This is a genomic window from Streptococcus pseudopneumoniae (genome assembly GCF_001074975.1).
Classification (GTDB): domain Bacteria; phylum Bacillota; class Bacilli; order Lactobacillales; family Streptococcaceae; genus Streptococcus; species Streptococcus pseudopneumoniae_D.
In genome coordinates this window covers 1-46,518 of record NZ_JUUO01000120.1, presented here as the reverse complement: position 1 = coordinate 46,518, position 46,518 = coordinate 1, and the positions used below count along the sequence as shown (strand labels likewise).

Below are 46,518 nucleotides of genomic sequence, written 5' to 3'. Positions count from 1 at the left end.
AATTTCATAATAAAACACCCCAAAAGTTAGTTTTTTAGTGTCTAACTTTTGGGGTGCAGTTCACAATATAGGGGATTTTTAAAAACTTCATATAAGCCCCATATCCGCATTGTTTCCAACTCTGGCAATTTACTGTCCGACTGCTTAAAATCGAAAATAGAGGGGTTCTCGTAGCTCCTCGCATGGTATAAACTCAAAACCTTTTCTAATTGCTTGCCTGCTGATGGAAAAGGAGTTAAAACCATGAAAATTACACAACACACGAAAAAAGACGGATTAGCAGTCTACCGCTCTAGTATCTATCTTGGCATTGATTCTGTAACTGGTAAGAAGGTCAAGACTACCATATCGGCACGAACAAAGAAAGAACTCAAAAACAAGGCCACCCAGGCTAAGGTAGAATTTGAGAAAAACGGCTCTACACGAAAACAACGCTCACATATAACAACCTATAACGAACTTGTGGACTTATTTTGGCAAACCTACCAGCATACCATAAAGACTAATACTCAGATAAAGATAAAAGGTTGCTTAAATAACTACCTCTTGCCCTCATTTGGTACTTACAAACTAGATAAACTTACACCTGTTATTATCCAAACTCAGGTAAATAAGTGGGCGGATCAGTACAATCAGGACGGAACAGGGTATAAAGAATACAATCACCTTCATGCCTTAAATAAACGTATACTACAGTACGGAGTTTCTATCCAGGCATTAGACAATAACCCTGCTCGTGATATTGTCATTCCTAGAAAGATAACCAGAGATAAACAAGAAATTAAATACTTTCAAGATCAGGAACTTAAAAACTTCCTCTCCTATCTCGATAACCTAGAAAATACCTTTATCAATTTTTATGATACTGTGCTTTATAAAACGCTCCTAGCTACTGGACTGCGTATCCGTGAATGTCTTGCCTTGGAATGGTCTGATATTGACCTGCAGAACGGAACAATCGATATTAACAAAACACTCAACATTTTAAACCAGGTAAACAGTCCTAAGACAAAATCAAGCTATAGAGTTCTAGATATCGACCATAAAACAGTGCTCATGCTTCGTCTCTACCGAGCAAGACAAGCAGAAAACGGTAGAAACATTGGCTTAACCTATGAGAAAGTATTCTCTGATAGCTTTGACAACTATGTCAATACTCGAAAGGTTGATTATCGCCTACATAAGCACTTGAAAAACGCTAACTGTACTGATTTAGGCTTTCATGCTTTCCGCCATACTCACGCTAGTATCTTGCTTAATGCTGGCCTGCCATATAAGGAAATACAGACACGGCTTGGCCATGCAAAAATATCTGTAACTATGGATACTTACAGCCATTTATCAAAAGAAAACCAAAAAAGAGCAGTCTCATTCTTTGAAACTGCCCTCGAAAAAATAAAAAGTTCTTAAAAAAGTCCACAAAATTAAAAAAGCGATACATAAAACCCTTATGTATCAACGATTATAGAATGATTTCGGTATAATTGACTATTATACCGAAATTTTCTCATTTTTAAAAGAAAAAGGGCGCTGGTAAAGGATAATCTTCACCAACTCCCTATTTTTCTACTTATCTAAGCCTAATTCTGCCAAGATTTGACGTTTGTAGGCAATCTTTTGGACTTCCTTGTCCTCATCTTCAGACCAATCTAGTTTAATTTCTGAAACAATCTGCCCAGGGCGATTTTTCAAGATATAGATGCGATCGCTGAGATTGAGGGCCTCCTCAATACTGTGAGTAATAATCAAGGTTGTTAGCTGCAACTGCTTGTGAATTTCAAGGTACCAAGCGTGGAGTTCCATCTTGGTCATCTCATCCAAGGCACTAAAGGCCTCATCCAAGAGAAAGAGCTTGTGCCCGAAAAGGTAAGTTCGAAGCAAGGCTACACGCTGACGCATCCCACCACTAAGTTCATGAGGATACTTATCCCGTACAGCTGTCAACTGGAAGGTCGCAAGAATTTCATCCGCGCGGGCAATGGCTTCCGCCTTATCCACTTTTTGAATCAAGAGGGGCAGGATGATATTGCCAAGCACCGTCTTGTGCTCCAAGAGTAGATCCTTTTGCAACATATAACTCACGCGCCCCTTGGGATTTTCCTCCCCATCAAGGACAATTCTCCCTGACTGAACTTCTAAAATCCCAGCGATTAGATTAAAGAGGGTGGTCTTTCCTACACCACTTGGGCCTAGGATAGAAACCACTTCACCTGAAGTCACCTGTAGGTTGATATCCTCTAAAATCCTCTCCTGACCATAGGCATAACTGACGTGTTCTAGTCTAATCTCTGTCATTATTTCACAAATTCGTTGGTGAAGCCTTTGTCTGTCAAATCTTCTTTAAGGATACCATTTTCTTTATCCCATTTGTAGAAGGCATTCCAGCGAGCTGCGTCAAATTGACCCCATTTTTCCTTGTCGCTTGCGTATTCTTTTGACAAGTATTTTTGAGATTCGATGACAAAATCACGTTTTTCTTTGAGCTCAGGAGCATTCTTGATAAGGATATCTGCCGCTTCCTCTGGATGCTCCATAGCATATTGGTAACCTTTTTTGATAGCTTGGATGACTTTGCGAGCTTCTTCTTTATTGTCTTTAAGGTAGTCGTTGTTTGCGATGATAACTGGTGAATAGTAGTCAAACTCCTTGACGTAGTCTTTCAAGTACATGAAGTTAGCCTCTACACCTTGAGATTTAGCAAGGATTCCATCCCATCCGTAGTAGATCCATGCAGTATCAAATACTCCATTAGCAATCGGTGTGATTGAGTTTGAGTCGTTATTTGGTACTTTTTCAACCTTCTCAAAGTCTCCACCTTGAGATTCTACCAAGGTTTTCAACATAGCAAGTTCAGTTGGGTCATTCCATGTCCCGTATTTCTTACCAACCAAGTCTTTTGGACTAGCTACATTGTCAGATTTACGAGAGATAATTCCTGATGTATTGTGCTCTACGATAGCTGCAACGGCAGTAATTCCTGCCCCTTTTTCCAATTTTTTAGCCATATAGTCTTGGAAATACACTGCAAATGGTGCCTTACCATTGATAACCAAGTCAGAAGAACTTTCTTCTGGCGGCAATTTCAAATCAACATCCACTCCAGCTTCCTTGAAGTAGCCTTTTTCCTTAGCCACATAAAGCCCTGTGTGGTTGGTATTTGGTGTCCAGTCTAGGATAAAGTCGATTTTCTTGAGCTCTGCCTCTTTGTTGTCCTTAGAAGCAGTTCCTTGGCCACAGGCCACAAGCACAACAGCTACAAGAGCTGTTACAAGCGTTAAAAACACTCTCCATGTTTTTTTCATTTTGATTTCCTCTTTTCTTTTTTGAAACATTCTAATTCTACGAACGTTTCCATTTAATAACATATTTTTCACTAATATCGACCAACTTCATACCCAAAAGGCTGATAATCGATACCAGAATAATAATAGCAAACATAGTATCATACTGAAACAGTTTCTTGGACTGAATCATGTAGACACCTAGTCCTTCAAAGCCTCCCAACCACTCAGATACTACTGTTGTGATAAAGGCGTAGGAGACACTGACCCTCAGACCTGCATAAAAGTAAGGCAGGCTGACTGGGATTTTAAAATGCCACAGGATTTGCCAAGGCTTGGCCCGCATCAGACTAAACAAGGTCAGCATATCCTTGTCACAATGCCTAAAACCGTCCAAAATGCTGACGATGATAGGAAAGGTTGTCGTTAAGATAATCAAGACAATCTTGGGCAAAATCCCATAACCTAGCCACAAGACCAGAATAGGGGCTATGGCAATGGTCGGAATAGTCTGAACAACCACCATCATAGGGTAAATCAGGTCATTGAGCCAAGTCAAACTATCCATAAGTACAGCCATGAGACAGGCAATCAAGACTCCCAAAATCAGTCCCAATAAAGCCACTCTCAAGGTCGCCCAGCTATGGTGCCAGAGAAATTCTCTGTCACGAACAAAGGCCTGAAGAATTTCAAAAGGTGTCGGCAGAATAAACTTGGGGAGAAGTTTAAGAAAACCTGCTAACTGCCAGATTGACAAGACTCCCAGAAAGCCCAATAGACTAATGTGTCGTCTCAGTATACTTTTCAAGTTTCTCATCAATACTTAAAATCTCTCCTACATTTATTTTGACATTGGCAAAGACATTATCTGCCTCCTGCCCTGCTACTTCCAGCGCTTCTTTGAGAATGCGCATGAGCTCATCAAACTCCCCTTCCAAGACCGTTTCAAATGGTGTCACCACCATAGTCACTTCTTGAGCTTGCAGATAAGTAATAACATGATCAATAACAGCTATCCGATCAATCCCCTGTGATAGGGGTAAAACTTGCAAGGCAATGCTTGCTTTCATAAAAACCTCCTCTTCTCATTTTCCTTTGACAAAAAGAAAAACCTTTACCATATATGGAAAAGGTGCAGAATAGACTAAGTATCGTTCCCTACGCTGGCATTACCCAGATCAGGTGCGGTCGAAGTTTAACACTTCCTCTCAGACTGTACACAGACTCCCATATATTATATGGACATATGATAGCGCAAAATAAAAAAAATGTCAAGGAAACTGCTTACAGAAAAGAGCAGGAAAAATTTCCTACTCCAATTTTCTATACTCGTTCTCCATCACTATTTACTCTATAGCCATCCACCGTCGTATTGACAGCTAAGGCACCTGAAGAGTAAGAATAATACCACTTACCATAGACTTGATACCAGCCTGTTTTCATTGCCCCTGAACTATCCAAATAATACCACAGACCATTTTCCTTTAACCATCCTGTCTGCATTTCACCAGATGATTTCAAATAATACCAGCTAGAACCGTCTTTCAACCAGCCCGTTGATTTAGAACCATTTGATTTGAAATGATACCAACTACCATTTATTTTTTTCCAACCAACAGTCAGAACATCATTGGAACTACCTTCTGTTTGATTCTGCGATGACGCAACCTCCTCTAACTGAATATAACGACGACTTCCACTATAAGATATATAACTCAACCACTTGTACCCATCTTTTTCAAGTATCTGATCATAATGAACACTCTCACCTGGAGAATAATAGGCAATTGAAGTTGCACTAGCTAAAGGTTGATTTTTAATAGCTGCCTTATTCTTAAAATAATGTGTTCCTCCTGAAGAAGACAAAGGTTGACTATTGAATACGTTGCTACTACTTACGACATTCCCTCCATCCAAATCTTTAAAATGAATAAATCCTGTCATCGTATTCGCTTTTATAATTCGTTTATTATAGGATCCTGTATAACCATAGTTGTATTCCTCAATTTCTATATTATCCCCCATTACATTTGAAACCCAGGCAACATGACCATATCCTCCTGCAGTAGACCAAGCAATAGATCCAATCGTTGGTACACTATCTACACGATAGCCTTCACGACGAGCACGATAGCCCCATTCATTCGCATTTCCATAAGCTCCTGGAATCTCAAAACCGTTGACACTACTCAAGCGAAAGGCTGCAAATGAAGTACACTGACGAGAGTACATGCGCCACTTGTCAATCTCCTGGCTCCCATTTTTATAGTAAGCAGGATAATCATCCCCACGCGCAATCGATCCATTTCCTCCGGAATAGGCAGATACACTATCACCCGCTGCTAGCATCAATCCTACTACTAAAAAAGGAACAACCTTTTTAACTGATTTTCTAAAAGAAAATCTTGTTTCTGTTACTGTAAATGGTGAAATTTTCATTCATCCTCCTTGAAAAATAATATAAGTCGAAGATTACCTTCACTTAAACTATTCGGAGAAAAAAGAAAAAGTGAGAAAATTTCTCACTTTAGTCCAGATAATGAATCAAATTCTTTTCCGTAAGGATATCTGAGTAAGTAAAGGATTCAACGTAAACATTAGCTTGTTTATCTCCTTCAACATTCCCAAATTCCACAATAAATAGGGATGGATAAACTTCAATTAACTTACCCAATCTATTTTTTTGGCGCTTACGCCCATTTTCCAAAGTCATTTCAATTACATGACCCTCATGCGCCTTAATTTCCTCTTTAATTTTTTTCATCTTAGCTACATCTGTAAATGCATCTGTCATCTTATTTCCTCCCTTTTTGAGATACTTGAAAATTTATTGTATTCTTTTTGGAAAATTAATTCCACCGTTCCACGAGCTCCACTACGGTTTTTCTCAATAATAACCTCTACCTTATTATTTGGTATACCTTCCTCTTCTTCACCACCACGCTCATAGTAATCGTCGCGATAAAGAAAGGCTACGATATCAGCGTCCTGCTCAATAGACCCAGATTCACGAATATCAGATAAGACTGGTCTCTTATCCTGACGTTGTTCTACACCACGAGAAAGCTGACTTAGAGCAATTACTGGAACTTTCAATTCCTTGGCTAGGATTTTTAACTGACGTGAAATTTCAGAAACCTCTTGTTGACGATTTTCTCGACCAGTTCCCGTGATAAGCTGCAAATAGTCAATCAAAATCAAACCAAGATTTCCAGTTTCTTGAGCCAGTTTACGTGAGCGCGAACGTATTTCTGTAATTCGGATACCCGGTGTATCATCGATATAGATACTCGCGTTGGCTAGATTCCCTTGAGCAATGGTATACTTTTGCCATTCCTCATCGGTCAATTGACCCGTACGGATAGAATGGGATTCCACCAAACCCTCTGCAGCTAACATACGGTCTACTAGACTTTCCGCACCCATTTCGAGCGAAAAGATAGCAACCGTTTTGTCCAACTTAGTCCCAATGTTCTGAGCAATATTCAAGGCAAAGGCTGTCTTACCAACCGCCGGACGGGCTGCTAGGATAATCAACTCCTCCTCATGAAGTCCAGTCGTCATATGATCCAAGTCACGATAGCCTGTCGCAATCCCTGTAATATCAGTCGTTTGCTGAGAACGAGCTTCCAGATTTCCAAAGTTGACATTCAACACATCTCGAATATTCTTAAATCCACTTCGATTTGCATTTTCACTGACATCAATCAACCCTTTTTCTGCCTGAGCAATGATTTCATCAGCTGGTTGTGAAGCCTCGTAAGCTTGATTGACAGACTCTGTCAACTTAGCGATTAATCGCCGTAGCATAGCCTTTTCTGCGACAATCTTAGCATAATACTCCGCATTAGCAGAAGTTGGCACAGAATTGACAATCTCAACCAGGTAAGACAGGCCACCAATATTCTGTAAATCCCCTTGATTATCAAGAATGGTACGAACTGTTGTTGCATCTATAGCATCGCCACGATCGGATAAATCGACCATAGCTTGGAAAATCAAACGATGGGCATATTTAAAAAAGTCCCGAGACTCAATATATTCTCGCACAAAAACAAGCTTACTCTCGTCAATAAAGATAGCCCCCAAAACGGATTGCTCAGCTAAGATATCTTGAGGTTGTACTCGTAACTCTTCTACTTCTGCCATCAGACTTCCCTTCCTTTTACAATCTTGTCAAGAAGGTGTAAACTTATCCTTCTTTCACACGAAGATTGATTACACTTGTGATATCTTGATAGATTTTCACTGGTACATCGATCAAACCAACTGCCCGAATCGGAGCTTGTACTTGGATATGACGTTTATCAATCTTAATTCCAAATTGCTTTTGCAATTCTTCTGCAATCTTCTTATTGGTAATAGAACCAAAGGTACGGCCATCTGGACCAACCTTTTCAACAAATTCTACAACTGTTTCTTCTGCTTCGAGTTGGGCTTTAATTGCTTTTGCTTCTGCAATCATCTCAGCGTGAGCTTTCTCTTCGGATTTTTGTTTACCACGAAGTTCACCTACAGCTTGAGCAGTCGCTTCTTTGGCTAGATTCTTTTTGATAAGAAAGTTTTGTGCATAGCCTGTAGGTACTTCCTTAATTTCGCCTTTTTTACCTTTTCCTTTAACATCTGCTAAAAAGATTACTTTCATTCTTCTTTCTCCTTTTCCTTTATTTCATTTAATACAATTTCCGTCAGTTTTTCACCTACTTCTGACAAGGTTAAATCCTTAATTTGAGCTGCTGCCAAATTAAAATGGCCTCCACCTCCCAGCTCTTCCATAATTCGTTGTACATTCAGTTTACTACGACTTCGAGCTGAGATAGAGATAAATCCTTGTGTATTCTTCGCAAGAACAAAACTCGCTTCAATACCTGACATAGCTAACATGGCATCTGCTGCCTTACTAATAACAACTGTGTCATAGCATTTCGAGTCCTTAGCCTCTGCTATTAATACATCAGAACCTAATTTACGCCCCTGTAAAATCAGTTCGTTGACCTCGCGATATTCTTCAAAATCTGTTGCAGCCATTTCCTGGATAGCAATACTATCACTTCCGCGCGTTCTGAGATAGCTAGCAACATCAAATGTCCGACTAGTCACTCGTGAGGTGAAATTTTTAGTATCCAACATCATACCAGCCATCAAAACACTGGCCTGCATACGACTCAAACGATTTTTCTTAGAATTCTGGAACTGAATCAATTCCGTTACCAACTCACTGGCACTACTTGCACCACTTTCGATATAAGTAATAACCGCATTGTCTGGGAAATCCTGATCCCTTCTGTGGTGGTCAATAACAATGGTTTGGGTAAATAAATCATAAAAATCTTTTGATAGAGTTAGAGCTGTCTTTGAATGGTCTACAAGAATCAACAAAGAACGATTGGTCACCATCCCCATTGCATCCTTAACAGACAACAACTTCGTAACTCCTTCTTTTTCTAAGAATGTAACAGCTCGTTCAATATCCGGAGACATTTGTTCTTCGTCATAAAGAGCATAACTATTTTCAGTCACATTACTAGCAAATAACTGCATGCCTACAGCAGAACCCAAAGCATCCATATCTAGATTTTTGTGACCAACTACAAAAACTTGATCCACACTCCGAATCTTATCTGAAATAGCCGTCATCATAGCGCGCGTACGAGTCCGTGTACGTTTGATTGAGGCAGCAGATCCACCACCAAAATAAACTGGATTTTTTGTTTCGTTGTTTTCCTTGACAACCACCTGGTCTCCACCACGCACCTCAGCCAAGTTCAAGTTGAGCAAAGCAACTTTCCCTATCTCATCATGATTTCCATCACCATAAGAAAATCCCATACTTAAGGTCAAAGGCAACTGTCTCTGTTTCGACTCTTCTCTGAAAGCATCAATAACAGAAAATTTATCATTCATCAAGCCCTCAAGCACCGTGTAGTCCGTAAATAGATAAAAACGGTCCATACTCACTCGACGGGAGAACATGGCATGCTTCCCAGCAAATTCTGAAACAAAATTGGCTACAAAACTGTTAATATGACTGATATCAGACTCTGATGTTTTATCTTCTAAGTCATCATAGTTATCAACAGAAACAATCCCAATCACAGGTCGACTCGTTACTAACTCAACAGTCGCTTCATATTCTCCAGACACATCAAAGAAGTAGAGAACTCCAGATACCTTGTCCATATGAACCGAATAACGAGTCTCACCCAAGGTGGCATAAGAACCTGGATTTCCTACCGATGCCTTAATAATTGTTTGAATTAATGCCACATCAATCTCGCCAGCTTCATTAGTCAAGATTAATTCAGCATAAGGATTAAACCATTCAACTTCACCAGATGATAAATCTAATTTAATTACCCCAACAGGCATCTGTTCTAACAAGGTTGTCAAACTTTCTTCAGCTTGGTGGTTCACATACTGGATTTGTTCTACTTCACTCTTTGAGTAATAGTCTCTCTGATGGATGAATAGTAAACTATATGAACCCAAAATAAGTAGCAAAAGAAATAGCGTTACCAGTGTATTCGTTACAAAAACAAGTTGCACAGATAGCACTCCGAACGCCACTATTCCTAATATTAAGGGGAAAATAGGACTTACATAAAATTTTTTCATTCCAAACCTCTTGGCACCCATTATACCATAATAACCACCAAAAAGCGACTTTTAAAAGAGGTAAACAGCCTGTTAATTATAGATTTATGAGCAAATAGGAGGATACTTAAATCATCCCCCTAATTTCAACTTGACCCAATGCTATATCTTTATCTATCTGTTTTAACGCTCTACGACGAGAGCTGTCCCCATCCCTCCGCCGATACAGAGAGGAGATAAACAGGTTTTAGTATCGCGCTTCATCATTTAATATATCAGAGTCACTAGGATTCGGTACCCTGAAGCACCAATTGGGTGATCAAGAGCTATCTCACCACCATTGACAGTAACCATATTTGTGTTCAAATCATGTGTTTTACCGACTGCACAAGATTTGGTAGAAAAGGCTTCGTTTGACTCAATCAAGTCAAGGTTATCAACTGTTAAATTGCCTTTCCCAAATTCCTTTTAAGTCGGACAAATCGGTCAACATCCCATAATCTTAGAATCCAAACTTTCATTTTCATACGAACAAATACGAGCAATCACTGGGAGCACCAATTCGCTAAGTTTCTATCCGAATGTTTATACCAGCTCTTCTGTTCCTTATCAAACATGTCATATGTAATCAAAATGTTTACATTCTTTTCATCTAAACTCAGGCTAAAACAGTCCACTGGACTGTATTACTCCAATACTTAAGCCGTGCTATGATTCTTGTGCGTGTCCAAATTATGAATCAATTTGAACGAAAATCTCATGAATACAAGGCTATCAAGCGCTACTGGAAGCACATCCAACAGGATAGTCGTAAACTCAGCGATAAGAGATTTTATCGCCCTACTTTTCGTATGCACTTAACCAATAAAGAGATTCTAGACAAGCTTTTTAACTATTCAGAAGACTTGAAACACCACTACAATGTCTATCAGCTCTTGCTGTTTCACTTTCAGAATAAAGAGCCTGACAAATTTTTAGGGATCATTGAGAACAATCTAAAGGAGGTTCATCCTCTTTTTCAGACTGTCTTTAAAACCTTCCTAAAGGACAAAGAGAAAATCGTCAATGCTCTTCAATTACCCTATTCTAACGCCAACCTGGAAGCGACCAATAATCTCATCAAACTTATCAAGCGCAATGCCTTTGGTTTTCGGAACTTTGAAAACTTCAAAAACCGGATTTTCATCGCTCTGAACATCAAAAAAGAAAGGACGAATTTCGTCCTTTCTAAATCTTAGATTTTCTTCAACCCACTATAGTTGACAAAAAGTCTGCTTTTTTAGGGAGATAAGAGACTATTGTCCAAGGCTCATTTACTCATCAGTACTGAATCCTCAGCCTAGATTAAATTATTCACCTAATTCTAGTCGAATGTCTTGTAGGCACTCTTGCGCCTGTTTCACAATTGATTCTAAAATAGCCTTACATGGTTTGATGTCTTTCACCAAACCCGCAATTTGTCCGCTCATCATTGAACCATGAACTGTATCACCTTCATAGACAGCCTTAGATAGAGAACCGATCGTAATTTCTTCCAGTTCCTCTCGGTTTGTACCTTTCTGCTCTAATTCAATGTAGTGATCCGTCATCTCATTGCGAATACAACGAACTGGTGCTCCTGCAATGCGACCTGTAACTGCAGTCGCTGTATCACTTGCCGCCAAAATAGCTTCTTTATAGGCTGGAGAAATTGGGCATTCTTCTGAAGCAAGAAAAACTGTTCCCATTTGAACACCTTGCGCACCTAGGGCAATCGCAGCAGCAAGTCCACGACCATCTGCCACACCTCCAGCGGCAATGACTGGGATCGTTACCGCATCAACGATTTGTGGGATAAGAGCCATTGTATTGGTCTCTCCTATATGCCCACCAGCTTCTGAACCTTCAGCGATTACAGCATCCACTCCCAATTCTTGCATTTTTTGAGCATGCTTGACACTGGCAATAACTGGAATAACCTTGATTCCCGCTTCTTTCAAGTAAGGCATGATATGCTTAGGCGTTCCTGCACCTGTAGTGACCACTGGAACCTTTTCTTCGATGATAACAGTCACAATATCCTTGATGTTTTTCATCATCAACATGATGTTGACACCAAAAGGTTTATCTGTCAACTTTCTCAATTCACGAATTTCTTCTCGCAATTGCTCTCCAGTCATACCACCTGAAGCGATAATTCCCAGTCCTCCAGCCTCAGAAACAGCTGCTGCTAATTGATAGTGCGAGATTTGAGCCATAGCCCCTTGGAAAATTGGATATTGAATCTGTAAAAGTTTTGTAATTGACATATGAGTCCTCCTTTTATTCTCTGTTGATTCTTATTGGCAAATGGATGCATGGTGCATCAATATCCCTGTCAACAATAAAATGTTACATTTGTCTCCTCATATTCTGCTATCATAAAAAGCCTGGCTTACGATCCTGCTTGTCTGTAAAAGGAATGAGTGGGGGGCGAGAACGTAAAACATAATCTACAAATTCCTTCCCTTCCTTGTCAAACTCTGCTACTGCAAAAAATTGATCATGGTAAAAGAAAAACTTGTAATGATTCTCAAAAGCCTGACGAAGCCATTTATCCTTTGCTAAAATTGACTTCATAGGATAATCATCAACCGCAGGAACCCACAGTGGATTTCTATGAACATGAGTTAGCATCAAATCTCCCATATGAATCATCGTATCTTCACCTTGCTTCAATAAAACAATACTATGACCATTACTGTGACCACTTGTGTGAATCATTTGGATTTCTGGAATGACATTGATATACTCTGAGAAAGTCGTCACCTGATCTTGAATCGGTTCCCAATTTTCTCTCAGATATGTTCCCCGCGTTCGATTATTAGGATTTCTCATTTCATACCATTCAACATCATTCACTATAATCTTAGCATTAGGATACTTGGAAACTAGCTCTCCTTGCTCATTCACATATGTTAAACCGCCAGAATGGTCGTGGTGCATATGTGTCATCAACACAATATCAATGGATGCGGGCGATAGCCCTAAAAGAGCTAAACTTTCTTCTATCCGACTTTCAGACAAGATTCCTAAGTTGCGCCTTTGTTTTTCAGATAATTTTGCTGTATCAAAACTTGCATCTATCAAGTAATTTTTACCCTTGTACTGAATCAAAATAGGATCCGTCAATTCCGCCATCATATTATCTTCATTTGTTGGGTAGTAACGAGACCACACAACTTTCGGAACAGGACCAAAAAGAGTCCCTGCATCCGTCAATTTATCGGCTCCACGTAGCCATGTCAGTTTCATATCATGAAATTGATATTCCTGTAAGGTGAGTTCTGCCATACTTTACTCCTTTATCCATTGGGCTGCTATTCTTTTGCGAATCGAATCCCCAGATTTTCCATAGATTTCAATCGTTTTGGCATCCTTTAGATAACGGTCTATGGGGATGTCATCCAAGGTTTGAAGAGGTCCAATTAATCTAATAATTTCCTCAGAAATCTCAATTGCTACTTTTGTCGTATAAAGTTTTATCTGAGATACAAAGAGTGAATCCTCCTTCATCCTATCCTTGTAGGAGGCAAAGTAAGATTCAGCCGCACACAGCTTAGTATACAAGTCCGCAAATTGATGTTGATAGACTGTCGCATCGATTAATCGTTTCCCAAATCCTCTTTTGACCTTTACAAAAGCCAGACCTTTTTCAAAAGCTCCCTCAGAGATACCAAGAGAGATTGCGCTTAATCCTAGCTGTAATTTTCTGATAATATCATTTAACTGACTTTCCCCATTTAAGGTCAATCCTAGCAAACTATCTTCTGGCAATATGACCTGATCAAAAGTTACCGAATTCACAGGTAAGCCCTGTAAACCAGGTTTTGCAATATCATCTCCAAAAGCAACCCCCGGTCGAGTCGTATCAACAATGAAAAATCCGTATCCATCTTGTCCGTTAGCTTCCTGAACCTTGGCTAAGATTAACAAAATATCTGTATAGCGGCAATTTGATACAATTGACTTCTTCCCAGTTAAAGACCAACCTGCTTCTGTTTTCCTTGCAGTTGTTGCAATAACTTCCATGCTGTCCATCAATTTTCCTTCAGAAAATCCCAATCCAGCTAAGATTTCTCCCCTTACTAAGGATTCTACATAACGCGATTGTTGTTCCTGACTCCCATATTGTAAAATAGGATAGATACCATAACATGCCTGAGTTAGCAGAACAGCAGAAAAAGCAGGGAAATCTTTTGAAATCAAGCGAATAAAAGTCAAAAACTCGGTTCTCAAAACAAAATCTTGACTATCTAAAAGCAAGGAAAAGATATCAAATTGCTCGATAAACTGATAAAGTAATTCTCTAGGGAACTGTTGTTCATCCTCACGAGACTTGAAATAGTCCCGAATCAACACTTTCATGTCTGCCTTCAATTCTCGCGCCAGCATGTCATTATAGGTCATCGCATTCACCTCATCTTAGTTGTCAGAAAACGGTTGGTAATAATCTTTCAACAATTCTTCATACACATAAGACTCTACTTCATTGTAGGAGTTTTTATAGGGTCTACAAAACCAAATATTAAATGGAATCGGATCCTTGAATCTAACCGCCTTAAAACGACTCTTGTCCACAAAATATTCAACCGGTCTTGGCAATAGGGCAATCAAATCCGTTTGATGAGTTGATTCAACTAGGAAGTCCCAAGTAGAGGAAAGATAAGCAAATTTAGCCTCAATTCGTTGCGAACGAAGTTTTTCTGTCACTAAATCATAAGTCGTAAATGTTTTGTTGAAGGTTGCCAATTCATAACTAGCAATATCAGACCATTCCAACAAGCTTTTCTGAGCCAGCGGATGATCCTTATCCATATAAGCGACGTATTCATCCAATTGAATGATATGTTGTTCATATTTTTTAGCATCCAAGCTCGTAGGCTCTATCAGAATAGAGAAATTCAAATCTCCATCAACCATTTTTTGACGAATTTCCTTCCCTCCACCTTCCGTAACCTGGATATGGATATGAGGATTATTTTTCAGAAAATGCGGCAAGGCACTAGCAAAATAAACTCTCAAAATCAAGGATGGAATACCAAGATTAATGGTGCCTTTTTGCTTTTGAGCTTCTATATGGATCATGGAAAGCATTTCTTCATGTCGATTCACAATCTCGGTCGCATGACGATAAATCTTGCGTCCCGTCTCTGTTAAACTTTCTAATCTTCCATTCTTGCGATTGAATAATTGAACCCCTTCAACTGCTTCAAAATTTGTTACGAATTGACTCAAGGCTGATTGACTAATGTGAATTTTCTTTGCAGCAATGGAAAGGTTGCATCCGCATTCTATGATATTGATGAAATAGTTCATTTGGATAATATCCACTTACCCATCACCTAGCTTTCCTTCACTATTTTAGCAAGTCAACTAGACAACTATTCTAGTGTTTGATAGTTGTCTACTGACTTTCTTATCGAAATAACATTTCGAATACTTCATTTTAATATTGTATATAAAGTGCTTACAATAATATCTAGTTTATATCATAACACACTGAGTAGAAAATAGCTCTTTTTTTGCTTAAATCGGCATCGGCTTTAAGTCTTCTGAGACAATAACTTCCCCAGCTGTTTTTTCAAGAACTTCTTCTAATGTCACACCAGGAGCCAATTCTTTCAACAAGAATTTACCATCTTGGAATCCAAAAACAGCTAATTCTGTTATGACAAGATCCAATACTCCTTTAGCTGATAGAGGTAATGTGCACTCTTTCAAGAGTTTAGATTCACCTCCTGTAGTATGTTGGATTGCTGCAATTACACGCTTAGCACCAACCAAAAGGTCCATTGCTCCACCCATACCTGGTGCAAATTTTCCTGGGATAATCCAGTTAGCAATACTTCCGTCTTGACTTACTTCAAGAGCTCCAAGAACAGTCGCATCAACGTGACCACCACGAATAATGGCAAAGGAAGTTTGTAGATCAAACAAGGATGCTCCTGGCAACAATGTGATGGGAGCTCCACCAGAGTTCGCCAAATTGGCATTATAGGTATCCTTGGTCGGTGTTTCACCAAAGCGAAGGGCACCATTTTCAGCTTGAAGGATTACGTTAACACCTTCCGGGATGAAGTCTGCAGAAGCATTTGGAATCCCAAATCCAAGATTGACCACATCTCCATCTTTAAATTCAAGAGCAACACGTCTTGCAATAATTTCTTTTGGTTTCATATTATTTTACCCCCGCTAATTTATTAGTCTCTGTCCAGAGATCACCCATCATCTTGTGGTGTTCTTCTGGAGTTAAGCCTTGGACTACATAGTCAACAAGGATACCAGGGATGTAAATATCATTTGGATCAATTTCTCCGGCTTCAACCAACTCGTTTGTCTCAACAATGACTGTGTCAGCCGCTAGAGCGAGTTGAAGGGAGATATTTTTAGTAGTCCCATCTAGATAAAGGTTGCCATACTTATCCGCCTTAGTAGCTTTAATCAAGGCAACATCGATTTTCAATGGATCATAAATCAAATATTCTTTTCCGTTTCGAGTCACTTTCTCGTGCTCATCTTCAAGAATTGTTCCCACACCGGTTGGCGTTAAGACTGCTCCAAGACCCGCTCCTGCAGCATGCAAGCGTTCTACAACAGTTCCCATCGGAGTGAACTCCACTTTCATGGCTCCTGAGAAATAATCATGCTGAGCAGCAGCAGATGTCCCTACATGGGCTGCAATGTATTTTGTAACCTGATGATTTTCACAAAGACGACCAACTCCAACTTCCTTACCGGGTTGAGAGGTTACAACAGACACCAAGGTCAAATCTTGCTGGTTTTGACGAACCAGTTCCTCAATTAACTCAAATGGTTCTCCCACTCCGAGAAATCCAGAAATACCAACTTTATCTCCTGAATGAATCAAGGAAATAGCTTCAGACAATGTTACAACTTTCATAACCTCTCTCCTCTCTTATTTACGTTGAAAGACAGCTTTGCGTTTTTCAACAAAAGCGCGCATTCCTTCTACCTTATCTTCTGTTGAGAAGAGTAGAGCTTCCGCTTCTGTTTCCAAACGAATAGCATTTTTCAGAGGGAGTTCTGAGCCAACTTGGATAATATGTTTAGCTTTTTCAACTGCTAGCGGTGCATTTTTCATAATCGCTGCCGCCAGCTCTTCTGCTGCAGACAATAGTTCTTCTGCTTTTACCAACTTATTAAGAATTCCAAGATCATATGCTTCTTGTCCTTTAACCATTCTAGCAGTAAAGATTAATTCCTTTGTTTTACTAGTACCAATCAAACGAGACATTCTTTGGGTACCTGCAAAACCAGGAATGATTCCCAAGCCAACTTCAGGGAAGCCAACCATTGTTTTGTCATAGCCGATTCGGATATCAGTTGAAAGAGCTAATTCCAAACCGCCTCCCAAAGCATAACCATTCAATACTGAAATAGTTGGCTGGATCAATTCAGATAAACGGGTAAAGGTGTCGTTCGCATAGGTCATGTATTCATGAGCCTGAATTGGAGACATTTGGTCCATCTCTTTAATGTCCGCGCCTGCGACAAATGCTTTCTCCCCTTGACCAGTCACAATGACAACACGAATGTCATCGCTTGCTTCAATTTGGTCCAAAACGAGATTCAAATCCTTTAAGACTTCTGAACTTAAGGCGTTCAAAGCCGATGGACGGTTAATTGTTAGATAGCCAAGACCATTCTTAACCTCTAATAAAACAGTTTTACTCATTGTTCTGCTCCTACTTGATTTATTTTGAGTACAGAGTACAGCGTCAACAAATACCTACACAAAATGTAAGAGCTTACATTTTTATCATAACCCTTTTTTCTCCATCCGTCTACTTAATCTTTATTTATAGTTCTATAAGTTCAACTTATAGTATATAGTCGTCCAATCTATCCTTAAAGTCTTAGGAAAAATAAAAATACCTTATCAAGTCCTTTTAGAGAAAGACACTTGATAAGGTATATCATTATGAGATCGGATCAAAATCTCATTTTGTAATCATAATATTGAAAAAGAGGAAATGACGTTCAGTTTTCTAATAACTAACGTTCAACGATGAGAGCTGTTCCCATTCCTCCTCCGATACAGAGAGTTGCTAAACCAGTTTTAGCATCACGTTTCATCATCTCATGTACCAGAGTTACTAGGATACGGCAACCTGAAGCCCCAATTGGGTGACCAAGAGCAATCGCGCCACCATTGACATTGACAATATCTGTATTAAAGCCAAGTGTTTTCCCAACCGCACAAGCCTGAGCAGCAAAGGCTTCATTTGACTCGATCAAATCGAGATCATCAACTGTCAAATTGCCTTTTTCAAGAGCTTTGCGAGTCGCATAAATCGGTCCACATCCCATAATCTTAGGATCCAAACCTGCACTTGCATACGAACGAATGCGAGCAATGACTGGAAGTCTCAATTCTTCAGCTTTTTCAGCACTCATGACCAAGACAGCCGCCGCTCCGTCATTAATACCTGAGGCATTCCCCGCCGTAACAGAACCGTCTTTTTTGAAAACAGGACGTAGCTTAGACAGACTCTCCAAGCTAGCATCTTTTCTAGGAAATTCATCTGTATCAAAGACGATAGGATCGCCTTTACGTTGAGGAATGACCACCGGAACAATCTCCTCCTTAAAGCGTCCAGATTCTATAGCCGCCACTGCTCGTTTTTGTGATTCCAAAGCAAGCGCATCTTGATCATCCCGGCTAATACCATATTCTTCTGCCACATTCTCAGCTGTAATCCCCATATGGTATTCGTTAAAGGCATCAGACAAACCGTCCTTAATCATGGTATCTACCACTTTCGAATCTCCCATACGACCACCCCAACGGAAGCTTGGCAAAACATATGGAGCCTGGCTCATGTTTTCTGCACCACCAGCCACGACAATATCTGCATCTCCGCACTGAATCGCTTGAGCAGCTAACTGCACTGCCTTCAAACCGGAACCACAAACCTTATTAATGGTAAAGGCTGGTGTAAACTCAGGAAGCCCAGCATGAATACTCATTTGGCGAGCCACGTTTTGGCCTAAACCTGCGCCTAGGACATTCCCCATAATCACTTCATCTACCTGCTCTGGTTTAATATTCGCTTTTTCCAAAGCACTCTTAATTACCAAAGATCCCAAATCAACAGCAGAAACATTCTTCAAGCTCCCGCCAAAGGAACCTAAAGGTGTTCGCACTGCCGAAACAATAACTACGTCTTTCATGACTACCTCCATCAGTGTCTAGTAAGTAAAGAAGCCTTCTTTTGTCTTCCGTCCCAATTTTCCTGCTTCAACCATTTTCTTCAATAGTGGTGCTGGACGGTATTTAGGATCACCGAAGCCGTTATTCAATACTCCTATGATTGCCAAACATACATCCAATCCGATCAAGTCAGCAAGTGCCAATGGGCCAATTGGATGGTTTGCACCCAATTTCATAGCTTCATCAATTTCTTCTGCAGAAGCAACACCTTCACCAAGGATAAAGATAGCTTCATTGATCATTGGGATCAACACACGGTTAACAACAAATCCATAAGAATCTTTAACGTCAACCGCAGTTTTACCAATTTTTTCTGTCAATTCACGAACTGCTTTTACAACTTCATCTGAAGTTTGAAGAGCACGAATAACTTCAACCAATTTCATAACTGGTGCTGGGTTGAAGAAGTGCATACCAATTACACGTTCTTGATGAACTGTAGCCGCAGCAATATCAGTGATTGAAAGAGATGAAGTATTTGAAGCCAAAATTGTTTCAGGAGCAGTGATTTCATCCAATTGTTTAAAGATGCTGAGTTTGATATCTCTGTTCTCTGTAGCTGCTTCAATAACCAATTGAACGTGTTTAGCATCTTCGTAAGAAGTTGAAGGAATCAAGTTACCCAAGATTTTCGCTTTTTCTTCTTCTGACATCCGTCCTTTTTCAACGGAACGTTCCAATTGTTTTGTGATATTGTTCAAACCTCTTTGAACAAATTCTTCTTTAATATCGTTTAAGTAAACTGTAAAACCGGCCTGAGCAAATACTTGAGCAATTCCGCTTCCCATTTGACCAGAACCAATAATCATCACCTTAGATATCATTATTTTCTCCTTCTTATTTTACAAAAATCCAGTGCATGAAACAAGGACGATTGAACAGAAATCCTTCAATCGCCCTTCTGACATTAAACAAAGGCACCGATACCAGTAAGTTCACGACCAACGATCAATGCGTTCACTTCGTGAGAACCTTCATAAGTGTAGATTGCTTCAGCATCTGCAAAGAAGCGAGCTACGTCAGTTTCAAGAGTGATACCGTCACCACCACATGTTTCACGTGCAAGGGCAACTGTTTCACGCATTACCAATGAGTTATGCATTTTACCAAGTGCAGAGTTAAGCATCAATTCGTTACCGGCTTCTTGCATTTCTGCGATACGAGCTGAGTAAGAAAGTGCTGCTACTGCATTAGCTTGCATTCTAGCCAATTTTTCTTGAACAATCTGGAATGAAGCGATTGGACGTTTGAATTGTTGACGTTTCTTAGCGTAATTAAGAGCTGCCACGAATGATCCACAAGTAATAGCAGTTGCAATGTGAGCAACGTCAGCACGAGTGAATGTCAAGATACGAGCTACATCGCCAAATCCGTTGATGTTTACCAAACGGTCTGAATCTGGAACTTCAACGTTCTTCATAGTAATGTGACCATTACGTACGCAACGAAGAGCAACTTTGTGAGGGATTGGCTCAGCGTGGTATCCTGGAGCACCTTTACGAACGATGAAACATTTCACGCGTCCATCTTCAACGTCGCGAGCGAATACTGGAACAACATCAGCTGTATCTGATCCACCGATCCAACGTTTTTCTCCATTCAAGATCCATTTGTCTCCAACGCGCTCAGCTGTTGTAGCAAGACCACCAGCGATGTCTGATCCTGACAAAGGCTCAGTCAAAGCGAAACATCCTTGCCAGTCAAATGCAGCCAATTTAGGAAGGAATTCTTTTTGTTGACGCTCATCACCACCAAGCAAGATTGTGTTGTAGCAAAGTCCACCGTGAACTGTGAAGAATGTTGCCATAGAAGCATCGAAACGACCTAATTCAAGGTACAAGAATGCGAGGTAAAGTTCTGATGGTTTGTAGCTTCCTTCTCTTCCTTCGAACAATTTAGGGTTGTTCATGATTTGTGCGCCTTTAGCTACTGCGTAAAATTGTTCGAATGGGAAATCAGGTTCTTCCCAATATTCATTAATTACAGGACGAAGGTGTTTTTCAATCAAACGACGAGTTTCTTGTAAAACCTCTGCTTCTCCCAAAGTTAGACCATCCGCATAGTGAAAAAGGTCTTCAGGATATAGTTCGCGTAAAATTTCTTCTTTTGTTGCCATAGTTATGACTCCTTCATTTATTATAAGATAAGAGCGCTTACATTTTTGTATTCGCTATTTGTTGACAACACCATTATATCCCTTAGGGTATTATTTTGTCTACTTAATAAATATAAACGCCCCTATAAGTTCAGATTATAGAGGCTGATTCTGACTGTTTATCAAGGATTTCCTCATTTTTCTACTTACTTAGGCACAAGAAAAAAAGCTTAGGCACAAGAAAAAGTGGTTCACAAATCAGTAAACCACTCTTATTAGTCATTTCAATTTTAAGATTCTTTAACTTCTAACAAACCAATTTCGCCATCCTCACGACGATAGATTACATTTGTTGTTTCGTCTTCAACATCTACATAGATGAAGAAGTCATGTCCCAACAAGTCCATCTGAAGAATTGCTTCTTCCAAATCCATTGGTTTCAAATCAATTTGTTTTGAACGAACAACTTTTGGTTGAGCTACATCTAACTCTTCAACTAAAGCATCTGTAAAAAGTTGACTTGTTGATACTTTATTTCTATTTTTACGCTCAATCTTTGTTTTGTTTTTACGGATCTGACGCTCAATCTTATCTGTCACCAAATCAATAGAACCGTACATATCTTGGGAAATGTCTTCTGCACGAAGAGTAATTGAGCCAAGCGGAATCGTCACCTCCACTTTAGCAGTTTTTTCACGATACACCTTCAAGTTTACTCGAGCATCTAACTCTTGTTCAGCTTGAAAATACTTTTCGATCTTTTCGAGTTTAGAAACTACATAATCACGAATTGCTTCTGTTACTTCTAGGTTTTCACCACGGATACTATATTTAATCATATGAGTACCTTCTTTCTAAACATTTTTGTTTTTCTGATTTCATTATAACGCTTTCATTTTATTTTTGCAAATTTTTTCCTCATCTTACAAGGGAAAATGTTTTTACATCCTCAGCACCAGCTTCTTCCAACAGTTTCTTCACACGATTTATAGTTGTTCCAGTAGTATAAATATCATCTATAAGTAGGATTTTTTTAGGAATAGTGACTCCACTTTTGATAAAGAAAGGAAGTACGGTCCCCAAGCGTTCTGAACGACTTTTAGAAGAACTGGCTCGCTCTTCTCTCTTATCTAATAAATCCAGATACGCAAAGCCTGCTGCATCTACTAAGCCTTCAACCTGGTTAAATCCCCTATCAAGCAATCTTTCAGAACTTAGGGGAATGACAACAAATTGATACTCTTTGTATTTTTTCAACTCCTCACTTAAAAATGAAGCAAAAATTTTTCTTAAAAGGAAGTCTCCATCAAACTTATATCGACTGAAAAAGTCCTTCATGGCTTGATTGTAAGTAAAAATCGCTCTATGACTGACTTCAACTCCTTCTTTACACCAAAATTGACAATCTTGACACTTTGTTGACAAACCTATTTTCATACAGTTTGGACAGTGTTCTTCTCCAATTCTTTCAAAAGTAAAATCACAGTCTGAACAAAGATAAGAGTCATCAATCCTCAGCAGTAAGAGATTACTAAAAGTTAAAACAGTCTTTATAGTCTGCCCACATAACAAGCACTTCATAGCCCCGCCTCCTTATTCATCTGCTGAATTTCCTTAATTGCCTTCTTTATTGAAGCATTTAACCCATCATGGAAGAAAAGCAAATCTCCTGTCGGTCTATCCATGCTTCGTCCAACTCGTCCACCAATCTGAATCAAGCTAGATTTGGTAAACAAGCGATGATTTGCCTCTACTACGAAAACGTCCACACAAGGGAAGGTAACTCCACGCTCCAATATCGTCGTACTGATAAGTATTGTCAGTTCTCTATCTCGAAAAGCTTGTACCTGCTCTAATCGATTTTCTGTGATAGAAGATACAAAGCCAATTTTCTCATTTGGAAATTGCTCCTGTAAGATTTCTTTTAACTGCTCCCCTTTCTTAATTTCTGAAGCAAAAATGAGTAACGGATAACCTGTCTTTCTCTGTGTCTCAATATAAGACTTTAACTTTGGTGACAAACGATTCTTATCTAAATAGCGATTAAAATCCGACAACCAAACTGGTTTTGGAATAATCAAAGGATTTCCATGAAATCGTCTTGGTAAGCTCAATCGTTTTAATTCTCCTAAACGAACCTTCCTATCTAACTCATCGGTAGAGGTCGCTGTTAAAAAGATTCTCAATCCATTCTCCTTTACACTATTCTTGACAGCGTGGTAAAGCGTGGGATTGTCAACATAGGGAAAGGCATCGACTTCATCCACTATCAGCAAATCAAAAGCTTGATAAAATTTCAATAACTGATGAGTCGTCGCAACAACTAGTGGAGTTCGAAAATACGGCTCTGATTCTCCATGTAGGAGGGCTATCTCGCAAGAAAAATCATTTTGCAGGCGCTTGTACAGCTCTAAACAAACATCTATGCGAGGACTAGCCAGACATACTGCACCACCCGCATTGATCACTTTAGCCACTACTTGGTAAATCATCTCTGTCTTTCCAGCTCCTGTCACCGCATGAACTAACGTTGGCTCTTGCTTCTCTACTGCTTGAATTAGTCCCTCTGACACCTTCTCTTGAAAAGGAGTTAATTGACCGCTCCATTTGAGAACATCTTGCTTCGGAAAATCCTCCTGCGGAAAATAGTATAAAGCTTGATCACTTCTGACTCGCTTCATCAGCAAGCACTCTCGACAATAGTAAGCACCGATAGGTAAATACCATTCTTCTAGAATAGTACTATTACAACGCTGACAGAAAAGCTTCCCCTTCTCCTTTCTCATTGCGGGAAGCTTCTCCGCTAACTGACGGTCCTCTTCTGATAATTCATTCTCAGTAAACAAACGACCGAGATAATTTGGATTTACTTTCATACTTCTTTATTCGTAAAAACTAGCACTTTAGATAATTTTTTAGTACAATTAAATCATGGAATTTAGAACAATTAAAGAGGATGGTCAAGTCCAAGAAGAAATCAAAAAATCACGCTTTATCTGTCATGCCAAGCGTGTTTATAGCGAAGAAGAGGCTCGTGACTTCATTACTGCCATCAAAAAAGAACACTACAAAGCTACGCATAACTGCTCTGCCTTCATTATTGGAGAACGTAGTGAAATCAAACGTACAAGTGATGATGGTGAGCCCAGTGGTACTGCTGGAGTTCCCATGCTTGGGGTGCTAGAAAATCACAATCTCACTAATGTCTGTGTGGTAGTGACACGCTACTTTGGTGGCATTAAGCTAGGCGCTGGAGGACTGATTCGTGCTTACGCCGGCAGTGTCGCCTTAGCTGTCAAGGAAATTGGCATCATTGAAATAAAGGAACAGGCTGGCATTGCTATTCAAATGTCTTACGCTCAGTACCAAGAATACAGTAACTTCCTTAAAGAACATGATCTCATGGAACTTGAGACAAACTTTACAGATCAAGTCGATACGATGATTTATGTTGATAAAGAAGAAAAAGAAAATATTAAAGCCGCACTGGTAGAGTTTTTTAATGGGAAAGTCACTTTAACTGATCAAGGTTTACGTGAAGTTGAAGTTCCTGTAAACTTAGTGTAAACAAAGGAGAAAATATGGCATTTGGTAAATTCATTCAAGGACTCGCTGGTAACTTTAGCGAGCAAAACAAAGAAACTCTTATCAAAGAATATGGACAATATCTACTAGAAAATGAAGAAATCCAAAGTGGATATAAACTGATTCGTGACTCAATTATATTTACAAATATCCGTATTATCTTTACAGATAAACAAGGTGCTACTGGTCGTAAGATGTCCATTAAATCAATCTTTTTAATGAACATTATTAACGTTGAAATGGAAACTGCAGGAGCAGGCATAGATGATAGTGAAATTACTATTACTTATTTAGAAAATGTCTTTCTAAAAGCACATAATGAGCATTTTAGTGCTCATAAATTTGAATTCCCTAAGAAAACGGATATTGTTCCACTCTATACATATTTACTAGAATTAGCCTATCACAATCGCTTGAAAATCAATGGCTTGGACCTGTGATATAAAAAAATCCTATCACTTCGATAGGATTTCTATATTTTACAAATGGTATAGATAGCGTTATACTAGAAATATCTTATACAAAGAGGTATTCATATGTCTATTTATAACAACATTACTGAATTAATCGGTCAAACTCCGATCGTTAAACTCAACAACATCGTGCCAGAAGGTGCTGCGGACGTCTATGTAAAGCTTGAAGCATTTAACCCTGGTTCATCTGTAAAAGACCGTATTGCTCTTAGCATGATTGAAAAAGCTGAACAAGATGGTATTCTGAAACCAGGTTCTACCATTGTTGAAGCAACAAGTGGAAATACTGGTATTGGACTTTCATGGGTAGGTGCTGCTAAAGGGTATAAAGTTGTCATCGTTATGCCTGAAACTATGAGTGTAGAACGACGTAAGATTATTCAAGCTTATGGTGCTGAACTCGTCCTAACTCCTGGTAGTGAGGGAATGAAAGGTGCTATTGCTAAAGCTCAAGAAATCGCTGCTGAACGTGATGGTTTCCTTCCTCTTCAATTTGACAATCCAGCTAATCCAGAAGTACACGAAAGAACAACAGGAGCTGAGATATTAGCTGCTTTCGGTAAAGATGGATTAGATGCCTTTGTTGCTGGAGTTGGTACCGGTGGAACAATTTCTGGTGTTTCTCATGCACTCAAAACAGCAAATTCAGGTATTCAAGTTTATGCAGTAGAAGCAGATGAATCTGCTATTCTATCTGGTGAAAAACCTGGTCCTCACAAAATTCAAGGTATCTCAGCTGGATTTATTCCTGATACACTTGATACAAATGCCTATGATGGTATCGTTCGTGTAACCTCAGATAATGCTCTTGCACTTGGCCGTGAGATTGGTGGAAAAGAAGGATTCCTTGTTGGTATTTCTTCAGCTGCAGCTATCTATGGAGCCATTGAAGTTGCTAAGAAATTAGGTACAGGTAAGAAAGTTCTTGCTCTTGCACCAGATAACGGCGAACGTTATTTGTCTACAGCACTCTATGAATTTGAAGTGTAGTCTCCTAAATACATTTAGCCCTTATTATAGGGCTTTTTGTTTATACTCAATGAAAATCAAAGAGCAAACTAGGAAGCTAGCCGCAGGCTGTACTTTAGTACGGCAAGGTGAAGCTGACGTGGTTTGAATTTGATTTTCAAAGAGTATTACCTTGAAAAGTAGAAACCTCTCCCTATAGGAGTCTACTGCATAGAAAAAAGGAAGCAATTTAGCTTCCTTTTGAATTATTAGTTATTCAAGGCTGCTGCCATTGTAGCTGCAACTTCAGCTTCGAAGTCGTTTGCAGCTTTTTCGATACCTTCACCAACTTCAAAGCGAGCGAACTCAACTACTGAAGCGTTAACTGATTCAAGATATGCTTCAACTGTCTTGCTGTCATCCATGATGTAGACTTGTGCAAGAAGTGTGTAAGCTTGGTCAACTTTAGTGTTGTCAAGCATGAAGCGATCCATTTTACCTGGGATGATTTTGTCCCAGATTTTTTCTGGTTTGCCTTCTGCAGCCAATTCAGCTTTGATGTCAGCTTCAGCTTGAGCGATTACTTCATCAGTCAATTGAGCTTTTGATCCATACTTCAAGTGTGGAAGAGCTGGTTTGTTAACCATTGCACGGCTTTCGTTGTCTTGGTCGATTACGTGGTTCAATTGTGCCAACTCATCTTTAACGAATTGCTCATCCAATTCTTTGTAAGAAAGAACTGTTGGTTTCATCGCTGCGATATGCATTGACAATTGTTTAGCAAGAGCTTCGTCTCCACCTTCAACAACTGAAATAACACCGATACGTCCACCGTTATGTTGGTAAGCTCCAAAGTGTTGTGCGTCTGTTTTTTCAATCAATGCAAAGCGACGGAATGAGATTTTTTCTCCGATAGTTGCTGTTGCAGATACGTATGCAGCTTCAAGAGTTTCACCTGAAGGTATTGTCAAAGCAAGTGCTTCTTCATTATTAGCAGGTTTTCCTTCAGCAATAACTTTAGCTGTAGTACTTACCAATTCAACGAATTGAGCGTTCTTCGCAACGAAGTCAGTTTCAGCGTTTACTTCAATAACTGCTGCAACATTACCGTTAACATAAACACCAGTCAAACCTTCTGCAGCAACACGGTCAGCTTTCTTAGCTGCCTTAGCCATACCTTTTTCACGAAGCAATTCAATCGCTTTTTCGATGTCACCGTCTGTTTCTACAAGCGCTTTTTTAGCGTCCATAACACCGGCACCAGATTTTTCACGCAACTCTTTTACAAGTTTAGCTGTAATTTCTGCCATTTTGATTCTCCTATATTTTTTAAAAATAGGAGAGCCGGGCTAAGCCCCGCCCTCCTAGGTAATTACTATTTATATGAATTAAGCGTTGTCGCCTTCTACAACTTCAACGATTTCTTCGATTGAATCTGCTTGAGCTTCTGAAGCTGCAAATTCTGCTTCAACTGCTGCTGCATCTTCACCTTGACGTCCTTCGATGATAGCGTCAGCCAATTTAGCTGTAATCAATTTAACAGCGCGGATAGCATCATCGTTAGCTGGGATGATTACATCGATATCATCTGGATCAGTATTTGTATCAACCATCGCTACAACTGGGATTCCCAATTTTTTAGCTTCCTTAACAGCGATTTGCTCTTTATGTGGGTCAACTACGTACATCACATCTGGGATACGAGGCATATCTTCGATACCACCCAAGAATTTTTCAAGACGTGCACGTTGTTTGTTAAGAAGTGCAACTTCTTTCTTAGGAAGAACGTCAAAAGTTCCATCTTCTTCCATACGTTTGATTTCTTTCAAACGAGCGATACGTTTTTGGATTGTTCCCCAGTTTGTAAGAGTTCCACCCAACCAACGGTGGTTGATGAAGTATTGACCTGAACGTACTGCTTCTTCAGCAACTGCATCAGCTGCTTGTTTCTTAGTACCAACAAACAATACAACTGCATCGTTAGCTGCTGCATCACGCATGAAGTCGTATGCTTGGTCAGCATATTTTACAGTTTGTTGCAAGTCGATAACGTGGATTCCGTTACGCTCAGTGAAGATGTACTTAGCCATCTTAGGGTTCCAGCGACGAGTTTGGTGACCAAAGTGTACACCAGCCTCAAGAAGTTGTTTCATTGAAATTACTGCCATGAGTATTTCTCCTTTTTGTTTTTTTCCTCTTCTTGATTTCAGCTTGCAAAACGACCCGAAGGCAACAGCTTCACAATTCATCAAGAATGAGTATTATCGCTCACACGACAGTTCTCATTCTACCATACTTTTTCAATATTTTCAAGTTTTTTAAGAACTTTTTTATAGAGGCTATCGCCACTAAAAAAGAGACTCTATTAAGTCTCCTTTTCTAATTAATCTGCATAAATATATGTTACAAAACCTGACGACGTAGTTGTCGGATTGAACCACCCACGGTGATTGCCAAGCGTACGATTACCAGCATAATTTGATTCTGACACTTGGATACGTGTTGTTGATTCTACAGCAGTGACTACCGCTACGTGTCCATATCCACCATCATTCCAACATGCAATTGCTCCAACTTGAGGTGTTGATCCCGTACGGAAACCTGCAGCAGCTGCACTTGTAGCCCACTGTGCTCCATTACCCCAGTAGTCTCCAGCCCAAGGCGCTAATGTTTTAGCTCCCCATGTACACTCACCAATTGGATAACTTGAAGCATTTGTACTGTATGTTGGGCGTTGTTTGACTGCCACAGGAGTATATGTTGTTGATTCTGAAGAAGCTACAGCTTGAACCTGTGCTGCAAAAGTCGTATTCCCAGAAGCAACAACTGTTTGTTGTTGACTTACTTGTTTTACCTTATAAGCTGCTTCTGCCTCTGCTGCTGCTTTTGCTGCCGCTTCTGCTGCTGCTTTTTTCTCTAGCAAACTTGCTTTTTCATCTTCTGCTGTAGCTTTTTCAGCAGCAAGATTTAATTCTGCAGCCTTCAACTCAGCTTGTTTCGTTGTTAGAGCTTGTGCATCATCAGACAATTTCTGTTGATTTGCAATTACTGTATTAATTGCGTCATTGTTTGCTACTTGTTTCTCAGAAATAGCTTTTTTATCTGCTTTTTGTTGTTCCAACATTTTGTTATTAGCAGATACAATTTCATTCATTGCTGCAACACGTGAAATAGCTTCTGTAATTGATTTTGAGTTTACAATTGTATTGATGTAGCTAGTTGCAGCTCCATTTGTTTGAGCACTACGAGCCTGTTTTTGCAATGAATCATTACGAGATACAATATTTTTAGAAAGTTCTGTAATCTCACTCTCAAGTTTTTTAGATTCTGCTTGTAATCTATCATTTTCAGCTTGCAAGTTAGATTGCTCAGCTTGAATAGCTGATACTTGCTCCTGAATTTGATCAACTTGTTTTTGGGCTTCTTGTTGTTGTGCTGTTAAGTTACTAATTTTATTATCTTGAGCAGCAATTTTGTCATCAGTCGTTTCTGCATGCGCAGTTGTTAAAACAGCTACTTGAGAAACCATTACTGTACTTAATAAAAGTGACGCTAAGATTTTTTTCTTCATATTACGTAGATACTCCTTCTTTTAAAGACAATACTAGTATACCAAAAAAAGGCCTAATGAATATTACGCCTTTGTTACATTTTTGTTTCTTTCTTATAGATAATATTTTTCAAAAATAAACTGAAAAATAATCATCCACACAAGATTTAAAATCATGGATGGTACTAGGCTATAAACGATAAAAATCGGCAGACTATCTACAGTTAAACCTACCACTAATGCAAAGAGATAAGCTCCCATATCAAATAGAAAACTCATAACAATCATAGCCAAGATTCTTGTCCAACGATTCAACAAAATAACACTATTCAATTTATGAAGAAAAGCTCCCAATAAGATAAATAAGAGAGTTGCAATCCCTATTAGATGGAAAAAGTAAACATCGTAAACCAAGCCTATGACAAAACAATAGACTAGGTAGAAATACTCTGATACTTCTATCGTCTCAAATAAGAGAAATAGAAAAAGAAAATGACTAGCCAAATGTACATGGGGGAAAAATGAGCCCAGAAGCTGGCTAATATGGGCGTCAATTAGAACAAAGAAAGGAAGCAATAAAAACACTCCAACCCGCTTCAACTGTCTCATTATGAATTCCCCACTAATTCTATCACATCCACATTATGAGTATCTGCACTCAATTTAACAGTTACTTCTCGTGTCAAATAGTCTGTACTATGCGTTGTGGTAACTACTTCACCAACAGGAATATCCGCAACGTTAAAGTTTCCTAATCCACCAGTTGTCACCTTATCTCCTGCACTAATATCGCTATTACTGTTTAATTGACTAATTTTAAGCACTTCATTTTCCTTGTCATAGCCAACAATAATTCCATAAATTGTAGTAGAACCATGTTGAATTTTAACAGAAATCTTATCAGCATTTTCCGTATTTGTTAGAAGGTTGACTATAGTAGAGTTTTCCTCTACTTTTGAAACACTCCCAATCAAACCACCATTTGCAATAGCTAACATGTTCTCAGAAGCTCCTTTTGATTTGCCTGCATCCAGGGTCAATTCCTGTTTCCAAGATACTGGTGAACGCATAATAACATCAGCTGCTAAAGTCTTTGTTGCTTGCAACTTGGACTTCATATCAAGCAATTGACGCAGTTGTTTATTTTCCGTCTTTAAACTTTCCGCCTCATTCGATCTAACTTCTAACTGGTAAATCTGTTTCTTCAAACTTTCATTTTCATTATATGTTCGTGTCAAATGAGCCAAATCTGATTTGATAGAATCAAACCACCGAAAAGGTTTTTGTACAACTCTATCAACCAATGAGATTCCATCTCCTAATTTTGTCACAATTGTACTTGAATAAGTCGTCGCTAAGAGAACTGAGACAAGCAGAACAATGACAAAAACAATAATGACATATTTTGATTTTTTAAAACGGTTCATATCCCTACCTTTATATCAAAAACTGTTACAGTAACTTTTTATCAATTCCTGAAAGCTACTAAGATTTTAAGAAAAATAAGCAACAACCAAGTCCGAGAATAATAAGAATGGTCAGCGTATCCTTTCGAGTCCATTTCAATTGTCTGTATTGACTTCTGCCTTTTCCACCCTGATAACCACGCGCTTCCATAGCGATAGCCAAGGAATCTGCACGTTTTAAACTTGTCGCAAAAAGAGGAATCAAAATGGGAATCATAGCCTTCACCTTTTGAACGATGCTTCCTTCACCAAAATCCACTCCACGCGCTTTCTGTGCATTCATAATCCGCGTCGTATCATCCATTAAGGTCGGAACAAAACGCAAACTCATAGATAGCATTAGGCCAATTTCATGAACTGGAACTTTCACACGTTTTAAAGGTGCTAATAAAGCTTCAACAGCTGATGCCAAACTTAAGGGCATGGTTGTTAAGGTTAACAAAGTTGAAAAGAAAATAATTAATACAAAGCGACAAAAAATAATTCCAGCTTGTTGCAACGCATAATCCGTGATTCTCACAAACGAAAATTCAAATAAAACATTCCCATTAGAAATGAAAAACAATTGAAAGATAGTTGTGAAGGCAATCAAGAAAAACATAGACCTCAAGCCCTGAATAAAAAATGAAAGAGATACTCCTGACAAGGCAATAAATATCCCTGTCGCTATAAAAAGAATTAAATTCGTCAAGGGATTATTAGCCCAAAAAACAATCAAAATAAGTAGCATCATAGCCAGTAATTTGCTACGTGGATCCAATCGGTGAACAATCGAATCCCCTGGTATATAACGCCCCAAAATCATACTATCCATTTAGCGACTCCTTGAACTCCTCTACCTTAATCGGTAATCGTTTAAATGACACGCCTCTATCAGCCAATCGTTTACAAAAAGCTGTGATTTTAGGTACTCCCAACTGCACTTCTTCCATAAAGACAACATCTTGAAAGACATCACTTGGTTTCCCACCCTTAACTAAACGTCCCTTTTCCATCACATAGACTTGATTCGCATATTCAGCGACATCATCCATCAAATGAGTTACCAAGACAATGGTCATCCCTGACTGGTGGAGTTTTTTGAACAAATTCATCAACTCTTTTCTGCCCAAAGGATCCAGGCCTGCTGTGGGTTCATCTAAGACTAATATAGCTGGCTCCATGGCAAGTATGCCTGCAATGGCGACACGTCTCATTTGTCCACCTGACAGCTCAAACGGGCTACGATCAAAAAGTGATTCATCAATTCCAACCAGAGCCAGTTTCTCACGCGCAATCTTCTCCGCATCTTCTTCAGAAACTCCAAAATTTTTCGGGCCAAAAGCAACGTCTTTCAAAACCGTTTCTTCAAAAATCTGATTTTCAGCAAACTGAAATACCAAGCCAACCCGCTTTCTAATTTGACGAATATCTTTATTTTTAGAAGTAGAAGTGATGAAGGTATCAAAAACACGCACACTCCCTTGACTTGGCACCAATAAACCATTTAACAGCTGTAAAATAGTTGATTTACCACTACCTGTATGGCCAATTAAAGCCGTATAAGAACCATCCTCAATCGTCAAAGAAACATCTGACAAAGCTGTTGAAGCTAAGGGAGTCCCTTCTTGATACGTAAAACTCACATTTTCTAGAGCAATTCCCATAGCTTATCCTCTAGCTCACTTTCTGTCAAATAATTTTCAGGTAAATCATAGCCATTCTGGCTCAAAGAATATTTTAATTGATTGGCAAAAGGATCGTCTAATCCAATTTGATCTAAATCATTTCGAGAGAAAAGTTCTCTTGGGCTACTAGTTGATTCAATTTCCCCTTTTTTCATGACCAGTACACGATCACTCATGGCAACTTCTTCCAAATCATGGGTAATGGAAATGACTGTCATATCATAGTCTTTTCGAATTCCTTTTACTGTCTCAATGAGTTCTCTACGCCCCTCAGGATCCAGCATACTCGTTGCCTCATCTAGGATTAAAATAGCTGGTCTAAGGGCTACAACACCTGCAATAGCCACACGTTGCTTTTGACCACCTGATAGACGCGCTGGCTCTCTCTTTTTAAAGTCCAACATGCCAACCAAATCCAGAGCTTCTTCCACTCTCTTTTTCATTTCTTGACGAGAAAGTCCCTGATTTTCCAAACCAAAAGCAACATCATCTTCAACAGTCGCTCCAACAAATTGATTGTCTGGATTTTGAAAAACCATACCGATTTGACGACGTATATTCCAAACATTTTCCTCAGTCAAACGTTGGCCATCTATTACAATCTCTCCAGATTCCGCTTCCAATAAGCCATCAATTAACCGGACAGTAGTTGATTTACCACTACCATTATGCCCTATAATCGAAAGCCATTCTCCACGTTTCACGTGAAACGTAATATCCTTCACATCATAGTATTCCTGACTTTCCTTATAGCGAAAAGAAAGATTTTTTACATCAATTATTGATTTCATTTCGAACCAAATATCCCTTTAAATACATAGGCACTACCCTTGAAATAGTCATAGCCAGAGTAGATAGTGAAAAACAAGGCCACATAAAGTAGAACTTGGCCAATCAAAGTCCAATGTAATAGCAAGAAAATAATCGCAAACATCTGACTGAAAGTTTTAATTTTTCCAGGCATCGCTGCTGCTAAAACTGTTCCACCAGTTTCAACCAGTAACAGCCTTAAACCAGTAACAGCCAACTCACGACAGATAATCACTGCAACAATCCAAGCCGGAGCCATACCTAACTCAATCAACATAATAAAAGCCGACATAACTAGTAACTTATCCGCCATAGGATCTGCAAATTTACCAAAATTACTGACCACATTCCATTTACGAGCTAAATATCCATCTAAATAGTCTGTAATACTGGCAACAGCAAAGATAATAGCTGCCACTATATGACTCTCTATCGAATTTCCTATCGTTAAAATAAAGATAAAGATGGGAATAAAGAAAATTCGACCTATTGTTAAGAGATTTGGAATTTGTTCTTTTTTCATTTGTTTTTCCTTAATTCTTAGTAAAGGTTATCGTAATTGTCCCAGTATAAGCTGTTAATTTCGATAAATCAACAGTCTGATTATCTACTATCAAAGCAACACCTTTTACAACACCTAAAGTAATGGTTACAGAATTTTTAGTTGAAACGGTTGTTTCCACACTTTTATTATCCGATGATAAGGTCACTCCACCTTCAAGTTCACTTTCGGAAATACTGACCCAACTTCTAGCATCTGAAACCGATAATTGCAATTTTGCAGTTTCCTTACTTGTTTTATAAGCTATTTCCACATGATTTCCTTCACCTGATACACTTATAGCTGATTCTGCACTAGAAGAACTGCTAGATGAACTACTACTTGAAGATTGGGGAACAGAGCTAGTTGAACTTGTTGATTGAACCACACTGTAATTAGAAAGAGAAGGCCCCTCTGGTTGAGTTTGAATATAGTTCCAAACATAATAGGTCACAAAAATTAAAATCGATAAAGCAAAAAGGATAAAATAAAATAAAGGTAAAAATGATGTTTTTTTCTTATTTTTCTTACTTGAACGTCTGCGCCCTGTCAACTCATCTTCATCAACATCCACTTCCTCATAAGTAATCATACTCCCAGAATCATAAGCATCCAAAACAATTTGGTCATCTAACTCAACAGCCCATGCATATTTTTTCAAGAAAGAACGCGTGTAAAAAGGACTTGGAAGTTGATCGAAATCGTCTGCTTCCATTGCTTCCAACATATCTAACTGGATTTCTGTCTTTTTCTGCAATTCATCTAAACTCAATCCCTGATTGATTCTAGCTAATCGTAAAACCTCACCAATTGTTTTTTTCCTCATACTTGTCATCCCTTCTTTCTAGTGTCTATTATGATAGGTTACTAAGATGGGAATATTGTAAAATCAACTATATCCCCTTCATCTATTAAGTAATGCCCTGCTTCAAGGACATCCTCTAAAGTAATTTCCTGTAAAATCTTTGGTAAATCAAAAATTGTCTCACCATGTTCAAAAGCATCATATTGCGTTGCAATAAATTCAAGAGAGTTCATACTACTGAAAAATTCTCCAAACATCTCTCTTTTGATAATATCTAAATGATCCTCTGTAATATCCAAATCCTTTGTAAAATTACGAATGGCCTTCCTAAATTGATGAGATAAAGCAACTGGCTCTTTCGTATCCATTGTCAACATAACAAAATGAAAACGACTTGTTACTTCAATTTCAAGAGATAAGGAAGTATCTATTTTACCTGATTCATATAACTTTTGAAAACGATCCGAAGTCCAACCAAACATCATTGCAAACAATAATTTTAATAAAACATGATGTCGATAGCAATCCGCTTCAGCAACTTTTCGCTTACCTCTAATCCCAATCGCTAGTTTGGGAGAAGATACTTCCATTCTCATACTGTCTGTTTGCTTTACAGCCTGTAAAACAAATTTTTCTCTTACTACTTCCTGAACATCTAAATCTTTCAATTCTTTTCTTTCAAAATAGTCCTGTACTTGCTCCACATCAAAATTACCAACTAAAAACAGAGACATGTTTACAGGTTTGTAAAACTTTGTAAAATTTTCTTGCAATTTAGTTAGATTGATTTGGGAAATAGACTCCTCGCTTCCAACTATATCTGTTGATAAAGGTGTACCAGGATACAAATTCGCTAAGGTTGAAAAGAATAAACACGAATCTGGATCATCTTGATACATTTCTCGTTCTTGCTGAATAATATCCTGCTCTCTTAAAATGGAATCTTCAGTAAAATGTGCTGATGTTACCAATTCATCAAGTAAGTCTAAATTTTCTAAAAAATGATCCGTTGATGAAAAAAGATAGTTTGTTTTTGTAAAGCTTGTAAAGGCATTACTATCTGCACCTAGACTCGTAAAAGCTGACATCAAATCGCTAGCATCTTCTCTCTCAAATAATTTATGTTCAAGAAAATGAGCAATTCCTGCAGGATATTGTTTTACATCTCCGTCAACTTCTGTGACAAGCATATCTACCGATCCAAACTGTACAGTTACACTCCCGTAAACCTCTTTAAATTCCTTTTTAGGTAAAAGAGCAACTGTCAATCCATTTGCCAAACGAGTTCGATAAACCATTTCTTTTACAGCTGAATAGTATTTTTCTTCAAAAACAACCTTTGTCATTCTATTCCTTCCATAAAGTAAATCGCCTGTAGTTTCACATTATTAGCTGCCCTACAAATAGCATCTTTGTCAACTTGATCAAGTTTTGCAATCCAACCTTTAAAGTCTGCTGAAGATTTTCCAAGTAAGGCATTTTGATAAGCACGTTCAATCAATGAACTTTGATTATCTTGAGAAAGTAACAACGACCGACGAATCATTTCCTTGGTCTGCTCTAACTCAAGCTCTGTAAAATATCCTTTTTTTAAATCAATCAGTTGATTATTCATCATTTTACGAGCCTGGTTACGATTTTCTCGATTAATACCAGCATACATCCTCAAGAATCCACTAAACAAATCGAGCTGACTTGAGATGGTATAAGCTAATCCAGCATTTTCACGGACATTGGTAAAGAGTTTAGAGTGAGCAAATCCACCAAGTAAACCATTCATTACAATCATGGGTAAATGTTGCTCATCACCATATTCAGAAGGACAATGATATCCCAATTCCAAAATGGATTGTCCCACATTTTTCCGAACCATACCTTCCTGAAGGATATTGGAATAAGGTTGACAATACTGAATCTTCACATCTCCTTCTCGACCTTTAAAGCCAAATGATTCTAATACATTTTGAATTTCAACCTCATTAAAATCACCTAGGAAAAAGAAATCTATTCGATCATTGGCCAAAAATTCTTGAAAACAAGAATAAGAACTTTGTGGAGTTTCAGCTAAAATACGATTTCGTAAATCACTATATTCCAATTGGAGACGTTCATCATGAAAAAATAATTTATCTAATTCTTTATGTGAGAAATAAAAAGAATCATCCATATCAGCTGCTAAACTTGCTAGCAATTGCTTTTTCTCAATTTCAAATAAGGCCGAATCAAATCCATTATCAACTACTACGGGTGAAAAAAGAGTTTCTTTTACAAGTTCCAAAATCTGCGAAGTTAGCACATTTTTCCTACTTAAAAACTCATCGCGGACATAGGTAAATGTCAATTCTACAATGTGACTTTGCCCTCTTCTGAAAAAATTGGTTGACATATCTGTACCGTATAAATTAGCCAAATGTCTTCTCAAATCTTGAGAAGTGGGATACATCTGATTAGCAGTCTCTAACATACTAGCACTCAACATGCGACCTGCAATCGTATCGAGGGATAATGGAGCGGTAAAACGCACGGTGATTTTGTTCGTTTTAAACTTTTTTGATTGGATAAAATGTGTTGAAATTCCATGCACTAACTCCATGATTTACCTCCTTATATACAGACTTCTATTATATCACGAAAACCTGAAATTTTCTTGTTCTCTGTAACACTTTTGGAATAAAAAACGCTTACATTTATCCCTGTTTCTCTCACTATTTTTAGGAAAATATGGTATAATACCAAATATTGAGGTGAATTATGGAATACAGATTATTTGAAGAATTTATTACCCTCCAAGCACTACTCAAAGAACTTGGAATTACACATAGTGGAGGAGCTATCAAATCATTTCTCTCTGAACATTCTGTTTACTTTAATGGGGAATTAGAGAGTCGTCGTGGAAAAAAACTTCGTATTGGCGATAAAGTTGACATCCCTGACATGAATATTGACATCTTATTGACACAACCCACTTCTGAAGAGCAAGATGAATACCAAGCTGATAAAGTTGAAAAAGAACGAATCGCTAAACTTGTTAAGGAGATGAATAAGGGAGTAAAAAAAGATAAATCAAAACCTACTTCATCGCCTAAAAGCAAACAAGCTCCGCGTTTCCCTGGTAGATAATCATGTGGCTACAACACCTATCTCTCAAGACTTTTCGTAACTATAAAGAAACGAAAATAGAGTTTAATCCTAAATTAAATGTCTTTTTAGGACGTAACGCACAAGGTAAAACAAATATGTTAGAGGCTATCTATTTTTTAGCCTTAACACGTAGTCATCGAACTCGAACAGATAAAAATCTCATTCATTTTGATGAGGAACAACTTCATCTTTCAGGTCTTGTTCAGAAAAAAACTGGATCCATTCCCCTAGAAATCGAACTAACACAAAAAGGGCGTGTGACAAAAGTTAATCATTTAAAACAGGCACGACTTTCAGACTATGTAGGACACATGAATGTTGTCTTATTTGCTCCTGAAGATTTACAACTAATTAAAGGAGCACCTTCGGTTCGACGAAAATTCATTGATATGGAGCTTGGGCAAATTAAGCCAATCTATTTATCAGATTTAACCAATTATAACCATATTCTTAAGCAAAGAAACACCTATTTAAAATCAGCTCAAACAATAGATGAAACCTTCCTTTCAGTACTGGATGATCAGCTAGTCGATTATGGATGTCGTGTAATGAATCACCGCTTAGATTTTATAAAAAAACTAGAGCATTTTGGGCGTAAGAAACATTTTGAACTTTCTAATCAGATTGAAGAGCTATCAATATCCTATCAATCTTCTGTCAAGATAACTGACAAAGAATACTTATCAGAATCTTTCAAAATTTCTTTAGAAAAAAGTAGGTCCAGAGATTTATTTAAAAAGAATACTGGTGTTGGTCCTCATAGAGATGACATTTCTTTTTATATAAATGGGATGGATGCTAGTTTTGGAAGTCAAGGTCAACATCGTAGTCTCGTCCTATCGATAAAATTAGCAGAAATAGAATTAATGGAAAGCATTACTACAGAATCTCCAATATTACTGCTTGACGATGTTATGAGCGAGCTTGACAACACTAGACAACTAAAATTATTAGAAACAATTTCTCATTCAATCCAAACCTTTATCACAACAACAAGCTTAGATCATCTTCAAAATCTACCAAAAAATCTAAGCATCTTTACTATTCAGGATGGTAAAGTTTCTGTAAACCAAAATTGACAATATTGTAAAAAAACTCCTGTTTTCACGGGAGTTCTTTTCATTGTTTTTTACATAGAATAATTTGGTGCTTCATTAGTAATTTGCACATCATGAGGATGGCTTTCTTTCAAACCAGCACCAGACATTTCAATAAATTGAGCATTATCGTGTAGTTCTTTAAGGTTAGCTGCACCACAGTAACCCATACCAGAGCGAATACCACCAATCATTTGGAAGACAATATCAGCTGCCGCTCCTTTATAAGCAACACGACCTTCAATTCCTTCTGGAACGAGTTTGTTTGCTTCATTGACAGAACCTTGGAAGTAACGATCGCTTGAACCTTTCTTCATTGCTGCGATTGATCCCATACCACGGTAAGTCTTGAATTTACGTCCTTGAAAGATTTCAGTTTCGCCTGGAGCTTCATCAGTTCCAGCAAACATTGATCCAAGCATAACAGCATTTCCACCAGCCGCAAGTGCTTTTACAATATCTCCAGAATACTTGATTCCACCGTCAGCAATGATCGTTTTTCCATATTCACGCGCAACAGCTGCAGCATCATAGATAGCTGTTACTTGCGGAACACCAACACCAGCAATCACACGAGTAGTACAGATAGAACCTGGGCCAATACCAACCTTGACAACATCTACACCTGCTTCATAAAGGGCACGTGCCCCTTCAGCAGTAGCAATATTTCCAGCAATCAAAGTACGGTCTGGGAAATGAGCACGAATCTCAGCAATTTTACGCAAGACACCTGCAGAATGACCATGTGCAGTATCAATAACAATCGCATCCGCTCCTGCCTCAAAAAGAGCCTCTGCACGTTCAAATGTATCTGAAGTAACACCTACTGCACCTGCAACTAGAAGACGACCAAACTCATCTTTAGCAGCATTTGGAAACTCAATAACTTTTTCAATATCTTTGATAGTAATCAAGCCAGAAAGACGACCTTCTTCATCTACCAACGGAAGTTTTTCAATACGGTGTTCTTGAAGAATGCTCTCAGCTGTTGCAAGATCTGTACCCACAGGAGCAGTAACAAGATTTTCACTAGTCATATGATTTGAGATTGGTTGGTTATAATCTGAAATAAAACGAAGATCTCGGTTTGTCAAAATACCAACCAATTTACGATTTTCAAGTGTTTCAACAACTGGAACACCACTGATACGGTAACGTCCCATAAGCTCATCAGCTTCAGCAATTGTATGTTCAGGAGTCAAGAAGAAGGGATCAATAATAACACCATTTTCAGAACGTTTTACCTTGCGAACCTCGTCTGCTTGTTGAGCAATTGACATGTTTTTATGGATAACTCCGAGACCACCTGCACGAGCAATAGCAATGGCCATTTGACTCTCTGTAACTGTGTCCATGGCAGCGGTAATAATTGGGATATTTAAAGTCAAATTATCTGCCAATTTTGTTGTTAAATCAGCATCATTAGGTAATACATGACTTTCAGCTGGAATAAGCAATACATCATCAAAGGTAAAACCTTTTTTCAAAAATTTAGTGTCCCAATTAGACATTCGAAGTTTCCTCTTTTCTTTCTTTTTGAGCTTGACTCTTTTTATATTGTATCTATCATACCATTCTATAAAAATTTGTCAAATGTTACAGAGGTAAATAAAAAACTATCTTTTCTTTGAGATAGAAATGATAGTTTCTTGTAAAATGAACTTAGTTAAAGTAATTGAGTCCCATTGCACCTTTAACCTCAGATAGGGTTTGACCCGCAACTTCACGCGCTCTTTCACTACCTTTTTGAAGCATATTATAAACTTCTCCCATATCCTTAGCAAATTCAATACGGCGCTCACGAATAGGACCAAGTTCACGCTCTAATATTTCAAGTAGATAACGCTTGGTCTTCACATCACCAAGACCACCTCGTTGATAATGTTCTTTCATATCAGCAATTTCTTGAGCATCTTCTGGACGACCAAAAACATCTAGATAATGGAAAACCATATTTCCCTCAATCTTACCTGGATCTTCCACTCGAATATGATCTGGATCTGTATACATACTCATTACTTTTTTACGCAAAGTATCCGCATCATCAGCTAAATAAATACCGTTATTGAGTGATTTAGACATTTTAGCATTTCCATCTAAACCAGGCAAACGCCCTGCTCTCTCATTTTCTGGATAAATACCTTCCGGTTCCACCAAGACATCACAGTTATATGCATTGTTAAAAGAACGAACAATTTCACGAGTTTGCTCAATCATTGGTTTCTGATCTGTCCCAACAGGAACATAATTAGCCTTGAAAGCTGTGATGTCAGCTGCTTGAGCGATTGGATAGACCAAGAATCCTGTCGGAATACTTTCTCCAAAGCCTTTCTGAGCAATCTCTGTTTTTACTGTCGGATTTCGTTCCAAACGAGCTAATGAAACTAGATTCATATAGTACATAGACAGTTCAGCCAACTCTGGAATCTGACTTTGAATAAAGATTGTTGATTTACTTGGATCCAATCCAACTGCAAGATAATCCAAAGCAACATTTCCGATAGACTCTACAATTGTTTGAGGGTCTTTAGCATGATCGGTCAAAGCTTGTTGGTCAGCCAAGAACACAAACATATCATACTTATCCTCTTCCTGTAATAATACTCGATTTTTGAGACTTCCAACATAATGTCCAATATGCAATTTTCCCGTTGGACGGTCTCCTGTTAAAATAATGGGTTTAGTCATTTTATTCTCCTTCGATATGGTCCCTTCAATTATAGCATTTTTTTAATGAAATAACCGTAATTTATCAAAATAAATCAGTCTTGCTATCTACGGATTTGTGTAAAGGATGTTGTAAACCTAATTTACACAAAATTGACAAATAAAAATTTGAATATTTCTGCTTTTTCTAGTAGAATAAATGTATTACATATATAGGAGAAAAACATTGCTTACAGTATCTGATGTTTCACTACGTTTTAGTGATCGCAAACTTTTTGATGATGTCAATATCAAATTTACAGAAGGAAATACTTACGGATTAATCGGTGCTAATGGTGCCGGAAAGTCAACCTTTTTAAAAATTTTAGCTGGAGATATCGAACCTACTACTGGTCACATCTCTCTTGGTCCAGATGAACGTCTCTCTGTTCTTCGTCAAAATCACTTTGACTATGAAGATGAACGTGCCATTGATGTCGTTATCATGGGAAATGAAAAACTTTATAGCATCATGAAAGAGAAAGATGCTATCTACATGAAGGAAGATTTCTCAGATGAGGATGGAGTGCGTGCTGCCGAACTCGAGGGAGAATTTGCCGAGCTTGGGGGCTGGGAAGCAGAAAGTGAAGCCTCTCAACTACTTCAAAACCTAAACATTCCAGAAGAATTGCACTATCAAAACATGAGCGAATTGGCCAACGGTGAGAAAGTAAAGGTTCTCCTTGCCAAAGCACTTTTTGGTAAACCTGATGTTCTTCTCTTGGACGAGCCTACCAACGGTTTGGATATCCAATCGATTACTTGGTTAGAAGACTTCTTGATTGACTTTGATAACACCGTTATCGTAGTATCCCACGACCGTCACTTCTTAAACAAAGTATGTACTCACATGGCCGACCTTGACTTTGGAAAAATCAAACTCTATGTCGGAAACTACGACTTCTGGAAGGAATCTTCTGAGCTCGCTGCTAAATTGCTAGCAGACCGTAATGCCAAAGCAGAAGAAAAAATTAAACAATTGCAAGAATTCGTTGCCCGTTTCTCTGCCAATGCTTCTAAATCAAGACAAGCAACATCACGTAAGAAAATGCTTGATAAGATTGAACTTGAAGAAATTGTGCCATCTAGTCGTAAATATCCATTTATCAACTTTAAAGCGGAGCGTGAGATTGGTAATGATCTCTTGACAGTAGAAAATCTAACTGTAAAGATTGATGGTGAGACTATCTTGGATAATATTAGTTTCATCTTGCGTCCAGGTGATAAGACAGCGCTTATTGGACAAAATGACATCCAAACGACTGCATTAATTCGTGCAATCATGGGAGACATTGACTATGAAGGAACTGTCAAGTGGGGAGTAACTACTAGCCGTTCGTACTTGCCAAAAGATAACTCGGCAGATTTTGCAGGAGGAGAGTCAATCCTTGACTGGTTGCGTCAATTCGCAAGTAAAGAAGAAGATGACAATACTTTCCTACGTGGCTTCCTCGGTCGTATGCTCTTCTCTGGGGATGAGGTTAACAAACCTGTAAACGTCTTGTCAGGGGGAGAAAAAGTTCGTGTCATGCTTTCAAAACTCATGCTCTTAAAATCAAATGTTCTTATACTTGATGATCCAACCAATCACTTGGACTTGGAATCTATCTCAAGCTTGAACGATGGATTGAAAAACTTTAAAGAATCAATCATCTTTGCCAGCCATGACCACGAGTTTATCCAAACTCTAGCTAACCATATCATTGTCTTGTCTAAAAATGGCGTCATTGACCGTATCGATGAAACCTATGATGAATTCCTAGAAAATGCAGAAGTACAAGCAAAAGTTAAAGAACTTTGGAAAGACTAAATAAAACTTCAAAACTCAGTTGGGTTAACCAGCTGAGTTTTCTAACATTTTATGAGGTAACATGAAATTATTTTTTAAAACATATTGGACCTATTTTGTTTCTTTCATCATTCCCGTAATCATTATTATAGGAGTATATCTATCTCAAGGCATCTACTGGAATAGCGATACATCTCCACTATTAGGAGATGGGTTTCATCAATACGTTATTTTTGATGTAGCTTTACGAAATATCCTACATGGAAATAGTAGTCTGTTTTACACCTTTACAAGTGGCCTTGGATTAAATTTCTATGCCCTATCTAGTTATTACTTGGGAAGCTTCCTTTCACCTCTAGTTTACTTTTTTGATCTAACGAATATGCCAGATGCTGTCTATCTGACAACTCTCTTAAAATTTGGATTGATTGGACTGTCAACTTATTTTAGTTTAGATAAATTATTTCAATCGATTCCTAAGCCTTTAAAACTAGCGTTATCTACTTCCTATGCTCTGATGAGTTTCTCTGTCAGTCAATTAGAGATAAAAACCTGGCTAGATGTTTTTATCTTAATTCCTTTAATTATAACTGGTTTACACCTGCTTGTCACTAAAAAGAAATTCCTATTGTACTTTACAAGTCTGTCAATCTTATTTGTTCAAAATTATTATTTTGGCTATATGACAGCATTGTTTCTTATTTTCTGGTATCTCTGTCAAATTTCGTGGGACTTTAAGACTCGAAAATCATCTTTTCTTGATTTCATAGTCATCTCCTTTTTAGCTGGTATGGCTAGTTTGATTCTGACTCTTCCTACTCTGTTTGATTTACAGACACATGGAGAAAAATTGACTGAAGTTACAAAGTTTCAAACTGAAAGTAGCTGGTATCTTGATCTCTTTGCTAAGCAATTCATTGGTTCCTTTGATACAACAAAGTATGGAGCTATCCCAATGATTTTTGTCGGACTACTTCCCTTTATTTTGACCATTTTATTTTTTACACTTAAATCCATTAAGTTTCACGTGAAACTTATCTATGCAATTTTCTTTGCATTTCTAATTGCAAGCTTTTATATAGAAGTGCTTGATTTATTTTGGCAAGGTATGCATACTCCCAATATGTTTTTACATCGCTATGCTTGGATTTTCTCTACCTTGTTAATTTACACAGCAGCAGAAGTCTTAATTCGTCTGAAAGAACTGAAAGTCTGGAATTTTTTAGTTTCTCTTTTTCTTGTAGTAACAGGATTTTTAGCTACCATCTATCTAAAATCGCATTATTCTTTTTTAACAGATTTGAATATTCTGCTTACTCTTGAATTTTTGGTTGTCTATTCTCTTTTACTCCTTGCAGTTATCAAAAAGTTTATCTCTGTAAATCTATTTGCTATTCTAATCTCTTTATTTATAATGGTTGAAATGAGTTTAAATGCTTCATCTCAAATGGGCGGAATTGCTCAGGAATGGGGATTTGCTTCTCGAAGTGCTTATAATCGAGATATCCCAGCTATGGAATCTTTCTCAGCATATATTGGAAATCAATTTTCTCGTACTGAGAAACTAGAGACTCAGACAGGAAATGACAGTATGAAATTCAACTATAATGGAATCTCTCAATTTTCATCTGTTCGAAATCGTTCAGCAAGCTCTACTTTGGATAAACTGGGGTTTAAATCCTCTGGGACTAATCTCAATCTTCGTTATGCCAATAATAGTATTTTAGCTGATAGTTTATTTGGAATCCAGTACAATATCTCAGAAAGTCCTATTGATAAGTATGGTTTCCAAGTTGTATATCAAAAAGATAATCTTGCCCTATATGAAAATCAATTCTCTCTTCCGATTGCCTTTGCTAGTCAATCTGTTTACAATGATGTCAAGTTCAACGAACATACTTTGGACAATCAGGCCTCGTTTTTAAATCAACTTGCTAACGTCGATTTTGATTATTTTTCTCCAATATCTTATGACAAAACAGAAAATACTAATGATTTGATCAGTGTTACAAGTTCTTCGAATGAGGATGCAGCAATCCAGTATCAAATTGAAGTGCCAGAAAACAGCCAGGTTTATCTTTCTTTCACAAACCTTCACTTTTCTAATGATAAACAAAAGAAGGTTGACATTCTTGTCAATGGGGAGAAGAAGACTTTTACAACTGATAATGCCTTCTCCTTCTTTAATCTAGGCTATACAAAAGAGAAAAAAACTTTCAATATTCATGTTAGTTTCCCTGGAAATTCACAAGTATCATTTGAATCTCCTACCTTCTATCGTTTAGATACCCAAACTTTAACTGAGGCAATTCAAAAAATTAAAGAACAGCCTGTAACAGTATCAACTTCTAAAAATAAGGTTTTTGCCACATATGATGTCAAACAAGATACGTCCATTTTCTTCACCATTCCTTATGACAAAGGTTGGTCTGCCTACCAAGATGGTAAGAAAATAGAAATTAAACAAGCTCAAACTGGCTTTATGAAAGTTAATGTTCCTAAAGGAAAAGGAACTATTACACTTTCCTTTATTCCCAATGGTTTTATTACTGGAGCAATCTGTTCCTTTACTTCTCTCTTACTATTTGGAATCTATAATCACAGACGAAAGTCATCCAAGGCATAAAAAATCGACCAGTTAATGTACTGACCCCCAAAAGTTAGACACTAAAAAACTAACTTTTGGGGTGTTTTATTATGAAATTAACTTATGA

44 protein-coding genes, 2 pseudogenes and 1 riboswitch are annotated in these 46,518 nt (G+C 38.2%); of the genes and pseudogenes, 9 read left to right on the top strand and 37 right to left on the bottom strand.

Annotated features, from left to right (window positions below; genetic code table 11):
* Positions 1–243: 243 nt before the first annotated feature.
* Entirely contained in the window at positions 244–1,410 is a 1,167-nt protein-coding gene (locus ADI86_RS07740; protein WP_049532472.1) for a tyrosine-type recombinase/integrase, read from the top strand.
* Positions 1,411–1,566: 156 nt separating this feature from the next.
* Here the strand turns inward: ADI86_RS07740 and ADI86_RS07735 are convergent, their stop codons facing one another.
* The 10 genes and pseudogenes from ADI86_RS07735 to ADI86_RS12570 form a co-directional block, all read right to left on the bottom strand.
* Positions 1,567–2,295, bottom strand: coding sequence for an ABC transporter ATP-binding protein (locus tag ADI86_RS07735; protein ID WP_000136219.1), 729 nt, complete (start codon positions 2,293–2,295; stop codon positions 1,567–1,569).
* Complete coding sequence (locus ADI86_RS07730; protein ID WP_049532471.1) at positions 2,295–3,302, bottom strand: ABC transporter substrate-binding protein; 1,008 nt, start codon at positions 3,300–3,302, stop codon at positions 2,295–2,297. Before ADI86_RS07730 ends, ADI86_RS07735 begins: the two co-directional genes overlap by 1 nt.
* Before the next feature lie 37 nt (positions 3,303–3,339).
* Positions 3,340–4,098, bottom strand: a complete 759-nt coding sequence (locus tag ADI86_RS07725; protein ID WP_162489320.1) for an ABC transporter permease — start codon at positions 4,096–4,098, stop codon at positions 3,340–3,342.
* On the bottom strand, positions 4,061–4,351 hold the full coding sequence (locus tag ADI86_RS07720; protein ID WP_049532470.1) for a thiamine-binding protein: 291 nt from the start codon (positions 4,349–4,351) through the stop codon (positions 4,061–4,063). Before ADI86_RS07720 ends, ADI86_RS07725 begins: the two co-directional genes overlap by 38 nt.
* A gap of 68 nt (positions 4,352–4,419) precedes the next feature.
* Positions 4,420–4,522: riboswitch (TPP riboswitch) on the bottom strand.
* Positions 4,523–4,604: 82 nt separating this feature from the next.
* On the bottom strand, positions 4,605–5,720 hold the full coding sequence (gene cbpD, locus ADI86_RS07715) for a choline binding-anchored murein hydrolase CbpD (RefSeq protein ID WP_049532469.1): 1,116 nt from the start codon (positions 5,718–5,720) through the stop codon (positions 4,605–4,607).
* An 88-nt stretch (positions 5,721–5,808) separates the two neighbouring features.
* Complete coding sequence (locus ADI86_RS07710) at positions 5,809–6,075, bottom strand: Veg family protein (RefSeq protein ID WP_000128619.1); 267 nt, start codon at positions 6,073–6,075, stop codon at positions 5,809–5,811.
* On the bottom strand, positions 6,072–7,430 hold the full coding sequence (dnaB, locus tag ADI86_RS07705) for a replicative DNA helicase (protein ID WP_000852491.1): 1,359 nt from the start codon (positions 7,428–7,430) through the stop codon (positions 6,072–6,074). Before dnaB ends, ADI86_RS07710 begins: the two co-directional genes overlap by 4 nt.
* A gap of 43 nt (positions 7,431–7,473) precedes the next feature.
* Positions 7,474–7,926 carry a 50S ribosomal protein L9 gene (gene rplI, locus ADI86_RS07700; RefSeq protein WP_000864214.1) on the bottom strand — a complete coding sequence of 151 codons (453 nt, stop codon included), beginning with the start codon at positions 7,924–7,926 and terminating at the stop codon, positions 7,474–7,476.
* Positions 7,923–9,896 carry a DHH family phosphoesterase gene (locus ADI86_RS07695; protein WP_049532468.1) on the bottom strand — a complete coding sequence of 658 codons (1,974 nt, stop codon included), beginning with the start codon at positions 9,894–9,896 and terminating at the stop codon, positions 7,923–7,925. Before ADI86_RS07695 ends, rplI begins: the two co-directional genes overlap by 4 nt.
* Before the next feature lie 246 nt (positions 9,897–10,142).
* Positions 10,143–10,319 (bottom strand): annotated as a pseudogene (locus tag ADI86_RS12570) (acetyl-CoA C-acyltransferase); the annotation flags it as partial.
* A gap of 242 nt (positions 10,320–10,561) precedes the next feature.
* Between ADI86_RS12570 and ADI86_RS07690 the strand changes: the two are divergent.
* Positions 10,562–11,113, top strand: a pseudogene (locus ADI86_RS07690) (transposase); the annotation flags it as partial.
* Positions 11,114–11,224: 111 nt separating this feature from the next.
* On the opposite strand, the gene ADI86_RS07685 reads toward ADI86_RS07690, so the two are convergent.
* From ADI86_RS07685 to ADI86_RS07625, 13 genes are all read right to left on the bottom strand, one after another.
* Positions 11,225–12,163 carry a nitronate monooxygenase gene (locus ADI86_RS07685; RefSeq protein ID WP_045617924.1) on the bottom strand — a complete coding sequence of 313 codons (939 nt, stop codon included), beginning with the start codon at positions 12,161–12,163 and terminating at the stop codon, positions 11,225–11,227.
* A gap of 109 nt (positions 12,164–12,272) precedes the next feature.
* Positions 12,273–13,187, bottom strand: coding sequence for an MBL fold metallo-hydrolase (locus tag ADI86_RS07680; protein WP_049532466.1), 915 nt, complete (start codon positions 13,185–13,187; stop codon positions 12,273–12,275).
* A gap of 3 nt (positions 13,188–13,190) precedes the next feature.
* Positions 13,191–14,303 carry an acyl-CoA dehydrogenase family protein gene (locus ADI86_RS07675; protein ID WP_049532465.1) on the bottom strand — a complete coding sequence of 371 codons (1,113 nt, stop codon included), beginning with the start codon at positions 14,301–14,303 and terminating at the stop codon, positions 13,191–13,193.
* A 15-nt stretch (positions 14,304–14,318) separates the two neighbouring features.
* Positions 14,319–15,227, bottom strand: coding sequence for a LysR family transcriptional regulator (locus ADI86_RS07670; RefSeq protein ID WP_160313024.1), 909 nt, complete (start codon positions 15,225–15,227; stop codon positions 14,319–14,321).
* 195 nt (positions 15,228–15,422) lie between these two features.
* Entirely contained in the window at positions 15,423–16,073 is a 651-nt protein-coding gene (locus ADI86_RS07665; protein ID WP_049532464.1) for a 3-oxoacid CoA-transferase subunit B, read from the bottom strand.
* Position 16,074: 1 nt separating this feature from the next.
* A complete protein-coding gene (locus tag ADI86_RS07660; RefSeq protein ID WP_049532463.1) occupies positions 16,075–16,797 on the bottom strand; it encodes a CoA transferase subunit A in 723 nt (240 codons plus the stop codon).
* Between the two features lie 15 nt (positions 16,798–16,812).
* Positions 16,813–17,592: an enoyl-CoA hydratase-related protein gene (locus tag ADI86_RS07655; RefSeq protein WP_049532462.1), complete on the bottom strand. Its 780-nt coding sequence runs from the start codon at positions 17,590–17,592 to the stop codon at positions 16,813–16,815.
* 320 nt (positions 17,593–17,912) lie between these two features.
* The gene (locus ADI86_RS07650; RefSeq protein ID WP_049532461.1) at positions 17,913–19,091 is read right to left on the bottom strand and encodes an acetyl-CoA C-acetyltransferase; all 1,179 of its coding nucleotides are present in this window, start codon (positions 19,089–19,091) and stop codon (positions 17,913–17,915) included.
* 18 nt (positions 19,092–19,109) lie between these two features.
* Positions 19,110–19,958, bottom strand: coding sequence for a 3-hydroxybutyryl-CoA dehydrogenase (locus tag ADI86_RS07645; RefSeq protein ID WP_049532460.1), 849 nt, complete (start codon positions 19,956–19,958; stop codon positions 19,110–19,112).
* 80 nt (positions 19,959–20,038) lie between these two features.
* Complete coding sequence (locus ADI86_RS07640; protein WP_049532459.1) at positions 20,039–21,247, bottom strand: acyl-CoA dehydrogenase family protein; 1,209 nt, start codon at positions 21,245–21,247, stop codon at positions 20,039–20,041.
* Positions 21,248–21,516: 269 nt separating this feature from the next.
* The gene (hpf, locus tag ADI86_RS07635) at positions 21,517–22,065 is read right to left on the bottom strand and encodes a ribosome hibernation-promoting factor, HPF/YfiA family (RefSeq protein WP_049532458.1); all 549 of its coding nucleotides are present in this window, start codon (positions 22,063–22,065) and stop codon (positions 21,517–21,519) included.
* A 79-nt stretch (positions 22,066–22,144) separates the two neighbouring features.
* Positions 22,145–22,807, bottom strand: a complete 663-nt coding sequence (locus tag ADI86_RS07630) for a ComF family protein (RefSeq protein ID WP_049532457.1) — start codon at positions 22,805–22,807, stop codon at positions 22,145–22,147.
* Positions 22,804–24,102 carry a DEAD/DEAH box helicase gene (locus tag ADI86_RS07625; protein ID WP_049532456.1) on the bottom strand — a complete coding sequence of 433 codons (1,299 nt, stop codon included), beginning with the start codon at positions 24,100–24,102 and terminating at the stop codon, positions 22,804–22,806. Before ADI86_RS07625 ends, ADI86_RS07630 begins: the two co-directional genes overlap by 4 nt.
* A gap of 55 nt (positions 24,103–24,157) precedes the next feature.
* On the opposite strand from ADI86_RS07625, the gene ADI86_RS07620 reads away from it, so the two are divergent.
* The 3 genes from ADI86_RS07620 (at position 24,158) to cysK (ending at position 26,274) form a co-directional block, all read left to right on the top strand.
* Positions 24,158–24,793, top strand: coding sequence for a YigZ family protein (locus ADI86_RS07620; RefSeq protein ID WP_033682509.1), 636 nt, complete (start codon positions 24,158–24,160; stop codon positions 24,791–24,793).
* Positions 24,794–24,807: 14 nt separating this feature from the next.
* A complete protein-coding gene (locus ADI86_RS07615; RefSeq protein WP_049532455.1) occupies positions 24,808–25,251 on the top strand; it encodes a PH domain-containing protein in 444 nt (147 codons plus the stop codon).
* A 96-nt stretch (positions 25,252–25,347) separates the two neighbouring features.
* Positions 25,348–26,274, top strand: a complete 927-nt coding sequence (gene cysK / locus ADI86_RS07610) for a cysteine synthase A (protein ID WP_049532454.1) — start codon at positions 25,348–25,350, stop codon at positions 26,272–26,274.
* 227 nt (positions 26,275–26,501) lie between these two features.
* Here cysK and tsf read toward each other — a convergent pair whose 3' ends face one another.
* From tsf to yfmF, 12 genes are all read right to left on the bottom strand, one after another.
* Positions 26,502–27,542, bottom strand: a complete 1,041-nt coding sequence (gene tsf / locus ADI86_RS07605; RefSeq protein ID WP_049532453.1) for a translation elongation factor Ts — start codon at positions 27,540–27,542, stop codon at positions 26,502–26,504.
* 78 nt (positions 27,543–27,620) lie between these two features.
* Positions 27,621–28,400, bottom strand: a complete 780-nt coding sequence (gene rpsB, locus ADI86_RS07600) for a 30S ribosomal protein S2 (protein WP_049532452.1) — start codon at positions 28,398–28,400, stop codon at positions 27,621–27,623.
* Between the two features lie 215 nt (positions 28,401–28,615).
* Positions 28,616–29,803: a peptidoglycan hydrolase PcsB gene (gene pcsB / locus ADI86_RS07595; protein WP_049532451.1), complete on the bottom strand. Its 1,188-nt coding sequence runs from the start codon at positions 29,801–29,803 to the stop codon at positions 28,616–28,618.
* Between the two features lie 93 nt (positions 29,804–29,896).
* On the bottom strand, positions 29,897–30,391 hold the full coding sequence (mreD, locus tag ADI86_RS07590; protein WP_049532450.1) for a rod shape-determining protein MreD: 495 nt from the start codon (positions 30,389–30,391) through the stop codon (positions 29,897–29,899).
* Positions 30,391–31,209, bottom strand: a complete 819-nt coding sequence (mreC, locus tag ADI86_RS07585) for a rod shape-determining protein MreC (RefSeq protein WP_049532449.1) — start codon at positions 31,207–31,209, stop codon at positions 30,391–30,393. The genes mreD and mreC overlap by 1 nt, the downstream gene beginning before the upstream one ends.
* A gap of 58 nt (positions 31,210–31,267) precedes the next feature.
* Positions 31,268–32,062 carry an energy-coupling factor transporter transmembrane component T family protein gene (locus tag ADI86_RS07580; protein WP_049532448.1) on the bottom strand — a complete coding sequence of 265 codons (795 nt, stop codon included), beginning with the start codon at positions 32,060–32,062 and terminating at the stop codon, positions 31,268–31,270.
* Entirely contained in the window at positions 32,055–32,894 is an 840-nt protein-coding gene (locus ADI86_RS07575; protein ID WP_049532447.1) for an energy-coupling factor transporter ATPase, read from the bottom strand. Before ADI86_RS07575 ends, ADI86_RS07580 begins: the two co-directional genes overlap by 8 nt.
* The gene (locus ADI86_RS07570; protein ID WP_049532446.1) at positions 32,879–33,706 is read right to left on the bottom strand and encodes an energy-coupling factor ABC transporter ATP-binding protein; all 828 of its coding nucleotides are present in this window, start codon (positions 33,704–33,706) and stop codon (positions 32,879–32,881) included. Before ADI86_RS07570 ends, ADI86_RS07575 begins: the two co-directional genes overlap by 16 nt.
* On the bottom strand, positions 33,703–34,248 hold the full coding sequence (pgsA, locus tag ADI86_RS07565; protein ID WP_049532445.1) for a CDP-diacylglycerol--glycerol-3-phosphate 3-phosphatidyltransferase: 546 nt from the start codon (positions 34,246–34,248) through the stop codon (positions 33,703–33,705). Before pgsA ends, ADI86_RS07570 begins: the two co-directional genes overlap by 4 nt.
* A 10-nt stretch (positions 34,249–34,258) precedes the next feature.
* A complete protein-coding gene (gene rodZ, locus ADI86_RS07560) occupies positions 34,259–35,092 on the bottom strand; it encodes a cytoskeleton protein RodZ (RefSeq protein ID WP_001227962.1) in 834 nt (277 codons plus the stop codon).
* Between the two features lie 41 nt (positions 35,093–35,133).
* Positions 35,134–36,417 (bottom strand): EF-P 5-aminopentanol modification-associated protein YfmH, encoded by a 1,284-nt coding sequence (yfmH, locus tag ADI86_RS07555; RefSeq protein WP_049532444.1) that lies wholly within the window; start codon positions 36,415–36,417, stop codon positions 35,134–35,136.
* Positions 36,414–37,664: an EF-P 5-aminopentanol modification-associated protein YfmF gene (yfmF, locus tag ADI86_RS07550; protein ID WP_049532443.1), complete on the bottom strand. Its 1,251-nt coding sequence runs from the start codon at positions 37,662–37,664 to the stop codon at positions 36,414–36,416. The genes yfmH and yfmF overlap by 4 nt, the downstream gene beginning before the upstream one ends.
* 158 nt (positions 37,665–37,822) lie before the next feature.
* Between yfmF and yaaA the strand changes: the two genes are divergently transcribed.
* On the top strand, positions 37,823–38,191 hold the full coding sequence (gene yaaA, locus ADI86_RS07545; RefSeq protein WP_049532442.1) for a S4 domain-containing protein YaaA: 369 nt from the start codon (positions 37,823–37,825) through the stop codon (positions 38,189–38,191).
* A gap of 2 nt (positions 38,192–38,193) precedes the next feature.
* Positions 38,194–39,291: a DNA replication/repair protein RecF gene (gene recF, locus ADI86_RS07540; RefSeq protein WP_049532441.1), complete on the top strand. Its 1,098-nt coding sequence runs from the start codon at positions 38,194–38,196 to the stop codon at positions 39,289–39,291.
* A gap of 50 nt (positions 39,292–39,341) precedes the next feature.
* Here the strand turns inward: recF and guaB are convergent, their stop codons facing one another.
* Positions 39,342–40,820, bottom strand: coding sequence for an IMP dehydrogenase (gene guaB / locus ADI86_RS07535; RefSeq protein WP_000073418.1), 1,479 nt, complete (start codon positions 40,818–40,820; stop codon positions 39,342–39,344).
* 151 nt (positions 40,821–40,971) lie between these two features.
* A complete protein-coding gene (gene trpS, locus ADI86_RS07530; protein ID WP_049532440.1) occupies positions 40,972–41,997 on the bottom strand; it encodes a tryptophan--tRNA ligase in 1,026 nt (341 codons plus the stop codon).
* Positions 41,998–42,202: 205 nt separating this feature from the next.
* Between trpS and ADI86_RS07525 the strand changes: the two genes are divergently transcribed.
* Both ADI86_RS07525 and ADI86_RS07520 read left to right on the top strand, forming a co-directional pair.
* Positions 42,203–43,825, top strand: coding sequence for an ATP-binding cassette domain-containing protein (locus ADI86_RS07525; protein WP_049532439.1), 1,623 nt, complete (start codon positions 42,203–42,205; stop codon positions 43,823–43,825).
* A 61-nt stretch (positions 43,826–43,886) separates the two neighbouring features.
* Positions 43,887–46,430, top strand: a complete 2,544-nt coding sequence (locus tag ADI86_RS07520) for a YfhO family protein (RefSeq protein ID WP_049532438.1) — start codon at positions 43,887–43,889, stop codon at positions 46,428–46,430.
* Positions 46,431–46,518: the final 88 nt, after the last annotated feature.

Coding starts and splice junctions, on each gene's coding strand:
- tsf (WP_049532453.1), bottom strand. CDS start 27,542: ATGGCAGAAATTACAGCTAAACTTGTAAAAGAGTTGCGTGAAAAATCT.
- pgsA (WP_049532445.1), bottom strand. CDS start 34,248: ATGAAAAAAGAACAAATTCCAAATCTCTTAACAATAGGTCGAATTTTC.
- ADI86_RS07625 (WP_049532456.1), bottom strand. CDS start 24,102: ATGAAAGTAAATCCAAATTATCTCGGTCGTTTGTTTACTGAGAATGAA.
- rodZ (WP_001227962.1), bottom strand. CDS start 35,092: ATGAGGAAAAAAACAATTGGTGAGGTTTTACGATTAGCTAGAATCAAT.
- rplI (WP_000864214.1), bottom strand. CDS start 7,926: ATGAAAGTAATCTTTTTAGCAGATGTTAAAGGAAAAGGTAAAAAAGGC.
- ADI86_RS07740 (WP_049532472.1), top strand. CDS start 244: ATGAAAATTACACAACACACGAAAAAAGACGGATTAGCAGTCTACCGC.
- ADI86_RS07640 (WP_049532459.1), bottom strand. CDS start 21,247: ATGGCAACAAAAGAAGAAATTTTACGCGAACTATATCCTGAAGACCTT.
- ADI86_RS07730 (WP_049532471.1), bottom strand. CDS start 3,302: ATGAAAAAAACATGGAGAGTGTTTTTAACGCTTGTAACAGCTCTTGTA.
- ADI86_RS07720 (WP_049532470.1), bottom strand. CDS start 4,351: ATGAAAGCAAGCATTGCCTTGCAAGTTTTACCCCTATCACAGGGGATT.
- ADI86_RS07735 (WP_000136219.1), bottom strand. CDS start 2,295: ATGACAGAGATTAGACTAGAACACGTCAGTTATGCCTATGGTCAGGAG.
- yfmF (WP_049532443.1), bottom strand. CDS start 37,664: ATGGAGTTAGTGCATGGAATTTCAACACATTTTATCCAATCAAAAAAG.
- ADI86_RS07665 (WP_049532464.1), bottom strand. CDS start 16,073: ATGAAACCAAAAGAAATTATTGCAAGACGTGTTGCTCTTGAATTTAAA.
- ADI86_RS07620 (WP_033682509.1), top strand. CDS start 24,158: ATGGAATTTAGAACAATTAAAGAGGATGGTCAAGTCCAAGAAGAAATC.
- rpsB (WP_049532452.1), bottom strand. CDS start 28,400: ATGGCAGTAATTTCAATGAAACAACTTCTTGAGGCTGGTGTACACTTT.
- ADI86_RS07650 (WP_049532461.1), bottom strand. CDS start 19,091: ATGAAAGACGTAGTTATTGTTTCGGCAGTGCGAACACCTTTAGGTTCC.
- yfmH (WP_049532444.1), bottom strand. CDS start 36,417: ATGACAAAGGTTGTTTTTGAAGAAAAATACTATTCAGCTGTAAAAGAA.
- ADI86_RS07575 (WP_049532447.1), bottom strand. CDS start 32,894: ATGGGAATTGCTCTAGAAAATGTGAGTTTTACGTATCAAGAAGGGACT.
- guaB (WP_000073418.1), bottom strand. CDS start 40,820: ATGTCTAATTGGGACACTAAATTTTTGAAAAAAGGTTTTACCTTTGAT.
- mreD (WP_049532450.1), bottom strand. CDS start 30,391: ATGAGACAGTTGAAGCGGGTTGGAGTGTTTTTATTGCTTCCTTTCTTT.
- mreC (WP_049532449.1), bottom strand. CDS start 31,209: ATGAACCGTTTTAAAAAATCAAAATATGTCATTATTGTTTTTGTCATT.
- dnaB (WP_000852491.1), bottom strand. CDS start 7,430: ATGGCAGAAGTAGAAGAGTTACGAGTACAACCTCAAGATATCTTAGCT.
- ADI86_RS07680 (WP_049532466.1), bottom strand. CDS start 13,187: ATGGCAGAACTCACCTTACAGGAATATCAATTTCATGATATGAAACTG.
- cbpD (WP_049532469.1), bottom strand. CDS start 5,720: ATGAAAATTTCACCATTTACAGTAACAGAAACAAGATTTTCTTTTAGA.
- ADI86_RS07695 (WP_049532468.1), bottom strand. CDS start 9,896: ATGAAAAAATTTTATGTAAGTCCTATTTTCCCCTTAATATTAGGAATA.
- ADI86_RS07660 (WP_049532463.1), bottom strand. CDS start 16,797: ATGAAAGTTGTAACATTGTCTGAAGCTATTTCCTTGATTCATTCAGGA.
- trpS (WP_049532440.1), bottom strand. CDS start 41,997: ATGACTAAACCCATTATTTTAACAGGAGACCGTCCAACGGGAAAATTG.
- hpf (WP_049532458.1), bottom strand. CDS start 22,065: ATGATTAAATATAGTATCCGTGGTGAAAACCTAGAAGTAACAGAAGCA.
- yaaA (WP_049532442.1), top strand. CDS start 37,823: ATGGAATACAGATTATTTGAAGAATTTATTACCCTCCAAGCACTACTC.
- ADI86_RS07685 (WP_045617924.1), bottom strand. CDS start 12,163: ATGTCAATTACAAAACTTTTACAGATTCAATATCCAATTTTCCAAGGG.
- ADI86_RS07675 (WP_049532465.1), bottom strand. CDS start 14,303: ATGACCTATAATGACATGCTGGCGCGAGAATTGAAGGCAGACATGAAA.
- ADI86_RS07630 (WP_049532457.1), bottom strand. CDS start 22,807: ATGAAGTGCTTGTTATGTGGGCAGACTATAAAGACTGTTTTAACTTTT.
- ADI86_RS07580 (WP_049532448.1), bottom strand. CDS start 32,062: ATGGATAGTATGATTTTGGGGCGTTATATACCAGGGGATTCGATTGTT.
- ADI86_RS07615 (WP_049532455.1), top strand. CDS start 24,808: ATGGCATTTGGTAAATTCATTCAAGGACTCGCTGGTAACTTTAGCGAG.
- cysK (WP_049532454.1), top strand. CDS start 25,348: ATGTCTATTTATAACAACATTACTGAATTAATCGGTCAAACTCCGATC.
- pcsB (WP_049532451.1), bottom strand. CDS start 29,803: ATGAAGAAAAAAATCTTAGCGTCACTTTTATTAAGTACAGTAATGGTT.
- recF (WP_049532441.1), top strand. CDS start 38,194: ATGTGGCTACAACACCTATCTCTCAAGACTTTTCGTAACTATAAAGAA.
- ADI86_RS07725 (WP_162489320.1), bottom strand. CDS start 4,098: ATGAGAAACTTGAAAAGTATACTGAGACGACACATTAGTCTATTGGGC.
- ADI86_RS07655 (WP_049532462.1), bottom strand. CDS start 17,592: ATGAGTAAAACTGTTTTATTAGAGGTTAAGAATGGTCTTGGCTATCTA.
- ADI86_RS07570 (WP_049532446.1), bottom strand. CDS start 33,706: ATGAAATCAATAATTGATGTAAAAAATCTTTCTTTTCGCTATAAGGAA.
- ADI86_RS07710 (WP_000128619.1), bottom strand. CDS start 6,075: ATGACAGATGCATTTACAGATGTAGCTAAGATGAAAAAAATTAAAGAG.
- ADI86_RS07520 (WP_049532438.1), top strand. CDS start 43,887: ATGAAATTATTTTTTAAAACATATTGGACCTATTTTGTTTCTTTCATC.